Origin of the sequence: Paenibacillus praedii (genome assembly GCF_049725345.1) — a bacterium.
Lineage (GTDB): Bacteria > Bacillota > Bacilli > Paenibacillales > Paenibacillaceae > Pristimantibacillus.
Map to the genome: position 1 here is coordinate 1 of NZ_JBMWAM010000010.1, position 57,671 is coordinate 57,671.

Sequence of the window (57,671 nt, forward strand, 5' to 3'; positions counted from 1 at the left end):
TCCAATGGAATTCAGGACTAAGGCCGCATAACTGATTTTTATTTTTTGTACTGTCTACTTGACGGGGTGCAGTTCAGACCTCAATAGATCTGTTGCGGATAGTCCCCGTCGATTATTTATACTTACGACCACTACTCTAAGTTAGCATGATTGCCGTACATCGCGCTGCCTGTTAGCTCCTGTTTCTGCATCAAGCGCAATACAACAGCATCTCCTACAAGCAGAAGCATCTGCTCGAAGAGTGATCCCATAGGCTGTATCGTTCCTGCTTCATCTTCACCGCGGTCCTTCGGAGCGCCTGGTAGCTGAACGACAATGTCCGCCAGCCGGCCAAGTGTAGAAGCTGGCGATAGCGTCAATGCTGCCACGCTGCCCTCCAGGCTTCTTGCCTTCTCCGCCATCGGTACGATCGATTTCGTCTCTCCCGAGCCAGAGCCGATAATAAGCAGGTCGCCCTTCTGGAGGCTTCGTGTAACCGTATCGCCTACAACATAGACATCGAAGCCGATATGCATTAGACGCATAGCCAATCCTCGCATCATAAGCCCTGAGCGGCCGGCTCCAGCCACGAAGATCCGGCCAGCACCGGCGATGCGATCAACAAGCTGATCCATCTGCTTGTCCACAAGCTGGTCCGCAGCGTGTTGAAGCTCGTTCACAATCGCAGCAACGTACTGATTCGTTTGCATGCGCCTGATTAACCTTGTGCGATAAGCTGCTTCATTTGGGAAGCTGTTGCTTTCATATCATCTTGGCCTGTGATACCGCCGCCAACGATAACCAGATCAGGCTTCGCCGCGATAACGCCAGGAAGTGTATCAAGCTTAATACCGCCAGCTACTGCTGTTTTTGCATTTTTCACAACACTTTTAATGGTGCGAAGGTCTTCAAACGAGTTTTGTCCAGCCGCTTGAAGATCATAGCCTGTATGAACACAGATGTAATCTACGCCAAGCGCATCCACTTGAGCCGCTCGTTCAGCCAGGTTTTTGACAGCAATCATATCGACCAAAATTTGCTTGCCTTGTTTTTTGGCTTCTTCAACCGCACCCTTGATGCTCGCATCTTCTGCTACACCAAGAATTGTCACGATGTCGGCGCCAGCTTCAGAAGCTTTCATAACCTCGTAGCCGCCAGCATCCATTATTTTCAAGTCGGCAAGCACGGTCATGTTAGGGAATGCTTCTTTTAATGCTTTAACCGCGTGCAAGCCTTCGTTAATGACGATCGGAGTACCGATTTCCACCACATCAACAAAAGATTCAACCTGCTTTACCACTTCAATTGCTCCAGGAATATCAACAAGGTCTAACGCTAATTGTAATTTCATGTATCATTCACTCCTCATATGATTGTCTTTCGTACATACCCTATTCTAGACACTTACCGTCAAAAAATACAGTACGCACTTTGTTGTAACGTAGTACCCATTAGGATACTACGAGGAGTGAAATTATTCAGTTTTCGTCTTGAAACTTAATCCTGTTCTGGTGATTTTCTCCCCAAGCCGACATGACGTTCAGCAGCTCCTTGACGGTTAATCCATACTCCGTTAGAGAATACTCTACCTTAGGCGGCACTTGTGTATACACCTTACGAGCAATAATCGCGTCTTCCTCTAATTCTCTCAGCTGCTGTGTAAGCATCTTTTGCGTAATGGTCGGCATTTCCCGCTTCAGCTCGCCAAAGCGATGCGTCCCGTCTGTCAAATGACAAAGGATAACAGGCTTCCATTTGCCGCCGATTACCTTCAATGTCAGCTCAACTGTTTCTTTAAAATGAATATCTCCCAAAGCAATCCGCTCCTTTAGTATAAAAATTATACTTACTTACTTTTAAGTTGGTACTTGCTTTAATTTTAATTTCGTCTAATATTTAATGGTATAGCATTTGCTTAGTTTTTGGAATGATTAAATAATTACAAGCTTTAATTTCAAAGCTGGAAATTCTATTTAAGGGAGAGATTGACGTGGAATTAAAAAATAAATCTGCCATTATTACTGGCGCGGGAAAAGGGATCGGTAAAGCCGTTGCCATTGCGCTTGCTTCGGAAGGTGTAAACCTCGGCTTAGTCGCTCGTACGAGCTCGGACCTTGAAGACCTGCAGGCTTCGCTCACAAGCGAGTATGGCGTAAAAGTAACGATTGTTGTTGCAGACGTATCCGTTAGAGCGGAAGTGGATCAAGCGGTCTCAGCCCTGAAAGAAGCGCTCGGATCGATTGATATTCTAATTAATAATGCGGGAATTGCGACTTTTGGCACAGTCCTTGATATGGAGCCAGAGCAATGGGAGCGTATTATGCAGACGAATGTGATGGGAACCTATTACGTCACTCGAGCCGCATTGCCTACTATGCTCGAACAAAGCAGCGGCAGTATTATCAACATCGCTTCGTCGGCCGGCGAGCGCGGCTTCGCAACAGGCTCCGCTTACTGCGCTTCGAAGGCAGCTGTGATCAGCCTGACAGAAGCGCTTATGCAGGAGGTTCGCAAATCGAACATTCGCGTAACGGCCCTCACGCCAAGCACAGTGAATACAGAGCTGGCAGCAAATGCCGGACTGAAAATCGGTGACGAGGATCGCATGATGCAAGCTGAAGATATGGCCCAGCTGGTTGTCGCTGCTTTGAAGCTGCCCGATCGCGTATTTATCAAAACAGCAGGTATTTGGACGACGAACCCGCAATAAGCAGAACATTTTAAAACCCCAAGCCTCCACCAGGCCTGGGGCTTTTGCTTATTCGTTTAAGCGATATTCAATTCCTTTATGGGAGGTATTTCCACTATGACTGTATACGATATTCCTTTTTCCATATTAGACCTTGCCCCAGTCGTTGAAGGATCCACGCCAGCTGATTCTTTCCGCAACACGCTTGATCTCGCTCAGCATGCTGAGAAATGGGGCTATCACCGCTTTTGGCTGGCGGAGCATCACAATATGCCGGGCATTTCCAGCTCAGCTACCTCGGTCGTGATCGGTTATGTGGCTGCAGGAACGGAGAAAATACGTGTAGGCTCTGGCGGCATTATGCTTCCAAATCATGCGCCGCTCGTCATTGCCGAGCAGTTCGGTACGCTCGAATCCATGTACCCGGGCCGGATCGATCTTGGCCTTGGACGAGCACCTGGCTCCGATCAGGTGGCAGCCCGCGCGCTGCGACGCGGACTCGGCAGCAATGGGGAGGATTTTCCCGAACAGCTCAATGAGCTGCGTTATTACTTCAATCCCGATGCCGATTTAGAGCCGACCGGCTTTTTGCCAAGAGCCGTGCCCGGTGAAGGGCTGAATGTGCCGATATGGCTGCTTGGCTCCAGCGGCTTTAGCGCACAGCTTGCCGCACATCACGGACTTCCGTTCGCATTCGCCAGTCATTTTGCGCCCGATTTCCTGATGCAGGCGCTGGAGATTTATCGTAGCGGCTTCAAGCCATCAGATGCGCTTGAGAAGCCGCACGCTATGATTGGGGTGAACGTCATCGTCGCCGATACGGACAAAGCTGCACACTGGCTTGCTACCTCGCAGGAGCAGGCTTTCCTGAATCTTATACGCGGGCGCATGACCAAGCTCAAACCGCCTGTCGACAGCATGGATGAGCTTTGGAATGAACAGGAAAGGATGATTGTACAGAAGCAGCTCAGCTTCACGATCGCCGGCAGCAAAGCAACCGTTCGCGAGAAGCTGGCTTCCATCCTTGAACAGACCAAAGCGGATGAGCTTATCGTTGCAAGTCAATTGTATGATCATGCCGCACGCCTCCGCTCGTATGAGCTGCTCGCTGAAATCGTAAACGAAAGCCGTGCAGAAGCGGCTTCAGGCAAATAAAAACAGAAGGCAGCACCCTAAGTATTTACTTGGAGTCGCTGCCTTGCTTTTATAAAAAACGTTCATTCCTAAACGAGCAATTGACTCTGCTCATCATTCTATGAATAATATGAATAAATAGATATAAATTTCACACATGAAATAGAAGCAGGTTTGCTTTGCAAACCTCCTAGGAGGGAAACCCATGTCCATCGTTCCAGATTTATTGAAGTTCAACAAGCAGTTTGTTGAAGAAAAGCAGTATGAAGCTTATTTGACCGATAAATTCCCCGAGAAGAAAATTGTCATTCTGACTTGTATGGACACACGCCTCGTCGAGCTTCTGCCTAAGGCATTGAACTTGCGTAACGGCGATGCCAAAGTAATTAAAAATGCGGGTGCGATCCTCACCCAGCCGTTCGGAAGCGCAATGCGCAGCATATTAGTTGCTGTTTACGAGCTCGGTGCGCATGAAGTGCTTGTTATTGGCCATCACGGCTGCGGCATGACGAATCTTGATACAAACAGTATCGTTAGCAAGTTCGCCAAGCACGGCATCGATCCGCTCGCGATCGAGACACTCGAAAATTCGGGCATTAGCATAGAAAAATTTCTCCGCGGCTTCAGCAGCGCTGAGGAGGGCGTTATGCACAGTATCAAAATGATCCGCAAGCATCCTCTCTTTCCGAAAGCCATCCCCGTGCATGGCCTGGTCATTGACCCGGAAACGGGCAAGCTTGACGTTATCGTCGAGGATTATAGAGAAGAATAGTTGTTGTTCAACAAGTAAAGCTATTTCTCTATAAGTCAAAATCCTCATGCGTTAAATCCGTATTCACGCCGATCGCAGCCTTGCTCCCTTCGCCTGCGGCGATGATCAGCTGAGCAGGCGCTATGATCGAGGAGTCTCCTGCAGCATATATGCCTCTTACGCTCGTTCGGCCGAAGCCGTCGGTGACTAAGCCGCCTTGCGGAGTCATCGCGCAGCCAAGCGCTTCTCCGAATGCCGCTGCCTGATCCCATTTCGGGGAGACGAAGCCGCCTGCACGCTTCACCTCCGCGTTATCGGAAAAAACAATGCTGCTCAGTCTGCCGTTATCGCCAACAAGCGCTTTAATCCGCATCGTCTGCACCTGTATCCCCTTCCGTTCGAGCTGCCGCAGCTGCTCTGCGGTTAAGCGGTTAGAGCCATGGGTGCAGACGAGCACATCCTTGCTCCAATTATAGACGATTTTAGCCATATGGAAAGCATTGGATGCTTCTGAAATAACGACCAACGGCTTATCGCGCAGCTCCCACCCATCGCAGTAGGGACAGCTGAACAGGCTTCGGCCATAGAAATCGCCAATGCCTGACACCTGCGGCAATATTTCCTTTAATCCGGTGGCCAATATCATCGTACGCGTCAGAAAGCGAACCCCATTGCTTGTTTTCACCTGAAAACCTGCTTGAAGCGGCAGCACTTGTGTAACCTTGTCCGGCTTGATCGTCACCGTCGGATATTGTTCAATATCCTTGTGCGCAAGCTTGCGAAATTGCCGCGGCGAAATACCGTCCCGCGTCAGAAAGCCGTGCGATGCATGCGTCACCGCGTTTCTCGGCTTATTATGGTCAAACAGCAGCACATGCCTCCTTGATCTGCCTAACACTAAAGCTGCGTTAAGCCCCGCAGGACCTCCCCCAATAATGACGCAATCCAGCCACATTTGCACCACCGCTCCCATCCTGCCCTCCGGCAGCCATAGCCTTGATCTTTGTGCAAATCGAAGATCGTTTATTTTTATTCCAACAATTGCGTAACGATGCATTCTTAATAACTTCTTAGTCTAAAAGCTTCAAAATGGATGTCTGAAGTGAGGATTTTCACTCTGAGATCATATTTTCAAAAATTATGCGTCTACCTCTCGATACTAACGCCCCGCGCCTCGCTTTATCATCCAAAAAACAGAAAAAGCGGCAATCACCTTAAGAAAGGTGTCTGCCGTCCTGTGAGCCGCTTATACTTTATTTCCGTTTATAAATTCATGCTGTCTTTCACGAAATTTATCCAGCAGCTGATCGCCGGTATAACCTTCTTTGATCAGATCAGCCAGCAAAAAATCCGCAATAAATTCAGTGCCTGCCGTCTCGCATACCGGACGCATAATGATAGTATTGCCCTTGAGTGCAAATTCCACTTCATCCTTGATACCCGCCTGCTCGCACAATACCTGAGGAATTGTCACTTGACGCTTCCAGGTAACACGCGCACGTTTCCATTCCATTCCTGCATCCATCCTATTCCCTATTATGTCCCCATCTTATCAGGAGAATATTAGAAAAATGGCAGGAATTGTTTAGAAGAATGTTAGGCAGCCTCGGATATATAACATTTTGGGTTGCATCTGTACCGGCAAGCCGGGAAGCATCAGCGCTCCCTATTTGTTCATGTGCTGACTTCCCCGATCATTCGGGCCGTTCTATGGAAAACTGTTCCCCTAGCTTGGCATAATCGCTGCCCGCCAGTCTGCTGACTGGCTTAAGCGCCTCGGCATGGATTCGGCCATTCTCATAGAGCGATTCTTCCACATGGAAACGCACGACTCGCCCAATGAGCAGATCGCATGCGGGGGACTGCTCCGTGCCGCCAAGCGGCAGCGCCTGCTCCAGCACACACTCCATGCGGATTCGCGCCTCGGCGATGCCCGGTACGCTTACCTTCTCGCTCGGCGCGGCCGTAAGTCCGGCCAGAGCAACCTCGCTTTCGTCGGGAGGCAAACTCGCAGCCGTTACATTAATCGCTTCGATGTAAGCTTCATCCGCAATATGCACGACAAATTCACCCGTTGCAATCGCATTGCGGGAGGTATCCTTCAAGGCGCCTCCCTGCTTGCGCTGCACCGATACGGCGACCATCGGAGGATTCGCCGTGACGATATTGAAGAAGCTGAACGGTGCTGCATTCAGCACTCCTTCACTAGATAACGTCGATACGAAGGCGATCGGCCTTGGCACAATGCTGCCAATGAGCAGCTTATAATTATCCTGTACGCTTTGGTCTTCGGGATCGATGGAAATCATCGCGATTTCTCCTTTCTCTGCAATTTCACTTACTCGGAAAAGGTTTTGTTATACCAGACGGCAGCGGCGGAAACCTCCGTGCTTGTCAACTGATGGCCGTATTGCTCCCAATGCAACGTCACCGACGCTCCGGCAGCATTCAGCAGCTTCTGTAAATCCTCCGTCTCCTCCGGCGTGCAGAGCGGATCGTTAGAGCCAGCGCCAATAAAGCAAGGAACACCCGTCAGATCAGGCAGCTCTACGCCTCGGATCGGCACCATCGGATGATGCAAAATCGCTCCGCGAAGCGTGCCCTTGTAGTGAAAGAGGAGACTTCCTGCAATGTTCGCGCCATTGGAGTAGCCGATTGCAATAATATTGCTGCGATCGAAGCCATATTCCGCTGCGGCGCTATCCAGAAAATCGTTCAGCTCCTTCGTACGGAAAACCAGATCCTCAAGATCAAACACGCCTTCCGCGAGTCTGCGGAAAAACCGCGGCATCCCATTTTCAAGCACATTGCCTCTTACGCTGAGCACCGATGATTCCGGCGAGATGCGGTCGGCAAGCGGCAGCAAGTCCCGCTCCGTCCCTCCCGTGCCGTGAAGCAGCAGCAATACCGGCGCTTTCGAATCCGTTCCTTTTTTGAAAATATGCTTCATGCTTGATCCTCCTCTAATATTCTAATTTCAAACGGGGATAACAGCTGTTCAATTTGTCCGCGGTGCTCCTCGAACCATTCCGGCAGCATCAGCTTCTCACCCAGCTTCTCCGGCTCCTCATCACGGGCAAAGCCCGGTGGGTCTGTCGCGATTTCGAATAGAATGCCGCCCGCCTCACGGAAATATATCGCGTTAAAATACTGCCGATCCACAATGGGCGTCGGCTGAAAGCCGTGGCTTGCCACATGACTTCTCCACATCGCATGCTCCGCATCATCCTTAGCACGCCAAGCGATGTGATGGACCGTTCCCGACCCGCCTTGTCCTGGCTGCATAGGCGTTACATTCACATCGATCAGATTGCCTAGATCTCCCGTCGCTTTGAAGCGGACATAGCCGCCTTCCTGTCCTACTCTGGAAAGGCCCATCACGTTAACGAGAAGCTCAGCCGTTTGTGCAGGAGCCGTGCTGTATAAAATCGCACCGCCGAAGCCTTTAATCGCTTTATCGGCTGTCACGCCGCCGAATGACCACTCACTCGCCGGACCCTCCGCCCGTGCCACAAGCTCAAGCTTTAGGCCGTCCGGATCCTCAAATTGCAAATATTGCTCCCCAAAACGAGTAGTTTCTTCCGCTGCAACGCCCAGCTTGGCCAGACGCGCCTTCCAGAAATCGAGGGTATTCTCGGGAACAACATAAGTCGTAAAGCCGACCTGACCGCCCCCAATGCGGCCCTTGCGTGAATTTTCCCAAGGGAAGAACGTAATAATCGTCCCTGGACTGCCTATTTCATTGCCAAAGTACAAATGATATACCTCAGGCGCATCAAAGTTAATCGTCTTCTTAATCAACCGGAGTCCTAGCACCCCTGCATAAAAATCAGCTGTTTGCTGTGCATTGCGCACGAACGCCGTTACATGATGTATACCCGCTGTTTGAGCTGCCATACTATTCACTCTCCTTATTTTAACGGTTTAACCCGCTTGTCACTAATCATTTTATGATCCAATCAGCGCATCGAGCGAATAAGCGCCTGCACCCGTCAACGCTACTCCAACAGCAATGGCAACAAGAACTAGATTATATTCATACCCGTTACCCGTCGACCATAATCCGTTTTGCGCGTGCACCTTTACAATAGCGACCAGCATAGTCAGGACGATTAACGCGGCAGCAAGCGGAGTCAATAAGCCCAGTGTGAATAATAGACCGCCAACGAGCTCCATAAGTCCGGCAACAACAGCCATTGCTACCCCTGGCTTCATACCGATCGATTCAAGCCAGCCGCCTGTTCCTTTCGGTCCATATCCACCGAACCAACCAAACAGCTTTTGTGCGCCATGCGCAACGAACAACAAACCGACAACCACACGAACGATTAACAAACCTAATGCAATACTCATTGTAATTCCTCCAGTTATATTATATAAATAATGAAATTGAGAATCTTTAATTTAAGATATTGGCCAAAAAATGCAGGCCGCCACGTTGAATCGGCAGCGGGACCTATCCGCGTTGCTATAGCCCCAACGCTCGCTACTTAAAACGCTCCTGGGCGAATCGGCCTAGCTTCTTCAACAGCTCACTTGCAAGCTGCTTCTCCTCCAGCGTAAGTCCGCCTACCGCCGCTTCAATCGTATTCGTATGCGCAGGAAAAGCTTCCTCAATAAATTTCTTTCCTTGATCGGTAATCTCCGCGTAGATTAAACGCCGATCCTCAGTTGAAGCTCTGCGCCGTACCATCTGCTTCTGCTCCAGCTTATCGACGACATACGTAATATTGCCGCTGCTCATGAGCACCTTCTCGCCAATTTGCTGCAACGGCTGGGGCCCCTTGTGATACAGCAGCTCCAGCACGCCAAATTCGGTCCGATTGAGTCCATTTCTGCGAATATCCCGGTCAGCGTGCGCATTCACCCATTGACTCGCCCTCGATAACGCGATGTAGAGATCCAATGCCGCATTTTGCGTCTTGTCCGTCATGCTTATCACTCCCCCTCTGCTTGCAGCTAATATCTTAAATTAAATTATCTTAAATTAAAGATAATATATCAGGAAGCAGTTGTCAACTGCTTTTTTATTTTACGTTACCCGATGTGATTTTATTCACTCGCTCTTTATCGCAAAATCTCCAACAATTACTTGAAGATGCTGCTTCCTATTTTCCAAATAAGCGGGCGTATGCTCTCTGATCTCGCCATCGCAATCGATCTGCTGCGCAGGCGCCGCCTCAATCCTCAGTGCCTTTGTTCTGAAATAACTGATATTATCGCTTTCAGGTATTTCACTTGTTAACTTGGATTGTATAGCCTGCCAGGCAAGCGTAAGAGAGGTTTCCTTAATGATGAGGACATCAAATAAACCATCCTGCAGGTCCGTCTCTGGAAAAAAGGTTCTCATTCCGCCAGTGTACGCTCCATTGCCAACCATTAGCAAGCAGGCTTGTCCGTCATATTGATAATCCTCGCTGTCAATTTTCAAAGCAAAGGGCTCAAAGCCTGTGATCGACTGGGCTGCGGACAGATAATATGATAATTTGCCCAGCCTCTCTTTCTTATGGGGGTCAATGTTGTTGGAGACGTCGGTGATTAAGCCGATTCCCCAGAAGTTGAGGAAATAATGATTGCCGTATTTTCCGACATCAACCCTTTCGGTATGGTGTGCCAAAATTTGTTCAAGCGCAAGCATCGGATCTTGGTTCATCCCGATCGCTCTTGAGAAATCATTACAGGTGCCGCCGGGCAAAATAGCAAATAAAGGCCGGTTCTCAAGCGAACACAGCGCATTAATGAGCTCATGAATCGTACCATCCCCACCCGCTCCGATTATGAGATCAACCTCCGCGGACAGCTGCTCCACATATTTGGCGCCGTCGCCCGCTTCCTTCGTTTCATATACACGAACCTCGTCATAGCTTTGCTTAAGCCTATCTGCGATTTCGTCCATATGCTCGATCATTGATGAATTGCCTGCTGCAGGATTTAGAATAATCGCTGCTTTCTTCATGCTCTCATCCTCCAGAAATTCGATTCATATTCCGATTACTGTCTCATTTACTTACCTTGCTGTTCGTCTGCTTTATTTACAGCTGGCGGCTTATTTCCACCATGTTGAGACGGGATAAATATCACTGCCTATCAACACGGGTTCTCCTATTTTTGGCGTAGAAATCGTTGCGTTTAGCTGCTTGGCAGCGGCAACGGCACGCTCGACCGGATCTGTCCAGCTATGCATCGCCAGCGTGAAGGCGCCCCAATGAATCGGAATCATAACCCTGCCCTGCACATCCAAATGAGCTTGAACCGTTTCCTCCGGCATCATATGAATAGCCGCCCAACGCCGATCGTACTGACCGCATTCCATTAATGTCAGATCGAACGGACCGTACTTGCTGCCGATTTCCTTAAAATGAGGACCATAACCGCTGTCGCCGCTAAAAAACACCTTCGTCCCGCGTCCCTGAATCACCCATGAGCACCAAAGCGTAGCATCCCGGTCCGTCAAGCTTCGTCCCGAGAAATGACGTGCCGGCGTGCATGCCAGCCTTAGCCCCTCGTACTCAAACTCCTCCCACCAGTCATGCTCCTCAATCCTTGCGGGATCAATGCCCCAGCGCACCAAATGAGGAGCGACACCAAGCGGCACGATATATCGTTTCACTTTGCTCTTTAGTCTCAGAATCGACCCATAATCGAGATGATCGTAGTGATCATGCGAGATGAATACAGCATCAATGTCAGGCAGCTGTTCGATTTCCATCGGCAGCTTATCGCTGAACCGTTTCCCTCCAATGCCCGGAAAAGGTGACGGGGCCCGGCCGAACATCGGATCGAGCAGCAGCGTTAGGCTGTTAAGCTGCAGCAGAGCGGCAGAGTGGCCAAACCATGTCACCCTCGGATGCTGCTGCGATTCGCGGAATAAACTTACGTTTAGGGGCTCCACAGCGACTGGTCCGGATGGCTTCGCATGCGGGTTGCCCCTTATGAACTGCAGAAGCAGCTTAAGCGTTTCCTTTATCGACATACCCATCGGAGTCGGTATAGGGTAAGCGAACTTGCCGCTGCCATATTGCTTGGATAAGCTTAGCTGCTGCCGCCGCTCCTTAGACTGGGGGGCTCCCAGGGGGGGATAATAACGCAATACCGCGTATGCGGCAACTACGATAACAGCTAAAATAGTACTAATGATCACCAACATATGATTTACCTCTTCCTGCGGTAGCTCTGTAAAACAAAAACCGCTAGTGAAGTATACGTTCCAGCTTCACCAGCGGTTTTAAAAAATTATTTAATTATGATCGATTCCGTTATGCTCTTCTTGCACCTCGCATGATCGCGGTGAGAAGAAGGACAACTACGATCGCGCCAATAATCGCTGGAATGATAGCAAAACCGCCTACTACAGGACCCCATTCGCCAAGAATCAGCGTACCTAGCCATGCTCCGATAAATCCAGCAACAATGTTGCCAATTATTCCGCCCGGTACATCACGTCCAACGATAAGGCCGCCTAACCAACCGATAATTCCTCCGACAATTAATGCCCATAAAAAACCCATATATAACTTCCCCTTTCTCAGCCTTGAGGCTCCTTATTGTTGTGTATGAGACTAATTAAACACATCATTCCTTATTGAAACAGAGCAATTTCACTAGTGAACAGTATTTTTTTTCATACTAAGCTACTTTCTAGTGCGTACTGCCGCTGCACGATGGTAAAGCTTATAATGAAGCTAAAGTCAGGTCAAATAGAGAGGATGATCCGAATGGGACAAATGAAGGCTGTCGGATTACAACGTTATTTACCGATAGATAATACAGAAAGTTTAATCGATGTACAGCTGGAGAAGCCAACTGCCCAAGGGCATGATTTACTCGTTCAGGTAAAAGCCATTTCCGTCAATCCCGTTGATACAAAGGTCCGCTAGCCCAAGGAGAAAACTGAAGCTGCGCCTCGCGTGCTTGGTTGGGACGTCGCGGGAACCGTTGAAGCTGTAGGAGAAAGCGTGACGTTGTTCAAGCCTGGCGATGAGGTTTATTATGCCGGCAGCATTACACGCGCCGGAGGCAACAGCGAATTCCACCTCGTCGATGAACGAATCGTCGGAAGGAAGCCGCAGACCCTCGACTTTGCGCAGGCCGCCGCTTTGCCGCTTACGGCCATAACAGCATGGGAAGGAATGTTCCACAGACTTGGTATTTCCCGATACCGCAAAGACAATGAGGGCAAAACGATTCTGATTATCGGGGCAGCAGGCGGAGTAGGCTCGGTAGCAACACAGCTTGCGAGCGCTGCAGGCTTGACGGTAATCGGCACCGCATCAAGAGCCGAATCTGCCGAATGGGCACAGAATCACGGCGCAGCACATACCATCAACCATTACGAAGCGTTCATTCCTCAACTGCAGACAATTGGTTATTCATCCGTCGACTATATCTTCTGTTTAAATCAAACGGAAGAGCATTGGACCAACATGGCGGAAGCGATCGTTCCTCAGGGCAAAATTTGCTCTATTGTGGAGATGGACTGCCCAGTCGATTTAACATTATTAAAAAACAAAAGTGTCACCTTCGTCTGGGAGTTTATGTTCACGCGAGCCATGTACGAAACGGCTGATATGATCGAGCAGCACAGCTTGCTAAACGAGATTGCCGACCGGATCGACGCCGGAAAGCTCCGCACAACACTGTCGGAGCGGCTTTCGCCCATTAATGCCGCGAACCTGCGCGAGGCGCATAGACGGGTTGAAACAGGCAAGACCATCGGCAAAATCGTTTTGGAGCAATTCGAGCAGCTTTGATCGTATAACCATACATGCAGAATGCCTTCCATCGAGGAAGGCATTCTTTTGGCGTTTAAACGCTATGGGGATTCTATCTATATTCAGCTAGAAAACTATATTTTAAACTTGCCAAGCACCGTCCGAAGCTCCGTAGATACTTGGGACAGGAAGCTTGCGGAGTCGGTGATCTTATCGACTGTGGCAAGCTGCTCGGTTGTTGCTGCCGCTACTTGATAGGAGCTTGTACTGGTCAGCTTTGCGATTTGGGCAATCTCGTTAACGGAAGCGGTAATCTCCTCAACGCTTGCCGACATTTGCTCGGCCGTGGCTGCAAGCGTCTCTATTTGCTCAGCGATTTGGCTGTTGGATTGTACGATTTCGGATAAATTGCGATCTGTCTGCTCCGTCAGCGTAATTCCAGTCTGCACTTCCTGCTTCACATGATCAATCGAAACAATGGACTGCTTCATGCCCGCCGAAATTTCATGGAGCAGCTCGTTAATTTGATCGGACGATTGGCCTGTCTGCTCAGCCAGCTTTCTAACCTCAGCTGCGACTACAGCAAACCCTTTTCCTTGCTCGCCCGCCCTAGATGCTTCAATAGCCGCATTTAAAGCTAAAATATTCGTCTGAGCCGCAATATTTCGAATCGTATTCAGAATACCCCCGATTTCAAGCGATTTGCCCTCGAGCTGCTTAATCACTTGATCCGTTTCATGGACCGAAGCGTGGATGGAAGCCATCTGCTGAACCGTCTGTTCTACATAATTAGCGCCGGTCTCCGCCCGCTGCTTGGAGAAGATGGAGGACTCGGAAATTTCCGAGGCGCTCTCTGCAATGCTCTGAATACCGACAGCTACCTCTTCTACTGCCCGCAGATTTTGACTCGTGCTCTCTGTCTGGTTTTCCGCGCCGCTGGCTACCTGCTGCATAGACGCTGCAATATGCTCCGAATCCTTGGCCGTTTTTTGTGCGACCACGGCGAGCTGCTGCGTTGTTTCGGATACTTTATCCGATGCGCCCACGCCTTGCTCAATAAGCTCTCTTAGACTCTCTCTCATCTGGTTGAAGCTCGCGTTTAATTGCCCGATTTCATCCTTCGAGCGATCGTATAAATGAGATGTAAAATCACCTGAGCCCGCATGATCCATCGCCTTCGAAATACGTTTTAATCGCGTCATCATTTTGCGTATATACAGCACAATCAAGCCCACGGTAATGACTAGTGCGATAATGAAGACCATTGAAAACCGTTGTACAAACGAGGAAATGATATCATCGATCAACGATTGCGGCGCTCCGACATAAAAAATGCCGAGGACTTCTCCCTCTCCATCCTTGATCGGCATATAGGCAGTCTGATAGGTCTGACCAACTACAACCGCTTCCCCATAATAATTCTCGCCTTTTTCAAGCACAAGCGTAGATACCTCATCGGAAACCGTCGTCCCGATTGCCCGTTTGCCATCAATCATGACGTTGGTCGTCACTCGCGTATTTCCTTGAAAAATCGTAACCGTATCTCCTGTTAATTCGCCAATCTCATCGACAACGCCAAAGTTATCATTGATCTTCGTGTCGCCTTTAAATAATTTTCCTTCTCTAATGTTCCATTTGCCCGGGTACTTGTAGGTAAGCACCTGATTGCCAAGCTCCAAATCCCCTCTTGCCTTCTCAATGGCATACCTTTTGATGCCTTGCTCCACCTGATCAATGACAACACGAACAATAACGACCGAAAAAACGAGCAAAACCGCGATAATAATCAAACTTATTTTAGTTCCAATACTCTTGAGCCGCATCCTTTGATCACCCAACCCTTTAAGTTCTTCTAGTACAAGATACAACTCATACTAGCAAACAAAAGTTAGGCGATTATTAGTATATATATTTTATTCCTTTGAAATTTCAATAACGGAGCACTTGGTTTTCAAACTACGACAGCCTTCTTGTAAATATAAACCTTCGTCCGATAGGTATCGCGACACGTGATAACACGCTCAGGCTCCCAATCCGGCAGCGCAAAGCAAATACTTATAATATAAGCGCTGCCATGCAGCTGCTCCCGAAAGATCGGGCTTAACCGCTTCATCGCGCCTGGATATAGATAACAAACAACCGTATCCGCACGCTCGTAGGGGTAGATGTATAAATCTCCCCTTATGAACGTCACATTCGTGGCCGGTGCTGTTTTGGCTGCTAATTTCGATACCCACAGCGGAATAAAAGAGTTTTCGATGCCTATTATGCGGCGCTTGGGAAAGTGTCTTCCCGCCTGGAGAGCAAGCGTTCCCCAGCCGGAGCCCGCTTCCACCATAACGCCGCGACCAGGCAACCGCCGAAGCTCATCCACCACCACACGCCGTACTCGCGCCGAGGAAGGCATGGGAGAAATACCATTTCTCCAGCTCATAAAGACGATGGAGAGAACAGCTGCCAGTACCGTCAGAGCGACTGCTAAAGCAAGCATTGTGTCCAGCAATCCTGTCATCTGGATTCACCGCTTTCTCTACCCGTTCTTCCCCCTGCGTACCTTCAACTGCTTCCCCTTCACTGTCGTATGCTGCATCAGCTCAAGCACGAGACTGCCTTTTCCATTCAATATTTCAACATCCGTTACATTGTCCAAAATCGTAATAATCCCGATATCATCAGCGGTTACGCCATCCAGCTTGGCAATGGTGCCCACAAAATCGACCGCTCTCAGCTTCTTTTTCTTGCCGCCATTGAAATTAAGCTTCATGATCTGCTTATTCAGCTGCTCGCGCTTATCCTTCTTAAGGACAGGACCTCTATTGATTTTCTGCTCAAAAGCATCTCTAGACGCCTCTACCTCCTCTGCCGAGGGTGCTGAAGCTTTGGCTATCGCGAAGCCGATATAATCCTCTATCTCCGACAAGCGGCGGCCATCCTTAGGCGTTATGAAGGTAATCGCTTTGCCCGCAAGGCCTGCTCGTCCCGTCCTCCCCGTGCGATGCACATAGCTCTCCTTCTCCAGCGGAATATCATAGTTGATGACATGCGTGATATTCGAAATATCGATGCCCCTAGCCGCTACATCCGTTGCGATTAAGTAGCGGAACTGCCCTCTGCGAAATGCATTCATCACCTCGAAGCGCTCATATTGCTCCATCCCGCCGTGAATGCGGTCACAAGGATAATCAAGCTCCGCCAGCTCCCTGAACACATAATCAACATTCTCCTGCGTCCGGCAAAAAACGATGCAGCTGTCGGGATTTTCGACGATTGTCACTTTTTGCAGCAGCTCAAGCTTATCGTGTTCCGATACGCTGATAAGAGTGTGCTCGATAGTTGCCGTCGTTAAGCCTGTCGATTTCATCGCAATATGGACCGGCTCGTCCATATAGTTCTGTGCTAGCTTCGCCACATCGTCCGGATACGTAGCTGAGAACAGCATCGTCACGCGGTCGCTTGGAAGCTGCTTAATGATCGCCTGCACCTGCTCGATAAAGCCCATGTTCAGCATTTCATCCGCCTCATCAATGACAAGATAGCGGATGCGCGCAAGCTCGAGCGTTCCCCGCTCGATATGGTCCAGTACTCTGCCGGGCGTTCCTACAACCATATGCGTTCTTTGCTTCAGCTCGGCCTTTTGGATGTGAAATGGCGACTTGCCGAATACGGCCGTCGCTTTAATACGTTTATATCGTCCAATATTCGTAATATCCTCATTCACTTGAACGGCCAGCTCTCTCGTTGGCGTCAAAATCAAGACCTGCGGCTTGTTCTCATTCCATTCGGTCAGCTCGCATAACGGAATCCCGTAAGCGGCTGTTTTCCCGCTTCCGGTTTGCGATTTGACAACAAGATCACGCTTCTCAAGCGCTGCCGGAATAACCTCCTGCTGCACCTCCGTCGGCTTGTCAAAACCCAGGCTGTCCAGCGCTTTTACAATTTCCTCACTTAATCCGTAGTCCTTAAATGTCTTCTCGCTCATCATTAAACCTCTTCCGCTTCATATTGTCATAACCTCCATTATAACCGAAATACCGACGATACTTGCGAAATTCTTCCTCGGAGCATCCACTGAAGGCAATCTTCCGGCGGCGGCGACGCAAAAGGTCGTATATCCTCACGAGCAGCAGGCGCTTGACGTATCTGATGCATATGCGAAAAGCGATTATGATACCGCGTACACGGAGTTCCGCGAAGGCCCTGACTTCATGTTCGCTGGCAGGTACTACAAAAAGTGAGTACTAGTCGGTTGCCAAACGGGTCACTATAATAAATAACATACCAACATGAAAGGCATGTGAGTGCGATGCTTCGTTTAAATGTTACTCGGGGCGGTTTCCTGATGGGCGTATCTCTCCTGCTGGCAGCTATTATTTATTTCTTCGCCGCCAACTGGAGCGGACTCGGCCGCGCCGACAAAATTCTCACTTCCGCGGGCATTATCGTCCTATTCTATGGCGCAAGCTATATTCTGTCCAAAGCGAAAATCATGCTCGGTCATCATTCGTTTTTATCCTCGGTATTGCTCGTGGGCGGCTGTATTTCGTTTGGCGCCGCGGTGGCTCTGCTTAATCAAATTTATAATTCGCATGCGGACAGCTATGAGCTATTTCTTATCTGGTCGATCCCAGCGCTGCTGTTTGCCGTCATTACACGCTACAATCCTTTTTATATTCTGGCGTATACGCTCGTTCACCTGACGTTATGGCAATATTTTTACCCGACCTCCCTCCCTGTCATGTACAGCGATGAGCAGCGGCTGCTGATCGGCGGGTTGTTCGCCATTGTTAATTTTATTCTATTCGTATTAACCGAGAAAGAGCTTCTGAGATCGCATCCGCTTAAAATCGTGAGCTTTATCATCTTTCACAGCTCCTTGCTCATCTTATCCAGCGCCTTCAACGATGCCTTATACAAGCTGGGATTGAATATTGCTTGTGCTGCCGCCATCGTGATTGGCTTCTATTATTTCGCCCGCATTCGTCTTAATAAAACCATGCTCACCTTAAATGCGCTGTCGGCATCCGCCTTTGCTGTATTCAAATTTTTTGAGCTTATGTCGGCGCATGCCTCCACGACCTTCTTCATTTTAGGGCTTGTCTTCGTTGCCCTGCTGCTCACCGGAAATGTGCTGTTCTTCCGCTTTCTGAATAAGCTGGGCCGAACCGCTGCCACTTCCGAGGGTGGAGAAACCTCTTCGCATGCAGACGCCCAGAAGAGCAATATGGCAGGCAAAATCGTATCGACAATCGTAACCGTCATCGGCATCCTGATCGGAAGCATCTCCTTGATAGGTCTCGTTATTGCAGCCACTGGCGACATCGAGCCGCAGTATATTTTATATGCCGCCGCTCTGCTGCTTATCGCACCTGTCATCTTGCTTCGTCGCAGCAATCCGGTAGTACGCTACACACTGCTGACGATTGGTTACGCCGTCGGCATGGTTTCAATCGCGTGGATCGACGCGATCAGCTTATCTCTGCTATTTCTTGCAGTGAGCATCGGCGGCTGGTTCCGGCTGCATGGACGCGCTCAGCATTTCTTTACGTATTCGCTGATCAATAGCAATATCGCAATCCTATTGTTTCAGTTGCTTGAAGGGGTACAGGACGCCGCCGCATACATGGTGCTCATCTTAACGGGGTTGAACGCGCTCGTTTATGCGGGTCAACTACTGCTGCGCGCAGGCCCAATGCGTCAGCATTTACGTGAATGCGGACTGCTGTTCACGTTGCTGTTCCTATTTTGGCTAACCTTTATGAATGATATTTTCCCGCAGGCGCATGTGCTTTTCAACGTGCTAAATTTCGTCGTCGTTACAGCTGCAGCATTCGTGTTTGTGCGCCGCAATAAGGCCTATGAGTCCGCTGTCAGCCTGTCATTCTGGTTCATCTATATCGCGTTCAAATACTATGACCTACTGTGGACGCTGCTGCATAAATCGATTACGCTGGCAATACTTGGAGCTGTCGTGATTTCAATCACGTCTATTTATGCCTATCGAACACGCGCAAGTATATCTGACGAAGCAAGCCATCGTCGTCTCATTCTACGCAAAAGCCCGATCCTGATTGCAATCGTCATTATTCTGCAGTTGGGCTATATCGGCTACCATACCGCGGCCAGCGAATCGCTGCTGTCGAACGGGACATCGATCAAACTGCAGATTGAGCCGCTTGATCCAAGGTCGCTGCTGCAAGGCGATTATGTCACACTGAATTACAGCATCTCCACCCCGCCGCAAGCCATTGCCGACGAGCTTGAAGAAAAGCCTGGTATGAGCCGCATAAAGGTCGTGCTTCGTCCTGATGACAGAGGGGTCTATATATTCGATCGCCTATATAAGAAAGGCGACACGCTCTCCGATAAGGAAGTCATCATAAACGGCAAGACAAGCGGCTGGCAAAGCATCTACTATGGCATCGAAACCTATTTTGTACCTGAGGGTACTGGTACAGAAACAGAGCAGAACGCCCGCTTCGCTCACATTAAGGTGAGCAAGAGCGGAGACGCGCTGCTGGAGCGACTGACCAAGCAATAAAAAAAAGCAGGACCTATCGATTCTTCAAGAGCCGATAGGTCCTGCTTTTTTTGTTGGATTTGGTCTAGGCTATTCTGCCGCTTGATTGGCCAGCCTGCTAAGCTCCGGAAGGTCCTCCAAATACCCGTTCCGCGAAAGCTCGGACAACGCTCTGCGAATGGTTTGCTCGTCCTCGCCCGACTGATCAGAGAGCAGCAGCAGCTCGGTCAGCGAAGTGACCTTATGCTCCTTGCAATAGGTGAGCAAGCCCTTGGCTGCCCAAGACAGACGATCATCCTGGAATTCACCGATCATTTTGCGGAACAATTTATGTGGAATAAGCTGCTCATCAACGAGTGCCTGCATCGCTTTCATTGCTTGCTTCGACGTCATACGCCCCTTGCTTGCAACATCTGCCAGTGTCAGAGAAGTGGAATCAGCTGTGCTGGAGCTCAGCACGATATAAATCATTTGCGAATAAATATCGAGGTTCGGCTTGAAAAAAATTTCAGTTGAAATGGTAAAGTTGCGTATTTGACTTGCTGTAGCTTCCGTTGTCATTACGTGTTACTCCCTTCCGATTGGTCTTTCTATCATAAAGATTCGGACAAAAGCTTTCAATTGAGCCTTTATTAGAATTTTATAACCAAATGTGGAGGCAACGGCAGGCGAGATCCGCTTTGCAATGGTCAAGGAAGCGATGGAGCTTAGCGGCATGAGCGTTTATAAGCACTATTACCCAAGCAAGCTCTTCGGCGGACAGCAGCAGCGGCTCGGTATTGCCCGGGCAATGGTGCTGCGGCCAGCGTTACTATTGGCGGACGAGCCAGCGGGCAGTCTCGCTAGCGAAAGCTAATCTTTGCCCTGGTTAGCTTTTCTTTCATTTTTTCAGTCCATACTTTCATAACGATATTTCGACAGGTCCACCTGCCCAGCCTCACTCGTTGCGACACCCTCCTCATTCAGGTTGAGCGTCTGCATAAAGCGTGCTTCCTCGTCCTGAATCGCTATCTCGCCTTTGGCATTGACGACCCGATGCCAAGGCAGGTTATGAGCGGCGCTAAGCGAGTGAAGAATGCGAACAACCTGCCGTGCCCCCCTTGGACTGCCGGCAAGCGCGGCAATCTGACCGTATGTCATCACATAGCCTGCGGGAATGTCTCTAATGATCCTCACAACTCGTTCCGTAAATGGCTGCACAGCACTCAACTCCTCCCTTTTTCATCGTTAGCTGCAGACGGGCACATTCGAAGTATAGGGGGTTCCCTGTTTTTTTTTGAAAAGAGATAAATTTCTTTTTTATTTTTACGCCAAACGATGTATTATATAAACAATGGGTTTGCATCCGATGTCGTCACTTTGCTAAAACTTTATACCTCACCACAGTCACAAGTCTCTTGCCAATCTTCTTTAGGCTATTTCATAAAAAACTATGTGAAAAGTGTAACAATGTTCTGAGGTGTAACCTGCATTATTAGCGTATGACACAATTGAGACTACAACCTGCTTACAAATTTACGTAAAGGAGGACATTCTCTGATGTCACAACTATCAACTAACCAAGAGGTTGCAGCAGGCCTCGTCGAAGAAAAACAAACATTAGACATTCTTGATCAGTTAATGAAGCCGGAGGTTCAGCAATCGTTAACCGTATTGGTGGACAACCTTCCGAAACTAGCTGAGATGGTCACGCTTATGACTAAGGCTTATGACTTCGCGCAAAACATTGCAACGGACAAAGTGTTAATTAATGATTTCGCTCAAGGTATTGGTGAATTCGTAAAACCGGTTCAAGAAAAAGCTAAAGGTATTGCGACTGCGGCTATGGAAGCCGGCGAGCGTTCACAAGAGGCTGCAGGATCGACTGTAGGCCTGTTCGCAATGTTGAAAATGCTGAAAGACCCTGAGGTGCAAAAAACGCTGCGCTTCGCCCAAGCATTCTTGAACGTGATGGCTGAACGTAAAAACGACAAGAACTAATCACGGATTACAAACGAACGGAGGATAAACATGTCGAAGCAAATTCTAATTCTTGGCGGCGGTTACGGCGGCTTACTGTCCGCATTGACAGCACGTCAGCATCTATCGGCGTCGGAGGCAAGCATTACGATCGTCAATCGCTTCCCGACCCACCAAATTATTACCGAGCTCCACAGATTGGCTGGAGGCACCATTGCAGAGGGAGCTGTATCGCTTCCCCTTAACAAGCTGCTGAAGGACAAGGACGTAAATATCATCGTAGATACGGTAAAAGAAATCAAGCCTAACGAAAAGCAAGTCGTTCTCTCCAGCGGTCAAGTACAAAAGTATGATGCGCTTGTCGTTGCCCTTGGCAGCGAAACGAACTACTTTGGCATTCCAGGTCTCGAAGAGAACAGCCTTGTTCTTAAATCCGTTGCTGATGCGAATCGCATCCGCGCGCACGTTGAGGCTCGTCTTGATGCTTACAAAAAATCCGGCAGCAAAGCTGACGCAACAATCGTTGTCGGCGGCGGCGGCTTGACTGGCGTTGAGCTTGTTGGTGAATTTGCGGATAAGCTGCCTGAGGTTTGCCGCAGCAAAGGCATCGACTTCAATGATATTTCGCTTTATTGCGTAGAAGCAGGTCCTGCTGTTCTTCCCATCTTCCCGAAGGTGCTCATCGAGCGTGCTGTAGCAAGCCTAGAGAAGCGCGGCGTGAACTTCATTACCGGCGTTGCGATTACAGAAGCTACCAAAGACTCGGTTAAACTTAATGATGGCCGTACAATTGAATCCAATACAATCATTTGGACTGGCGGCGTTAAAGGAAATCCAGTTGTCGGCAGCAGCGGCCTTGCAGAGGATCGCGGTCGTTCGACCGTCACTTCGACACTGCAATCCACTTCGCATTCGGATGTATTCCTAGCTGGCGACTGTGCGGTCGTATTCCCAGAGGGCGGCGAGCGTCCTTACCCGCCAACTGCTCAACTAGCTTGGCAAATGGGCGAAACGGTTGGCTACAACCTGGCAGTGCATTTCAAAGGCGGGGTCATGGACAAGTTCGTACCGGTATTCTCCGGCACGCTTGGAAGCCTCGGCCGCAAAGACGCAGTAGGCACGATCGGCGGCAACGCTACGCAGCTGAAAGGCTTGCCAGCATCGCTTATGAAGGAAGCGAGTAACGTTCGCTACCTGTCGCATATCCACGGTCTATTCGCACTAGCTTACTAAAATAAAGAGGGTGTCCTAAAGGGTCCAACTGACCTAAGGGACACCTCTTTTTTTGAGTTAAAATACACAAAGAAACGATCCTCCCAAGGAGTAATTCCTTTGTATATCCAATGCACCAAGGACCAACTTTGCTTGCCAATGGACCTTGAAGAAGATTCAGCGATCGCGGGCCTAAAAAGAACGTCTGTATCCCCTATTCGTGCATTTATAGCGCTCTTATTTCAAGCAGCTCGTACTGGATCACACCCACGGGTGCAGTGACATTAATAATACTGCCGACTGATTTACCAATAAGCTCCTTGCCAAGCGGGCTTTCGTACGAAATTTTGTTCTCCGCAACGTCCGCCTCTTCCGTTCCTACGATTTTATATTCGATTTTCTCGGAAAATTCGATGTCGTTTAGTACGACAACCGACCCTATATTCACGATTGAGACATCCAAGCTTTCAGCATCGACGATGCGGGCCTTCTTCAGCATTCTATCCAGCGTAAGAATTCTTGTCTCCATGAATGCCTGATCTTCTTTAGCCGAATGATACTCGCTGTTCTCCTTCAAGTCGCCGTAGCTGATCGCCAGCTTAATACGGGCCGCTAATTCCTTGCGCTTCACATATTTCAAATCGTCAAGCTCTGCTTCTAATTGCGCCAAGCCCTCTTTGGTTAATATTACTTCGTCCCTCGACATAGCCACAGCTCCCAATTGATTTATTGCTCTTATTCTAACCTATATTTGCTGTCGATGCATGTGATGTATGTTATCGTTAGTCGAACTTTGTTTTACCAAGTAATATTTCATATTATTTCATACCACTTAGTAATTCCTAGTAATACTAAGTGGTATGTGGTAAAACTAAGTATTAATTAGGAGTCAAACCTAGATCCAAGCCTCAATATCATCGTCATCGATCTCTTCCTCTGCGGGAGGTTCTGGACGATGCGCAGCTTCTTGAAAGGGCTCGGGATTACTGCCGAGCACACCTTCCTTAGCTTCTGTCGCAGCCGCCGACTCCATTCCCACAGCATCATAAGGAGAACGCGTCATCGCATCCGGAGAAACCTCCCCGCCACGCAGCATACTCCTCTCCGCAGGAACATAAGTCTGCAAATTTCGAACACCATGATGAGCAATTTCTCTTTCTATTAAATAACGAAGCGAATCCATAAGATTGGTCTGCGCATTAATCCATTGCATAACGAGCGGATCCTCTGACTTCTTCGTCTTCAAGCTGAAATTATCACCGGGCTGCTTTGTTTTCTTCACCTGCATCACCTACCGAATTCTGTGGATTGCCAAGGGGTCTGTCCTTATGCAGGCTGTACCGCCTTATTCTTAAGCGCTTCATAAATTTTGCCCCTTACGAAGGCATCAAGGCCCATCGCATTCAGCTGTACCGCATAGTCGGCTGGGATATAGAGCAGCTGCATTTCACGCTCGGCGCAAAGCTCCTTTAGTTGAGGAGCCAGAGTCGATTGCATAAGAATACTGCCCCCGCCATACACACAAATCAGATCAATCTCATTGCGTGCCTTCGTGAGCTGTCGCTTAACATTTTGCACAATTTGCTTCACTTGGCTTTCCAGCGGCCTTTTCAGCGTCTTCAGCGCCCGCGCATGATATTTATGCTTCGGATTCTTGATCACATCGCTGAAGAACTGTCTCGGACTATTCGGCAGGTGGATCAGACGATTAAATTCATCCAGCGCTTCCTCGATCGCGTAACCAGCGCCATGATGGCTGCCATGTACGAACTGCCTCAAAAATTTATTGCCTTCGGTAATCGGATATTCTGTAGATCCATCGCCGATATCCACATGAAGAATACGTTTATCTTTAAAATAGCTGCCGTTGAATTTCTTCTCGATCCCGTATTCTTTCAGAAATTGTTCAAAAATATCGCCTTCCCGCCAATTGCCCTCGGCATCCTTCTGAAGCGTGAAAATGACAGGCGTCGCTTCCGGCACAACCTTGGTGAATGGAAATGTAATTTTTACCCCAACACGCATAATGCCTAGATGAACCGTGACATGATGAGAGCCGGACGTAAACCGTTTCTCGAACTTTGCCGATGTCTCATCCGTATGCTGCGTGACGGGAAGAGCGGTCGCCATATCCACCTCAACCTCAAGCTGATCAACAATTTTTTTCTCTTCCTCATACGACTTTTTGACGGCCATCGCCGCGATTTGAGCAAGTGTATTAATGACCGGCAAATCCATATCGCTTTTCAAATCAATCCCGATTTGCAAATTATCGAGAATTTCGCCGCTTTCCAAAGCAAACTTGCCTACATAATACATACCTGGCCTTGCCGCAGGCGAATCAATGGTGACGACAAGCTGGTCCTGCAAATTTTTAATAAAGCTCTCCGGAGACTGCTCCTCGCTCCACGGAAGCTCGTCCACCGCGCAATTGACATTCGGCTGCTGCACCAATTGTCCGTCTATAATCAGATCATGCTCACTGTTTCCGTTATCGTTGCCTACAAAGAAATGAAATTTCATTTTCGCTTTCCTCCCCAAACAAATATTTTATGAAGCTAATTCGGTATCGAAAGTTCTTCATATAAAACAAACCATAGAGCATGGTATTACTTTGCCATACGAAGTATTAGCGCACAACCCGCTTTAGACCTAGGACAGGTTAATCTTTTCTCATTAAAAATTGTCATAAATATGCGAATAATGTCCACCCGTAAAAATAAAAGCTAACCCTTGCTCTCAGGGTTAGCTTTGTTCGCTTATAATTTAACCTAATATTGATTCACAATCGGACGGTTGGCGGATACTAGCTGCACGCGGGTAGGAGTACCCGTTTCAACGGTAACCATCGTGCTTAATTTCAATTCGAAAGCTGCGAATAACGAAAGAGCAACCAACCATTTTTTTAACCTTCAAAGATCCAACGACAATCGTTTCTCCTTCTATTTATGTCCTGTTATTATTCGATAGGTTTATGCCTCATCGATTACTAGAAGTATAGCATGGGAGCTTATTTTTCAACAAAAACCGTGCTTGGCGAAAACAAGCCGCAGTTGGTCAATTATCGTCAATTCGATGGCTAAAACCGATTGCCGCGCATCCTTTTGCGACCGCGCTCTCGTTCTCCAGTCCGTGAACAAAAATCGCACATCCCATCCTTTAAGCATAATCTAATAGCAGAGCTGTAACTGACTGTAGAGCAAAAAGACGAAAAAGCCCCGGTTTTCCAGGCCTTTTTCGTCTTGTTACGAAGCAATTATCGCTGCGGCACAGCAGCGCCGAGCTTGTTCAGCGTTTCACGGATAAAAGCCGGTTCATCGGCAGGCGTACGTGAGGTGATATAGTTGCCGCTCACAGCAACCTCTTGATCGACATAGTTAATGCCAGCATTAATAAGATCGTCCTTCAAAGCAGGAAAGCTCGTAAGCGTCTTGCCTTTGGCTACGCCTGCGCTGATCAATATTTGCGGACCGTGGCAGATCGCCGATATGACTTCCCCTTGGCTGTCCATGTCTTTTATGAACTGCAAAATTTGCGGATTAAGTCGAAGATTTTCCCGCGATAACCCGCCTGGAATGACGACGCCATCGAATTGATCGGCCTTCACCTTATCAATAGACGCATCGGTAACCCTAAGTTAGATTGCCCGCTTTTGCTAAGCCATATTAAATTTTAACGGTTAGAGGTTCCGCCAACCGCCGGAGGCCGTAATATCCTCGGCACCTAAGGCCGCGTAGCCTTCACAGATAAAGCCGGATATTTCGGTACCATCACCAAGCTCCACCTTGCCAATGCCAAGGGGCGCAGGTATTAAAGCTGCGAACGAGCCGAACTTGCCGATCGGCATTTCCCACACCTCCAGCTGTATGGATTGCCCGCCTTGCTTCTGCTTGATAAGTCCCGGCTTTGCCGGCTGCGTAGGCAATTTAATCATTTGGTATTTCGCCGCCGTCACGTCTTCGCGGATAAAGAGTGCGCCATGCTCGTTCATTTGCTTCTCCAGAGGATACCCGCGCATATGCAGCCCACAGACAGCAACCGGAATCATCTCCGCTTTCGTTTGGTCTACTCCTTTAGAATTGTCCAGAAATAATTCAGCCGCTCCGCAAATGAGATCTTCGTTTTCTGCGAGCGCAAACAGCGTGATGCCAAACGGCGTGTCTTCAGCGGCGTTGCCGGCTGGAATAGCCACCGCGCTTAAATCGAGCAGATTGCAATGGTTCGTATAACGTCCCATATCGCTATTGGCTGTGATCGGATGCTCACGAACCTGCTCCCGCGTCCATGTGCCGCCGCATGTTGGCATGATCATGACGGCATCCTTGAGCAGCTGCTTCGTTTTTCTTCTAAACTCTTGCAGCTGATGTATGGCTTTGAACACAGACGATGCATCATGCTTACCCGAATCGCCAGAGCGTAAAATTTGTTCCGTTACCGGATGAATCGCCCCTGGATTGGCGCTCACAAAACCGCCTAAACCAGCCCACCGCTCGGCTACCCATGGACCGTCGTAAAGGATGGATGCAGCAGCCGAGAACAATTCGTAGTCCACATATTCGACAGACAAGCTTAAATGCTCAACTCGCTTTAATGCCATTTCCCACGCTCGGCTATATTCTTCAGCGTACGGCCCATAGAAGCCCAGCGGCTGGTTTGGCAGAAGCACTTTCCTTGGCAGCTTGGGCTGCGGCTGCGCCATACTTTTAGACCAAGGATCGGTATGGTCGATCCCGCGCGCAGAAGCATCGACGGCAAGAGCATCGTTCAGCTCATGAGCAAATACAGTGACGCAGTCCAGGCTCGCACAGGCTGGAACAACCCCCTTCGTCGGCCACGCTCCTAGGCTTGGCTTGTAGCCCACGAGGTTATTCAAAGCCGCCGGCACCCGACCCGACCCCGCTGTATCGGTTCCGAGAGCAAATGCTGCGTGGCCTCGCGCAACGGCAACCGCGGAGCCCGAGCTGGAGCCTCCGCTGATCAGTTCAGGGCGCAAAGCGTTATGCGTTTCGCCATAAGGGCTCCTCGTTCCGACAAGGCCTGTCGCGAATTGATCCAGATTGGTTTTGCCCAGCGGAATGGCTCCTGCAGCAATCAACCGCTCGACTACCGTGGCATGCGCTGTCGGAATATAGCCGAAATCAGGGTTGGCCGCTGTCGTAGGGACCCCGGCCAAATCAATGTTATCCTTAATGGCGAACGGAATTCCCCAAAGCGGCAAGCTCGAAGGATCCATACTATACAGTCGATCCAGATAAGGTTTAATCAATGTCATCGATGGCGGAGTAATCCAAATATTCATATCTGCGTCTGCTTGTGCACGATTAATTATGGCAAGGACAACAGCCTCAACAGAAATGGTTTTGCTTCTATACATTTCCCTCAGCACAGGTATGGTGAGCTTATCGGGAACGTTCATTGTATTCATGACGGCAACTTCCTTTCGCAAGTCGTTAGATCGGCCTCATCTCAAATAGTTTTATAGCCAATTGAAGCTGCAGCATGTCGTCTCCGCTTTCCAAGCTGATGTCCAAAATCGTGCACGCCCGCTCCACGCGATATGCGATCGTGTTGTAATGGGTGAACAGCTCCGCGGATGTTTTCTTCACATTCTTGTTATGCTTGAAATACACCTTCATTGTTTCAAACAGCAGCGAGTTATTTTTGCGATCGTATTCCTGAAGCGGTGTAATATATTGATTTCGGTATTCTTTCACTTCCTTGGTATCTGGAAGCTGATAAAGCAGTTGAAAGACGCCAAGCTTCCTATAATCGACAATCGGCTCGCGGTAGTCGCAAATGGTGCTAATGTAATGGATTTTCTTCGCATCGCTGTAGCTATCGTTCACCTTATCCGGACAGTCGACAAGGCTGCCCATGCACAAGGAATAAGGATGAGAGGCAAACAGCGCTTTAAGGTCCGCGCACGCTTTATCCAAAGCGGACTGCAGCTGAACCTGCGCCGGCATGGAAAGAAGCAGCACAAGCTCCCCTTCCACAATGGTTGCCTGAAGGCCTCCGCCGGAAAACGATTTGGTGCGAAGCCGTTTCACCGCCTGCTGAAGCTGCTTGATCGCTGGCTTGCTATCCAGCCAGCGAATAAGCCCGACATTCAGCTGCTGGTTATCCTCCAGCGGGGTGCCGCATGCCTCCGCTCTTATTCTCAAATCCTCCATCGTGACGATACGGCCCGAAATCCAATCCTGCAGAAACTGATCGACATATTTCAATTCGACTTCCCTGCGCGCGTTGGCGTTGATCATTTCCAGACCTACAAGAACTCCTACGCGATCGATCGTAAGCTGGTCAACGACGGAATGCTCCTGATTCCACTCCAGCAGAATAAGAAGACATTTGGTATATTGCTTGTCATTAACCGCCGAAATATAGACGCGAATGCGGCGGTCGCCAAGCGTAATAAAACTAACTCCCAGGTTTGTATCGTCCCTTAGCTGTGACCAGAGAGCACCATTATGAATCTGATCCAGCGGCTCAGCCTGCGGGGATAGAAACAGATGGTCCGAGTCATCCAGCAAAATGATTGGGTTATTCAGCATACCGTCCAGCGTTTGCAGAAATTCCTCGATCCCTTTGCCGTAGAGCAGCTGCTGGGAGAGCTTCTGGAACCTGCTCTGCAGCAGCGACAGCTCTCTCGCCTCTTGCACAAGCACCCGCTCCATAATATCCCGGACAACATCGGAAAATACGGTTGCGGACGGCAGCTCAAAGATTGGAAAATCCAGCTGATCCGCCAGCTCCAGCGCCCGCTTCGGGATACTGTTAATGAATCGCTTCGTTTTGATTCCGAGCGCGGCTACACCCTTCTCTACCAGCTGCGGGATCATATCTGAGATGAGCTCCGGCTGATCACGAAACGGAAACCCGCTCGTGATCAGAAACTCTCCCGGCCGCACCCAATCGATGACGTCCGGCACCTCCATCACGTTGACCCGGTTAATGGTACGCTGCATACCATTTTTCCCTGCGAGCACTACCGCTTCCTTGAAATCAGGAATGAGCAGAATATCCCCGCACGTAAAACCTGTTGTCTTGGAATTTATCATCGCGGCATGTGAGGATTTATTTCTTTGCGGAATAAATATCTTCCACAAGCGTCGTATGAAAGAAGGAATTCAGCGGTATCTCTTGCTCAGCCGGCAAGAATACGCTTATTTGCTCCGTTGGGACTTCATCGTCATTGGCAACGGAGTGGATCACGCCGGATGGGACATGGAACGTATCGCCCGCTTTGTAGCTTTTCCACTCGCCGTTGCACAGCAGCTTTACTTTGCCGACTGTAATATGAATAATTTCGGCCACATCGTGATAATGCGGCAGCACCTGTCCGCCGACATCGATTTTTTCCCATAGAATCGAGCTTACCCGAATGCCCATCGTATCTGCCTGCTCGGCCGATACGATCTCGCGGTGATAGAGATTGATATGATTAGGCATTAGCGCCCACGGCATTGTTTCGCTTGTTAATACCTTCGTTTCGTTAGCTGTGATCATTTGGCTATTCCTCCATAGTGAGCAGTAGATTTTATGTTGTTCGAGTTAAGGTTTACGACGGAATATGACAGCTACAGGACCGCCGCCGGCGGGTCCCTGATGCTCAGCGCCGCCCGACACATAGATCATCGGGTCGCCGCATACCGAGGCTAGAACGCCTCCGACGACGGCGCGGGCATGGCGGGTGTGATTGATATCCGAATCATCCAGCATCGTATGTCTGCGATCCCGAACATAGCCGGTCGGGTCCGCTTCTGCTTTGGCTAGAACTTGCACGATTTCATCTTCATGCCGATCATTCAGCAGCTGCTTTAGCGCCGCCGCGTCAATGGCATCCTTCATAACGTTATGCTCGACATAATACGGTCCTTCCGCATAAGCGGAGTTTCCGAATACGATAACCTCACAGTAGGTAAGCTCGCTGCCCGCGGACGTTGAAGCCACACTGCTGAACAGGTCCCAGGAATGGCAAATGTCTGAGTCCTGCAGCTTGGCCCGGTCAACCTCACCGAGCGCAACCGCAGCACCGAGAGCGGCTGCTCCTCTGGAATAACCCATCGATTTGTAGGTGTCCTCCGTCACGACGCTCGCGCCTCGTTTCTGGGCATCCTGCACCTGCTCGGCGGTCAGTAGCGGACATTTAATTTGCACGAAATGCACATCAGAAGCAGACGCGATTCCCGCTTCCTTAATCGCGCTGCGGACGGCCTCCGCCACCTGATCCACCTGCGTCAAACGGCCAAGCTCCTCCGGCAGGAAAGCAGCTGTTCTCGCTACGCCAATCGCCAGTGATTTCTCCGCCTGCTTCGGCGTTTCATCGTCGATGGCCCCGTCTCGGCTTACGACCGTAAGATGAGGGCTTAATATCCCCTCAGTACCGCCGGACATCACATAGGAGATGGATGAAGCGGCTTCCCCTTTATATTTTGCAAAGAAGCTTTGCAGCGCAAGAACAGCATATCCCCGGGTAAAATCATTGACACAGCCGTTGCCTTCGGTCTTTCCCATCACAGCAACGACATCTTTAGGATGAATGATGGCTTGCTGCACGGCCCTCTCGAGCGCAGCGACATCATTCGGAGAACGAGTTGGCAGTTTCATAACCGAGCATCTCATAGGTCATCCGTCCTTTGCCAGAATACGAGCTTCTTCTCCACCAAGCCGATCGACCAGAACAAGAGCAAGCCGCAAGCGGCTGAAGCGATAATGGCCGAGAACATGAGCGGCGTATCCATATGATACGAAGACACCAATACGACATAGCCTAGTCCCTTGTTCGAGCCGACGAATTCACCGACGATGGCGCCGACGATGGCGAGGGAGGTTGATATTTTCAAAGCAGAAAACACATAGGGAAGACTGGTCGGCAGCCGAAGCTTCCAAAAAATCTCCCACTTCGTTCCCTTATAGGTCGAGAACAATTCCCAAGCTTCATGCTCGATTGCCTTCAAGCCTTTCACGCTGTTGACTAGAATCGGAAAAAAACAGATAAGCATCGAAGCGACCACCTTGGACTCGTAGCCCGTCCCCATCCATACGACGAGCAAAGGGGCCAACGCGACGAGAGGCGTCGTTTTGAGCGCAATCGCAAGCGGGAACACGCCTTTCTCGATTGGCTTGGAATGAACGAATATAACAGCGGTCAGCAAACCTAAAATATTGGCTAATATAAATCCGACCAACGCCTCCATCAGCGTAACCAGCGTATGCGACCATAGCGACGCATCGATCGCCGCAACGACTGCTGTGGGAGCAGGCAGCAAGTAAATCGGGATATTGAATATTTTGACGGCCAGCTCCCAAAGAATAAGAAAGGCTAAGGCAAATACGACGGGATACAGGTTGTCTTTCAGTTTAGTCATCATAGATGCTTGACCCGCTTTCTTAACTCTTTGACTGTCTGGTGGAAAGCCGGAAGCTCCTCCATGCCAACCTCTCTCGGACTCGGCAGCGGAACAGGAATGATGTCCACAACTCCCGCCGGCCGCGGTGACATCATGACCACACGGTCAGACATGATTACCGATTCTTGAATGGAGTGAGTGACCATCACGATGGTGCTCAGGCTTGTTTCAGCGCTTTCCCACAAACGAAGCAGCTCGAAGTTCAGCTTCTCCCTCGTAAGCTCATCCAGCGCCCCAAAGGGCTCATCCATCAGCAGCACGGTCGGATCGGCAGCAAGGGCTCGCGCAATGGCGATCCTCTGCTGCATGCCTCCGCTTAATTGATGCGGAAAATGATTGATAAAATCCTGCAGGCCTACCAGCCTTAATGCGCCTTCCGCCTTCTCACGGGCTTCCTTCTTGGAGAACCTCTTCTTCGCGCCCAGGCTAAGCGGCAGCTCGATGTTCTGGATCGCAGTCAGCCAAGGCATGAGTACGGGCTTCTGAAACACCATGCCGATCGAAGGCTCATCTGCAGAGAAGGTAACTTCTCCACCCTCGCTTGGCTGAAGGAGATCGAGCATCAGCCGCAGAAGCGTCGATTTGCCGCAGCCGCTTGGGCCTAGAATGGAGACAAACTCATTCTTGTAAATATCGAGCGACACATTATCCAACACATTCACGTCGCCAAAGGATAGAGAGCAATTTCTCAATGTAACTGCGATTTCGCGCTTGGTAGAATCGGATGCTGGCTTCTCATGCTGTCGCGCTGCTGTATCTTTCCCCATGTCACTGACCGTTGTTAGCATAGGATCACTCCCTATTCGATGAACTCATTCGTAAATACTTGTTCAAGATTTTGTTCCGACTTCAAGAATCCCAGGTCGATCAGACTCTTCTGCAAATCCTCCCAAGCCGCCATGTCCATTTTGCCAAGCGGCGTTTTCTCAGGGTCCAGCAGCGGAATACTCGCATTCATCATGTTCGTCTCGTGATCAAGCTTCAAGCTTTCGCTATATTTCAGACCGAACTCGGCTGCTTCCGCCGGATTTTCCAGCGCGTAGCTCCAGCCCTTCATCGATGCCTGCACGAAGCTCTTGACCATTTCCGGATCCCTCTTGATGACATCCTCCGTTGTGAAGAGCGTATCGGCATAAAAATTAATATCGTAATCGTTCGGCTTAATGATGTTCACTTCATGTCCCAGCGCTTCCGCGGCGAGCACCTCGTTAATAACATAGCCAGGCCATGCTTTCACTTGTCCGCTGAGCAGCGGGCTTAAGTCGTATTTGACAGGCATTTCTTCGATTGCCGCAGCGTCGATGCCCGCATTTTGCACCATGGCGCGGAAGGTTAACTCTTCATTGCCGCCGAGCTTAATGCCGACCTTCTCACCGACAAGATCCTCCATCGTCGAAATGCCGGATTCCTTCAAACTAAATAATACAAATGGAGTCTTTCTATAAATGGTGGAAATCGCTTGGACAGGCACGCCTTTCTCGCGTCCGAGCAATATTTGATCGGCGCCTGTTACCCCGAATTGCTCGCTTCCCGATGCCACCATTTGGACGGAAGGGAAATCCGCGCCGCCGGGACGAATCTCGACATCCAGTCCAGCTTCCTTGTAAAAGCCCTTCTCAACCGCCGTATAAAAGCCCGCGAATTGAGCCTGATGAATCCATTTCAATCGCAACACTACTTTTTTCAGCTCCGGCTCTTCCGTGGACGAGCCTGAGCCCGAGTCCGCTTGATTAGAATTAGAACCGCAAGCTGTAAGAATAATCATGATCGCAGACAACATAATCAATAAAGATTTTTTAGATGATTTCAACATATGGTTTCCTCCAAATAAGTCTATTTGTCTATTTATATTGAATAATTAGTACTGCTCAAGCGCTTTAAGCACTTGCGCGGAGCTGCTGACGCTTCCGAAGACACCGCCCTGCATTGTCACCATATTTAATGCGGCCTCATGGTTTCCTTGGTCAGTTGCACCCGTGCAATCGTCGAGAATGAGGCACTCATAACCTCTGTCGTTCGCCTCTCGCATCGTCGTATGGACACAAACGTCGGTTGTAATGCCCGTTAAGATCAAATGCGTGATGCCTTTATTTTTGAGAATGAGATCCAAATCAGTGGCATAAAAGCTTCCCTTGCCCGGCTTATCAATGATCGGTTCGCCTTCGATTGGAGCCAGCTCCTCGATGATTTGCCAGCCCGGCTCTCCCCGGACCAATATTCTGCCCGCAGGTCCAAGCGAGCCGATTTCTGCACCAATTTGCTTGCTGCGCCATCGCTTGTTGGCCGGCAGATCCGAGAGATCCGGCTTATGTCCTTCCCGCGTGTGAATAACTGTAAAGCCCTCGATTTGCCGAACGCGGCTCAAGAGGCTCTTGATTGGCCCGATCGGTTTAGCCGTCAATGATAAATCATAGCCCATCTGCTCGACATAGCCGCCTTTCCCGCAAAAATCGATTTGCATATCGATAATGACAAGCGCCGTCTTGAGAGGATTCACACTCCCATCGAATGGCCAGTGATAAGGCTTAGCTGAAATTTGCATGCCGTTCATTCCCCTTTCAAAAGGTTGCTATCACAATTTGAATAACAATCATTCTTTGTATGTGTTAACTAACCTAACAAATGCTTTGTTTTCTTCTACTGTGTCATATTATATTACATATAAATTGTTCTGTCTTTGTATTTTTTACAATATAATATGCACTTCGTTTGTGATTTTACACAAATGAACGACAAAATGTTAGTATATATAACATATAAACTGCGTTATCAGCCTATTCATAATCGTTTGCACCAATTGCGCCCAATAACAATACGATGAAGAATAAACCATGACAGCAGCCTAAAAAGGTGTGAAGGTTATGACTGGAAATATCAAAAATTTTTATGCATGCGGCAATACCGCCTACGGCTTTGCCAGCCTGTTAGATTCTTCCTTAGAAGGACTTGAGCGTCTGTTTGTTTTGCTAGGGGGGCTCGGAACGCTTTGCGGAAACGCTTCGCATCCACGATGATTGGGAAGCTTTCTATATTTCTAGCATGGATTATGCTGCAGCTGATGCGCTGACAAACGATTACTCGAATATTCTTTATGGTGATCAAAGACGGGAGAGGAAAAACCGCGCAGACCATCGTTTTCTAGGGGCAGCCACGCCGAAGGGCGCAGTCGATTTCGTGCCGAACCTGACAGAGGGCTTAAAGAGGTATTTGATCAAAGGCCGGCCTGGCTCAGGTAAATTAACCATGCTCAAGAAGATTACCGCAGCCGGAATAGAACGTGGCTTCGACATTGAAATCTACCATTGCGGCTTTGATCCGAACAGCTTGGATATGGTCATCTGCAGAGAGCTTCATTTCGCGATATTTGACAGCACGGCGCCGCATGAATATTTTCCAGAGCGGGACACTGACGAATTGATTGATATGTATGAAAGCTGTATAAAGCCAGGCACAGACGAAGCCCATGCGAATGAGATTCGCGCAATCAAGGAGCGCTACTCCTCACAAATGAATGCGGCGATTCAGTACCTTGCCCAGGCGAAATTGCTGGAGGATGAGCTTAAGCAGCTATGCGCTGCGTCCGGCTTCTCAACCTCAGGGATCATTTCCTTCAATCTTCGCTTTTCTCCTTCTGCCGGCTATGAAAACGCCCGCTAGAATAACGAGCAGTCCTACAATCAGGCTCCAGCTCAATTTCTCATTTAAAAGCGTATAGCCCCAGATGATGGCGGTACAGGGAACCAAATAGGTGACCATCGTCGCGAACTCAGCGCTCCCATTTTGGACTATATAGTAAAAGAGGATGTAGGCAATGCCTGAACCCAACGCCCCTAATCCGAAAATCATCAGCAGCGTATGCGCAGACAAAAAATGTGAGAACGAGATCGTCTCGACGGTAAATGCCATGCTGCCGCTTGCAAGCATACAACTAAGCAAGGTTCCGAATGTAATTTGGTACATGGAGAAGCCGTCAAGAAGACGTTTGGACAGCTGCGACCCGATTCCGTAGCAAAAAGAGGCTCCTATCATACAGACCAGCCCGATCATATCAACCGCTATGAAGGAGCCCGGCTTTATCCCTACCAGAATAAGAAGGCCCACCGAAGCAATGGCGATGCCCACCCACTGCATCCTCCCGGATTTGTGTCCAAAAAACAGCATCCCGACAATAATGGACCAGATTGGGGTGGTGGCATTCAAAATGGAGGCCATACTGCTAGTCAACCGGGTCTCGCTAAAACCGATCAGCGCCCACGGTATAGCTGTATTAATGATGGCCATCGTGACCATGGCAGCCCAAGGAATCTTCCGAAGGCCAAACGGCTTCTTTAGCGCGAGCATAAGGATGACAACAACGACCAGACCGGCCCCTGACCGGAGAAATGCGATCGTCCAAGGACCAAAATCTTGAAGAAGCACTTTAATGAAATAGAATGAACCGCCCCAAATGAGGCTTAATAACAGAAGTGCTGCATAAACGAAACGTGGCAAGCGTGCCCCTTCTTTCTTTGGTGTGTTCAATAGGCAATACTGTTAACGCAATTCGCGGCAGGGGGAGAAGAAATCACTCACTCACAGCAGCATCAGGATCTGTCCCCTTCGTTTCTTTGCCTAAAAACAGCAAAGTAAGCGCGCCGATCACAATGGCTACAAAAAATATCATAAATATTGTGGTTATGGCCGTCTCCCGCGCCACCAGCATGCCAACAAGATATGGACCGATCACGCCGCCAATGCGTCCGAAGGAAGCGGCGAGCCCTACGCCAGTCGAACGGACCTCCGTTGGATATAATTCCGGCGTATAAGCATACATGCCCCCCCACGCTCCGAGGTTAAAGAAGGAGAGGCAAACCCCGGCCGCTATCAGCATGCCATCCGTCTCGGCACCCGCAAACCATACCGCGCTGACAGCCGTCAGCAGCAAATAACTAACCAGCACAAACTTGCGCCCGAGCTTTTCAATTAAGTAAGCGGCGGTAAAATAACCTGGCAGCTGCGCCAGCGTCATGAGCAGAACATACTGGAAGCTCTTCACGAGGTCGAAGCCCTTCAGCATCATGACCGTCGGAAGCCAAAGGAACATGCCATAATACGAAAATACAACCGTGAACCACAAAATCCAAAGCGTGATCGTAGATCTGCGATATTTCGTGGACCAAACAGACGTTACCCTTTCCCTGAATGAAAACTTCCGGCTTTGCACCCGCTCGATAAAACGCGGCGAATCCTGAATGGCCCGCCTAAGGTACAGCGCATAAAATGCAGGCAGCGCGCCGATCACAAACGCCATCCTCCAGCCGTAATGGGGAATAACGAGGTAAGCGATTAACGCTGCCAAGATCCAGCCTCCTGCCCAGAAGCTTTCGAGCAGCACAACCGCACGCCCCCGATCCTTTGCGGGGACCGATTCCGAGACAAGGGTTGAAGCGACCGGAAGCTCGCCGCCAAGACCGAAGCCGGAAATAAAGCGCAGCACGCACAGTACCGCAAAGCTGGTAACCAAAGCGGAAAGCCCGCTGGCGACCGAGAAAATTAGCAGCGTCCAGAGCAGCAACGCCCGGCGGCCATACCGATCGGCGAGCGTGCCGGCTACCGCGGCCCCAACGGCCATGCCGACTGAATTAATGGCTGTCAGCAATCCGATCTGCTGCGCGCCCAAGCTCCATTCCACGGCCAGCGCAGCAGCAATGAACGAAATAATGCCTACGTCCATGGCGTCGAACAGCCAGCTAAGGCCGGCGCTGAACAGCAATTTCCGTTGTTTGGGCTCGCGCAGTAAAGCTGTTTTAGGCATATTCCATTCTCCTCTCTCCTCTATCTGCATGGAAACATCCTCCTTCCTTAGGTTGTCTCATGGCGCGATAATCATTCCCGAATGCATTTAAAACTTCATTATAAAAAAAGTGCACCCCTTAACATTCATCGGAATCACCATGGCGGTTATCCAATGTCTATTCTAAGGGGTGCACTTATCCTTAAGCGCCTTTGATTTGCTTGCTTCTTAACTGTCCGCAGGCGGCATCAATATCTGTTCCATGCTCCAACCGAACGCTGCAGCTAACGCCTTGCTTCTTAAGGGTGTCATAGAAGTCGCGAATCGCTTCCTGTGAGCTCCTCTGGTATTGACTGTGCTCATCTACAGGATTGTACGGAATGAGGTTCACGTTGACCAGCTGTCTCCTGTCCCCAACAAGCTTCGCAAGCTCAAGTGCGTGCTCCTTGCGGTCGTTCACATCCCTCAGCAAAATATACTCAAGCGTAATTCGGCGATTGGATTTATTCAAATAATAATCGATCGACTCCATGAGCTTCTCGATTGGAATGGCGCGGTTAATTTTCATAATCCGCGTACGCAGCTCATTATTCGGCGCATGCAAGGAAACCGCCAGATTTACATTAAGATCGCTATCCGCAAATTCAACAATTTTACCCGCCAGCCCGCTGGTCGATACGGTAATGTGCCTAGCGCCGATCGCAAGCCCCTTGTGATCCTTAATGACATTGATAAAATCCGTCATGTTTTGGAAATTATCGAACGGCTCGCCGATTCCCATCACGACCACATGACTGACTCTTTCATCCTTCGCCGCTTGATCCAAATGCAGTTGAACCTTCATAATTTGCTCGACGATCTCGCCGCCTGACAAATCACGGCTTTTCGCCAGCAAACCGCTCGCGCAGAAGCTGCATCCGATATTACAGCCCACCTGTGTCGTGACGCATACCGACAAACCAAATTTGTGGCGCATCAAGACCGTTTCAATCAGATTGTCATCCTGCAGCTTGAACAAGAACTTAATCGTTCCGTCTGCAGACTCCTGCTTAAGATGCTCGTTCATCGTCTGCATGACAAAATGGTCCGCCAGGAGCTGAATACATGCTGTATTCACATCCGTCATTTCCGAGAAATCCGTTACCCGCTTCCGATAAAGGTAGTCCCACACCTGCGCTGCCCGGGATTTCTTATGCCCACGCTCCAGCAGCCACGCGCTCAGCTGCTCTAACGTCAATCCATAAATGGATGCCTTATTCATTCGTTACCCTCTTTTCAAAACTTCAAATTCTATTTGACTCCTATCCTAAGCCGGAGCTAACATTCATCCTCTTATTGTCCCAAATTTTTTTCAATTAAACAAGGAGGCAAAGCCATCCGCGCACAAAAAAAGCTGAGACGCCTGTTCAAGGGCTCTCAGCTGCTCCAGCCGATTTACATTTTGTTTCGTTTCCATTCCAAAACGGTATCCGAGTCAGAGTCAGTACTGTCAATTTGTTGATACGAAGGTCCCGTGTGGCCAGCGGCAGTGATCGTTGATACACTCCTTGCCTTAATGAGGCTAAGAAAATATCCCCGAATTCGGAAAAGCTGCCGCCTATCGAAATCAATGACGGGTTATAAAAGTTTACTAACGATGCAATCACTCGGCCAATCGCCGCCCCGCTCTCGCGAACAAGCTCCACCGATACCGATTCCGGCTGTTGAATTGCGGCTCTGATATCTTTGAGCGTAAGGTCGTTCTTCGCTTTCAGGGCTTCCAATAAAAAAGAACTGTGTCGCGATTGAGCCAGCTCCTTCGCCTTGGAGGTATGATGCAGCTGCTTCGCGGTGTAGATATGTGGCTGACCAACACCAACCCGGTAACCATTATGAACGGCACCTTCAACAGTATTTTCGGGTCCGAACGATCAATAACGGTCTTATCATTATGGGCCTCAGCGTTAGCCAACAAATGATTGTAAGCGGCGACATTATCATTCTAGCGGTTGCTTTCGGCAAAAGGCCATCATCCTAGGCTAAACCATCTATTTGCCTTGATGACATTACCCTCTAACGAAGAAAACCGCAGGCATAACAGCCTCCGGTTTTCTTCTATTCTATCCAGGTCAAATTCATAATCGCTTTGATATCAAAAGGCTCATTAATCATTTTCAATTGATAATTCGCATTCGCAAGCTGCTGATAAAAGAGATAATCTTCCTCGGAAAACTCGGCTTCATAACGCTGCTTCAGTAATGCCTTGGCCATAACGTCCTGAGGCGTCCACGTTTTACTTTGCGCTTCAATTGCAGGAATATTAAAAAACTTCGCAAGAACTTCAGCCGCGTCTTTAGCGTTGTCATTCAGGTAAGAAATCGCTGCCTTATGCCCTATCATAAACTTCGCCACCAAATCGGGATGATCTGCAGTAAACGATTTATGGGCAAGCACCACTACGGCTGGCTCCGGAAGCTCAGATACAACCTTCAATTCACGCAATTCCGCTAAAGTAACGAATGGCTCACCGGATAGCGCCGCATCAACCGTTCCGCTTAGGATCGCTTGCTCCATGCTTGCCATTTCCATTTTCACCAATTGCACGGATGTTTCAATTAGCCCTTCGTCTGGCAGCAAGAAGCCCCTTATGAGAATATCCGATCCCGTTCCTTTGCCTATATAGCCTATTTTCTTTCCTTCCCAATCAAATGGCTCCGCGTCCGCTGGGTCTTGCTGTGCTAATAGTCCGAATTTCCCTTCACCAACCTTCGCGATGATCTCAATCTCAGCACCTCGTGAGGACCATCTCACAGCAACTGGAAGGCCTGAATAAGCAATATCCAGCCTGCCAGAGGTTAGTGCTTCATTGAGTTCAAGTCCATTTGCAAAAGAATAGAACTCCGCCTTTAATCCTTGCTCTTCCATCAGCTTTTGCTTCTCAGCTATGATCGCTGGCGCCATCGCTAAAATATTAATATATCCAATTCGAATGGTCTCTCTCGCTTGTTCAGCAGACAGCTCATTGGTTGAGTGTGCAGCTTGGTTCGTCCCGCAGCCTGACATTACAGCAACAGCGAAGATAAACAAAACAAGGAAACCGGCATATGCTTTCTTATTGAAGCTCAACATGACGACCTCTCCCTTGAATTAATCCAAATACTTCTCAATCCTATCGAGGTCAATAAAAAATTAGATGATCGGGCTTTGCTTATCGTCCGCAAAACGACCGCCTTTTCTTAGTTGCGACTCCGGAGCTTGGAGAGCAGCCGGAGTATCTCAATATACAGCCACACCAGCGTAACCATCAGACCAAAAGCGCCGTACCATTCCATATATTTCGGAGCGCCTCGCTGTGCGCCTGTTTCGATAAAATCGAAATCAAGTACGAGATTCAGTGCTGCGATGATAACGATAACGATTGAAATGCCGATACCGATCAAACTATTATCGTGTAAATAAGGAATAGTGATACCAAAGAATCCAAGAATAAAGCTAAGCAAGTAGACAAGCGCAATACCTGCCGTTGCAGCAAATACGCCAAGCTTGAAGTTTTCCGTTGCCCTGATCAGTCTAGTTTTGTAAGCAAGAAGCAAAGCAATGAACACACACATCGTTAGTGAAGCGGCCTGCAGCGTTATTCCGTTGTAAAGCGATTCGTAGCTCGCCGAGAGAGCACCTAGAAAGAGTCCCTCGCATATTCCGTATACTGGTACCAAGAAAGGAGCCGTCTTAGGCTTGAAGCTAACAACTAAAGCAAGAATAATACCAATGATTGCGCCGCCAATCGCAAGCGGAGCCACATTTTGGCCGCTATAGTACATGGACCAAGAAGCAAATGCGCTGCCCAGAAGCAAGGCCAGCGTAATGAATGCCTTATTCACAGTTCCTTCGATCGTCATCGCATCAAGGGAAGAATAATGCCCATTTCTCTCAAAAGTATTATCTTTCAATGTTGGATTACCGCTGCGTCCTACCAAGAACAGATCACCTCGTATGTCATAATATTTCGATTCTATCACAGGTCATGTTCTTTAACCATAAAATTCCTTTTAGATGAAGCTGTTCCTCAAAATAAGGCATATTAATACGAAAAGCCGACTGCCAAAAATTATAATCTAAATTCTGCCAATGCCATCTGTAATTCACAGTTTATAGTGATTACGTTCCAGTCGAAGTTGAAAAAATCTCTTGAATCTAATAAGGCGGCCGCCGATATATATAGGGTTAGAAAGAATTCGACAGTGACTTCAGGCTAGACACTGCTTACTTGGAGGATTACCATGATTGATCTCACTTCTGAAAAACGACTTCATGACCTGCTACAAAGCTGCGGCAATAATTCACACACTCACTTATACTACCTCGGGGATAAGGAATGGTTTTGGGACTCTGAACATGAAGCTTTAATCGTGTACCGTTCGGTAGGCAACAGAAGAATCGTGCTTGGCGACCCCATTGGAAAACCCGAGTCCATTAGCCGAGTCATTGAGCAGTTTATTGCGAACTGCCATGAAAATAAACAGTTACCGGTATTCTACCAGGCAAAATCTACGTTCCTGCCGCTGTATAAGCAATTGGGGCTGCACTTCGCCAAAATTGGAGAAGAAGCTCAAGTAGAATTGCCCAGCTTTCATTTGAATGGCAAACAATGGCTTAAGCTGCGCAACCGCATGAATAAATTTGGGCGCAGCGGCTTCACCTTTGAAGTCCTGCTCCCTCCATTTTCAGATTCTTTTCTGAATCGTCTTCAAGCCATATCGGATGAGTGGCTCAGTAATCGGAAAGAGAAAAGCTTCTCGGTAGGATCGTTTGCAGCCGAGTATGTGAGCCGATTTCCAGTAGCTGTATTGGTTGGTCCAGAAGGAAATTACGAGGCGTTTGTATCGATCGCGGGTGATCATCATCCATGCATCACAGCTCAGGAAGAAAATTCGATTACTCGACAAATAAACGTAGACTTAATGCGTTATACAAAAGTATGCCCGCATGGCACAATGGATGTTTTGTTTCTTTCCTTATTCCTGTGGGCCAAAGAGCATAACTATCACCTTTGCAGCTTAGGCATGGCTCCCTTAGCGAACGTTAGCGATCATCTCATCAGCAGATTGCTCTATAAGTATGGGAGCAAACTGTATAACTTTAAGGGGCTTTACGAATATAAGAATAAATTTGCGCCAAAATGGAAGGATGTTTACTTAGTCTATCAGCCTGCTGCTATTTCCGTTACCTTAGCGCTGCTGACATTGATTATCCATATGCCTGATGTTAAAAAACAATCCCCATACAAAATACCATTTAAACGTTTCTTTAGCAGAGGTTCTATGTTAAGAAAACGGGTTTAACGGATAGGCAAATGTATTTTTGTTTCCAATCATGGAATATTACATCATAAGGAATTTGCTACATGAAAGGAGATGGATGTATGGATGTAGGCTTATTGTTAGAGTATGGTTGGGTATTACTCGTCCTGATCGCACTGGAAGGCATTTTGGCAGCCGATAATGCGTTGGTCATATCCATTATGGTCAAGCACTTGCCGCCAAAGGAAAGGAAAAAAGCGCTCTTTTACGGTCTCGCGGGAGCCTTTATATTCCGGTTCGCATCATTATTCATTATTTCTTTTTTGGCGGATGTATGGTATGTGCAGGCGATCGGCGCAGCTTACCTGATTTATATATCCCTCAATCATATGATTAAGCGTTTATTCGTCAAACAAAAGGAACACAAGAAAAAGGCGGAGAAGAAACCGGAAAATTTCTGGGTAACCGTGTTGAAGGTGGAATTGGCCGACTTGGCATTCGCAGTAGATGCTATACTAGCCGCAGTGGCTTTGGCTGTCGCATTGCCGCCAACCAAATTGCCGCAGATCGGCGGACTTGATGGAGGACAATTCCTTGTCATTCTTGCAGGGGGAATATTCGGCCTGGTCATCATGCGCTTTGCCGCCTCCTACTTCGGCAACCTGCTTACGAAGAAGCCTGGACTTGAAACGGCCGCGTTCATGATTGTAGGCTGGGTAGGCGTGAAGCTGGCAGTCTATACGCTCTCTCATCCCGACATCGCCTTGTTGTCCGAATATTTCCCTAAGAGCGGGCTTTGGAAAACGATATTCTGGAGCGTCTTGATCGGTATCGCAGTCGGCGGATGGTTCCTCTCCAAGGAACAAAAACCATCCGAACCAGAAACCGTTTAACGACTATAGAGAAAATAATAATGTTACGCAGGAGGTCACAAGCGCCAAAGTCTAAGGCGAGGGCGGCCTCCTCTTCTGGAATGGCTATTTTCACCAGTGACAAAATCCTTCAGCTCGGCATCCGCAGGATCCAAAACCTTCTGATTCCACTCCCAAAGGTCGTCAGCATTCTCGAGATTAACTCTACTAGGATATGTATTTTTTGATCATTTGATAGAGACAGCTATCTTGTAAATGAAAAAAAGATTTTGAGAACGCCAGAAACCGACAACTACCTGTCGAAATCTCCGTTTATGTCATTGGAAACTTGTCTATGTCAAGAATACGAAACTCTCATACACTATATTATCTCTAGCAAAAAGGAGGTGATATAAATGGCAAACAGTGATGTCAGACTTGCGCTTTGGTCAGGGACTAACTTTAGTGGACGTCGGATTCTTCTTAGACGCGGTGGCGCAGCTATCCGGGACATGGGAGCATTCCGTTTTGACAATGAGCTGTCCAGTTTCCGCTTACGAAATGTCGTATCTAGCAACGAAGTGACACTGGTTCTCTTCAGTCTAATTCATTTCCGAGGAACTTTCCGCGTATTCCGCGGCAGCCAAGCCGTATCCAACCTATCGCAAAATATGTTCAACAATCTCACTTCCTCGCTCATCCTCGTAGGCCGCAATCTCACGGATTCCGAGATTAATCAAATCCGGGAGACTGGCACGCCTCCGCGCGACATTTTGGTCGTCCGGCAGTAACCGGTTTCTCTGCAACAAAAAAAGCAATAAGCGTAGTCCTGCTGGACTGTGCTTGTTGCTTTTTATTCATCCATTTATTTACCTGAAATACACTTTATCTACATTGTATTTAGCCTTTAGTTCATTAATAATATACGTTTCATAGATTTCTCTATGGACAGCGTCTTCGATTATACATACATCAATTTTAGTGACTTCGTCTCTGTTCATTTTGATGACGGATACCGTATCCTCAAAATGTTTTTTTACTCTTGGTCTTAGCTTCCTTGCTTTTCCGACAAACAATAGTTCCTCTTTGTCGTTGTAAAACATAAAAATCCCACCCTTATCTCTAGGAATCAGGTGAAAATCAGTAAACCCGTAAATATGGCTTAGCTTAGGAGCCATTTGTTTGGTAATCGAAACGTCTGGTGTTGGAATGGTTATGTTTATCACTAAAGCTCACGTCCTCCATCTATATTGGTGTAAATACTATCACAAATCGCAATGTAAAACCATGCCCAACAATGATCGTCCGCAAAAAAAAAACGAAAAAAGCTGATACCGATTGAATATCGGCATCAGCTTTTTTCTTTAATTTATAAAGTCCGAATATTGCAGCAAACGCTTAAGCATTACTACCGCTTGGGCACGGCTTGCATTCGCGGAAGGAACAAAAGTCGCATCCGTCATGCCGGTAATAATGTTTGCTTCAACGGCTTGTGCCACCGCTGCTTGCGCCCAGCTGCTGATCGATGCCTGGTCATTAAATTTGCTCAAGGCATCGCTGGCAGAAGCATCTGCTGTCTTGCCTGCTGCCCGAATGGCATTGGAGACCATAACCGCCATTTGCTCGCGGGTAATCGGAGCATTTGGCTTAAAGCTGTTATCATTAAATCCTGCAACCAGCTTCGCCTCAACAGCAGCCCCAACCGCGCCCGCAAACCAATCGCTTGATCTTACGTCTTGGAAGGCAGCAGCAGACGCATTCGCCTTTAAGCCTAATGAACGAACGAGCAAAGCGGCAAACTCCGCTCGCGTAATGTTATTATTCGGAGCAAAGCTAGTATCCGACACTCCATTAACGACCAGCTTCGATGCGAGAAGCTCGATGTCTTCCTTTGCCCAGTGCATATTTACATCAGAGAACGTTTTCGTTGAGGAAAGTAAGGTATAGATACTATTTCCGTTCCGCTTGAATGTAATTGTATAAGTGCCGTCAGCTTGTTCTGCAAATACGGCTGGAACGAATGAAAATTCACCCGTATCCGGTTCATAGAGAACGACAGTCGCCGTATCTGCACCAGTCGGAATCGCGCGTACAATCGATCTTTCTACGTAAGTAGTCCCAAAGTTGTTGATCTCGACTGTTTGTCCATTTCCTGCCGCATATAGAGAATATTCAATTGCGCTGCCCACCTGGGAGGCTGCCATCTGCTGTGCACTCGCATTGATGCTGGCATTGATGGCTGTTTCGGCATTAGCAATCTTAATCTGAATCTTTAATCCCGCAATCGTTGTGCCGAGGCTTTGTGCAAGTGCGGCATAATCCATAATGCGGATTGGCATCGAATACTCGCCGTCATTCGTCTGGAACGAGATCACGGTATTTGGCGCGTTTGCCGCAGCGGCCGCCAATACCGAAGAAGATACATTGAAGACAACCGATTCTCCTGCTGGATTATTGAAAGCTATCGCAACGATTGGAGCGTCCCCCTGGTTATCTTGACCTGCTGCTGTTGACAATGCGGCAGCAAGCGCTGCGTCGTCTTGCGTCACGGCATTTGTTACATGACCATTCGCAGCCGTATTCTTTTGCACCACATTATTTCTTGCATCGACCTGTACCACAACCGCCCTCGTATTCGGCGGAGTTACCAAATTGCCTGACGACAGTTCTTCTCCTGGTCCAGTTATGACGGAACCAATAGGAGGCCCAGGCGGTGTCACAACAGGGGATGCCGTTACGACTAAATCTTGTGAAGCCACTTGATTGCCTTGCCCGGCAATGATCTTGTAGGTCCCTGCCGGCTCAGAGCCCCGCAAAGTAAACGAGCTTGTGAATTGACCTTCGCTTACCTTCGTAATGTCATAAAACACCGTGCCGGCATTACCAGGACGAAGCACTTGTATAATCACTTCGTTCAGTGTAGATGTACCCGATATGGTGACTGAACCGCCTTGCTCGATTGAGGCCACATCATTCAACGAGACCGCTGAAGTAGCTGCAAATGCGCTTAGGGGTACGAGCGACAAACAAAGCGCTAGAATTAACATTACACTTATGTTGCGTAATTTCACTTTGACATTCCTCACTTTCTTTTGGCTTTACCACCAGTCATTGTACAGTTCTTCAGCTCGTACTCGTATTATATCTAATTCCGATTGTGTTACTTGTGTAGCCAAATTAACGCCAATACTTGTGGAATCGGCATTAAACTTCGTCACGATAAACGCTCTCACCGTGTAATTAGGATTCGTTGCGGCGTCCGCTACATTGAAGTTTGCGGAATACGTTCCTGTACCCACTTTTAAATTCGCAGTTACAATACTTACTGGTGTTGTTCCATCCATTAATTGAAATACAACCGATTGAGTTCCTTCAGCAAAAGCATAGCCATCGTCATAGAAATCCATATCTACTACATCGATCGTTGCTGTAATTCCGTTTTCTGTTGTGATCCTAGGTGCCGTCATATAGAAAACTTCGCCTGACGAGAATACATTCCCTTCCATATATTTACTGCTATAACCTGCTGCATTAATATAAATGGAATACCATCTGTCTTTCAAAAAAGTTCCCGGGTTAATCGTAAGCTTGCCTGCGGTTAGTGTATACTCTGAACTATCCAATCTCCTAGGAATCTGATTCCAATTATAGTCATATTCGTATACCGTGATATCCCTTACGTTATTTCTCCATTCCTCATTATCTTCGAATACAAATTCACTTGGTGCATCACTTAAGAAATACCCCGAGAGATTAGGAGTGTTATATGCAATGATTTCATCAATCGCTGGGTTCGTGATATTGCCGTAATATGTTAAAGTACCAGCTTCAATCTTAACCCTTACCGTGCCAGTCTTTTTGGGTTCATGGAATAACACTATCAGTTTATCCTCAAAGATCGTCACAATATCCTGCTCGCCTAAAGCGGGATATGTTTTTCCTTGATCCGTGGAAATCTCGATCTTCTCTTTTATTCCTTCGACATTCGTATTATCTGCAAAATCTCTGTCAAAATCGAGAATCAACAAACGGCCATTGTTGGAAAAATAACCGTAATCAAAATCTATTTCTTGATCGGGATAACTCCAATAATACCAATAATAAATCTCATCGCTATAAACATTACCTGCTGTATCTTTAATGCTATTTCCTTGAATGGAAATACCAACGGGGCTACTAAATGAAGTTGGAAACTGAATAATTAGGGTGTTTTCGAGAAACTCAATCGACGCTTCTTCCGGAAGATTTCTCAATCCATCCTGAGATTGATCATCTACAAAATACCTTATTGCAGCTCTCAAGTCCGCTTCTTGTGCCTTATTACTCAGCACCTTTTCATCAAATACCACTACGATGGCTTGATTATCTTTTGACATAACAACGTCTACTAGCTCAGGAGCTATGGAATCCCCCGCACTACCATTGATGATTGGAGTTGTCATCCTATCTCCAGCTACATTTCCGTAACTATCCTTGAGTGTACTTCCAGATATAACAATCTGATTCTTATCGCCTGTGAGGGCCTTTTCATACTCAATGACCAGCTTACCGGATTCAATTGAAACTTCGTAATTTTCTGTAATTCCTTCTCTTCTGCTTCCAATACCATTTCTATACAGCGAAATTGCATCATTCAAATTGGATCTATGACTAGAAACTTCTTCATTAAAGGTGATTGTTACCGTTTTGTAGTCACTGCTAATTTCTGCGCTTTGGATAACCGGAGGGGATACATGCAGAATCATCTCCTCATTAAGGTTACCCGCCTCATCCTTCAAAGTGCCGCTCGCGATCTTAATAAGTGTGTTTGCACCCAATATGAGCTGCATATCATTATCATTATTGAATATTCTAAATTCATTCCCATTATGATAAAAGTCACTTTGCATCAACGGTTGAAAATTCAATCCATCGTACGAAATACTGAATTGACTTCTCAAAAAATCATTTCTATTTACTTGATCGCCGTTATTGATTATGATGCTTTCATCGAAGTACAAATAGACATATTGTCCAGAACTAGTAGTGTAGGATCCCGTATAGGCAGGAGGAGCAACGTCAATCCCGAGATCGACTTGATCATAAGGAACTCTATCGCTGTCCACTAATGCGCCCGCAGCGATTCGGATTGCGTTATCATTCCCCGTCAGCGCATTTTCAAAGGTCACGACTAACGTAGAAGTCGTCAACTCTGTATCTGTATCTGTATCTGTATTAGAAGAAAGTTCTACCATATCATTTTCACCAAGTGCTGAATAAGTATCGGTACCTGATTTTTTTACGGTAATTGCAGTCTTCAATGCCTCTTCAGTGCCAGAATGCGCTGCATATACACTTGATGTAACCGTAACAGTCTTCTTGTCTTCACTTACGACCGGCGATGCAATGATCAGCGGGTTTGCAGGCAGAGCATGCGCAGCTGATGCAGGTGCAGAATACGAGAATGACGTAAATAACATCAATCCCAGTAATAAACTAATGAAAATCTTTTTGCTTACAACCTTCTTTGTACTTGTTGAATACATAGTTTTTCCTTCACTCCTCTTAATCGTTATTTTGTTACATTTCCGAGCAGCCTCAACAAACTTCCCTTCTCGAAGGGTTTGATGAGATAACCTCTTGCGCCGACCTCGAAGGCCTCTCTGGCGTATTGACCGCTTCGCGCTGCAACGATTACATGAACCCTGGGAAGGCATTCCTGCAATCTGCCGGTGAAGGACAATCCGTTCATCTCTGGCAGCTCCACGGCGGTAATCAAGACGTCCGGCGCATTCCGCATCATCATCATCAACGCTTCTTGAGGCTTTGCAAAGCTCCCTCCCCATTCCACGAATGAAATAGAGTCCGCGATTTGTCGGATGCCTTCCAGATCCGAGATATTATCATCAACAACGATCAGCTTGAGCACCCAGACGGATTCACCTCCCTTAATCAACACGTGCTTGTCTGCAATATCAAGTCTACTTTTCGCCAATGATAGAATAATGAAAGATTTTCGATCAAAAACGACAAAACCCGCGCAGCGACAAGGCTTCACGGGTTTTCTTAAAGCAATAATTTATTTTACCGCAGCTCCCTCGAGACTGGATCGTAAACGGGAATACAAAACAATCACTTCCTGCGATGGGCCGATTCCCAGCTCTTGACGCAGCAATCTCACATATTGATTGTACTGCCTGGTCAAGGAGCCCCTGTCCTTCTGAGCGGAATAAGCAACCAGGAGCATTCTGACAGTCTCTTCGTCCAATGCATTGCGAGCCAGCAGTTTAAGAAGGAGTCTTACCGCAACCGCAACGGAATCTCCTTCTTGATGCTTCAGCAAAGCCGACGCTATTTTCTTGACAAAAACAGCATACATCCTTGATAATCGCTCCATATCGTTCAAAGCCCATAGGAAGCTCTTCTCACCAAATAGTTCACCAGTAAAAAGTTCTTCAACCGCGATGGCCTCCTCCAGATTAGAACCATCAATCAAGGCAAAGCGTTTCAGCTTGTCTTCAAATTCGACAATGTCGATGTAAGCATTCGAAATGTCCATGCCATAGCTGTCATTGCTCGATTTCACCAGCGATTTAAGACCGTGCGGCTCAAGGGATTTCCGCAATTGATAAACCGTCGTATTTAGGTATGTTTCCGCATTTTTGGACGGCATTCCGGCAAAAACGTCTTCTGTAAGCCTTGCTCTTGATACCATCCTTCCGCGATGAAGCAATAAATATCCGAATAACTCCGCGCTCTTTCGGGTCATCCACTTTACGCTGTCTCCTTGCCCGCTGCGAACCTCTAGCCCCCCTAAGCAGTAAATCGATGCCCGATTCGAATGTTCAACCTCCTGTGCAGCTTCCGAGAACTGATGGAGAGCTGCCGCCCTTCTTACCGTCTTCTCCAGCCGTTCCAAGGAAACAGGCTTGACGATATAATCCAATGCAAACAGATCGAAGGCATCCATGGCATATTCTTTATGCGAGGTCACAAACACGATATGGAGATTTCGACCCGTCTCCGACATCCTCTTGGCAAACCGCAATCCGCCCTCCTGAGGCATACTAATATCTACAAAAGCCATGTGCACAGCATGATCGTTTAAAAACAAAGAGGCGGAATCCGTATCCTGAAACGAACCGACGATTTCAACATTTGGAAATTTGGCAAGCAATCTTCTCATAATCAAATGCATCGCTTTTTCATCGTCAATGATGATGACCTTCATGACCTTCATGTCCGCCCGCCCTCCCGTCTATTGATTTTCCCGTGTCCCTTTCCGCTTTCTTTGCCGGAAGGGAGAAGTAAAACGTACTGCCATGGCCCAGAATACTATCCAACCAGATCGTGCCGCCATGAATTTGAACAAACTCGCTGGCTAAGAAGAGACCTAATCCGGTCCCCTTCTCCCCTTCTGTGCCTGGAGCAGGAGCCTCCTGCGCTTCATGAAACAACGACTTCACGATGTCCGGGTGGATGCCGACACCGGTATCCTGGACAGAGACAATCACATGATCCTTGTCCGCTCTTGCTTCAATCCGGATAGACCCGCCGATTCCCGTAAACTTAATGGCATTGGAAAACAGATTTCTTAGTACCATGTCCAGTATTTCTTTGTCGGCAAAGATCTGAATCTCATCATCAATCTCGCAGGTCATTCGAATTTCTTTGATTTCACTGCGAATTCTCGCAGAATGGATTGCCTGCTGTACAATCGGCGCCAAGTTCCATACCAGCGGACTGAATGTGATCATTCCTCGTTGGCTCCGTAACCAATCCAGCAAATTTTCAACTACCGTATATGTATTTCTTACCTGTCCGCTTACTTCTTGAAAAATTTCAATATTCCCGCTTCCAGCCGCCTGCAGCTCCTCTTCCAGCAATTCCGTTAAATTAATAAGAATGGCCAGGGGATCACGGATATCATGAGCAACCACCGTAAATAGTTTATCCTTAAACGCAAGTAATTCCCCCAATTGTTTGACATTGGACAGGAGCCTCTCCTGGTAATCGATCGTTTGCGTAATATCATTGATAATGAGCATTTTCCCCAAGGAGACTTGAGCTTTATCGGTAATCATTGACACCTTCAATTGGTAGTATCGAATCTCTTCCTTCCTTCGAATCGCTACCTCGCTTTCGCTATTTTCCATAACCATGATCTTCGATAATAGCTCCGGCTCATTAGAAAATACATGACGAGCCGAGCTAGCGTTGTCTTTCACATGCTGCAGCGCCTCAAACATCGCTTTGGCAGACTGATTGGAATGGATAATATTGTTGTCGTAATCAAGGAAGATGACCCCATCCTGCATCATTTCAAACATTTTTTGCATAGCAACGGGAGCCAACCGAAGAAGGTTGAACCGATAGATCCCCCAAATGTAAAAAATACCAGTCAAGGTGAAGCCTATCGGCGTCAAATCCACATATAAACCAAAGGCTCCGAATAGGTAGACCACGTTGAATAACCACGGCGCAGCAGCCCCGAGCATCATAGCCATAATCTGCTTACGGACAATAGGCATTGCTTTTAAATACATCGCCGCGAATAAGAAAATACCCACTGCCGCCTGAATGTAATTATAGGAAATATGTACCCAGTACCAAGGACCCTTGAGCGTTTTCGCTCCTAATATGATGGAATTGTAATCCATTTGCAGATCCCGGTAATAGAAGTGGTGCAGATCGTTTGTGAAGTGGAATAGGAGCGTAAGCACCGGTGCAAGAAAAAGCAGCTGCATGACCCATCGTTTCAGGACCGCTTGATGTCCTGTAAAATGAATGACTAGAATCAGCCAAAATGTAGAAATAAAGGGGATTCCGATATATTCAACGCGCAACCAGAATTTAATACGATCCAAATCCGCACTTATGATTTCAAACGCATAGCCGAATGAATAGAAAGAGGCGGCCAGCATCATATAAGCGCTGTACTTGGCTATGGGAAGGTTGCGTTTTCGAAATGAAAGATAGGAAATGAACAGCATGAGACAGGTTGAAACAAGCAATAAAGCTACTAAATACTTATCGAGACTCATAGTCTATGCTCCTGAAAAAAAATTGAATTCCGACTGCATTATATAACTATAGACCTATTTTTTCGACAAAAAAATCCCCCATTCGGGGGAGAAATAGCGAGAAGGGGTACCCCCTATGTCAAAATTCGCAGTTTCTTTGCACGCTGCATCGCTTGCACTCGATTGTTAACATGAAGCTTTCTATACAAATTTTTAATATGTGATTTTACGGTTTCACCCGTGATATGCAGTTGATGTGCGATTTCCTTGTTCGACATTCCCTTGTGGATCAGCAGTAAGACTTTCATTTCCTGCTCTGTCAGCATGGCTTTCAGAGACTTATCCTCTGTTGGCGTAACTTTCAAAGCATGAAGCAGCTGCTCTACATAAGCAAAGGAAACCAAAGGAGCATTTCTTGAATAACTGCCTTTCTGTACCTCCAAATATGCGGACAGCAGTTCCGCCATTGTATGTCCTTCATCAATAAAACTGCGGATATACCCTTCTGGTTCTCCCAAATGTAAAGCCGTCTCTAACTGAACCAGCGCCTCCTCCAATCGACCCAACCGATGAAGCGTCATGCTTTGCAAAATTAATACCTTAATACGATCCCGCAAACGATCTTCTTTGCATAATAAATGATAAAGCCGATCCAGTAGGTACAGCGCATCCTCCATCCGTTCGCAAGCTAAGAGCACTCTTGCCAAAATAAGGTGCTCTGCCATATGACCTAGTGAAACCTCATCGGTATGCGCCAGTCCACACGTTTCCAGCCAATCAAGAGCATCACGCGATGAGCCTTGCTGCAGAGATAAATAGGCTTGTTGCGCTTCAATTTTCAACTTAAACAGGTTATTATCGGGGGAGTTCATCTGCCATTTCAACTGCACCAGCAATTCTGAAGCTCTATGCGGATTTCCTATGGCTTGTTGAATCCGTGAAGCGCTTATGGCAATACGCATCAAAATCCGCGCAAATGGCTGTACATCCGTACGTACGAGTGCCTGACTCACATAAAACTCTGCCTCATCCAACCGATTCCACTCGTACATCAATTGGCTGTAAGAAGCATACAAATAACCGCTAAAAGGGTATTCCTTTTTGTTATCCCAAGTTTTAATCCATTTCAAAAGGAATTCGTCCGCCGCATCAAGATCATTGATATACGATAAATGATCATCGAACACATCGTAGCCTTGATACCGATTACGTCCCATCGTTTGAAAAAAGCTGCCTTCCGGCATATAGTGTTCAACCAACTCAAAGTATTCTGACATTTTCTTTAAGTCTTTTTGGAGATAAGATTTAACCGCACAAAAAAAATAAATATTACCCATTACCCGGTTCCATTCCGCATCTCCTAGTTTGTCATGCAACGTTTGAAACCGAATTTTGGCTTGCTCAATTCGTGTAAAAGCAGCCTCCCATTTCCCTACACCCAGCATTACAGCGAAATTAAACATTTCGACCATAGGCTTCTCTTCAAAGGATACTTCTGGTAAAACAGATACCCATTTATTCAACACAACACTCTTCGATTGCATCAAATGCAAGAGGTTTTTCTCGATCAACCGAACGGCATCTGCATACTGCTTCCCCTCTATATAATGCTGCACCGCATCTTCCTCGAATCCGTTATTCTCCAACCAATGCGCGGCATTCATATGTGCCTGCACCCACTTTTCCGAATCTGTTCTAAACAATAGTTGTTGTAAGAAATCAGAAAGTAAGTGATGATACCGGTACCAATTCCTTTGATCGTCTAAAGGGATAATAAACAAATTCAGCTGTTCTAGCCGTTCTAATTGTTCTTGACTGTTTCCTTTGCCCGTTACAGCCTCGCACAAGGAGCGGTTCATGCGGCTAAGAATGGACGTTTCCAATAAAAAAGCGCGCATTTGCTCAGATTGATGATGAAGCACCTCTTCTAACAAATAATCCGATATATTATGCTGGTGACCGCTGAATTGATGAATGGACTCGACTATATTATTACTGCGCTTTAGAGAAATCGCTGCCAGCTGCATTCCGCTGATCCAACCCTCTGTTTGATGAAGCAGCTGGGTCACTTGCTCCTTCGTTAGCCATAAATCTGTAGAATTCCGAAAAAAGATAAGCCCCTCATCCAGTTGAAACTGCAAATCTTGCACGATGATTCTATGTAACTCCCCTTTTGCTAGAAGGCGAGCGGTAGGCAGGGTTAAACTGGTTCGACTGGCAATATAAAGATGAATATGGGGAGGTAAATGCTCAAGCAGATACGCCAATGAACGGTGGATATCAGAGAGCTCAATGAAGTGATAATCGTCGAAAATAATGACCAGCTCGCTGGTTATGCCATTCAGTTCATTAAGCAATGCTTTAATCGCTGGCTCCAAGAACACCGAAGGCCCCTTCTTAAGAAGAGACCAGACCGATTCTCCAAAATGGGGAACCCGCTCCTGGATGGAAGCTGTTACATAGCTCCAAAACTGAACCCAATCATTGTCCTGCTTGTCCACCGATACCCACGCAACAAGCGCACCGCATTGCTTCACCCATTCGCTTAACGCCGTAGTCTTCCCATAACCAGCCTGCGCAGAAATAAGCGTCAACTTGGCTTTCATCCCCTCATTAAGCTTCGCAATCAGGCCTGGGCGTGATACCAAGGAGACTCGAGCTTGGGGAATATGAAGTTTCGTACTTAGTATCATGGCAGAGCCTCCGTTTTCTCACATGATGCAGTCCGACCGTAGAGAAGATATTTCCTTCTCCTTTTATTCATTAGGATTACGTATTGCTTTGTAAAAAAGTTTAAATTTGTGCAAAAAATTCATCTGATTTAAATGCACTTTAACATATCATCGCTAAGATGAAAAGAAAGGACACTAAAATAATAGTGTCCTTTCACCGAAAAAATGTATAATTTTGTATTGTTAATCATAAACCGGACGTTCCTATTTTCATTTAAAGTTTTGCTTAATATTTCTGTTATCCAAATACTTAATCAGCAAAGAAAGAAATAATGAAGATCCAATAAAACATATCCATCCCATCCAATGCATCCCATCAGCAAAAATAATACCGAAAATCCCCGTTGTTAGCGCCCAAGGGAATCCGTAAATCGTTATGGCATTAATCAAATAGCTGGTTCGAGTTTCGGAATTATTTTTCATTATACTCTCAAGCTCCGCAACAGCTACGTAAAGCTCCTCCAACTGGCTATCTATGGCCCACCTGGTCTCTACCTTTTGTCTAAACTGCATTAGAAAATAATCCGAATGCGAGGGCATCGTTTGCAGGATGGTTTGTCTTAATTTTAATTTAATTCGGGACAATCGATTAGATAACCGCAACAATTGTCTGCCGCTCAATATTTTTTTGATCTCAAGTGTACTCCGAATGGCATCCATCTCATTGCTGATTTCCAGCTTCACCTCTGCTATTTCGTTATATCGCTTAAGCAGGTTGCAAAATTCAGCCCGAAAGCTTTCAATAAAAATCTCTTCCTTACTCCAGTCATCCAGCAGAAGAACTCCTTCGGAGTGGATAATAGCCAATCCCCCGGTCAACTCCATAAAGTCATAGCTGTTTTGTGGGGGAAGGGAGTCCAAGGTTGGTAAATGAGCGGACTCTTTTTTTAAGATACAAGCAGCAAAATATTGCTTAAGTGTTGGGGTTAACAATAAAGCCTGGTCATCCTCCTCGTCCCACTTCATGGCTAAAAGCTGCTTGCCGCTTTTTTCATCTTGAATATCGGGGGTACAGCTATGGACAGGACAAGCCTCACCTAAAGATGTCCCGTCTTTTTCATAGGGTCTCACACGAATGGAGCTTGCAGGATGGTACAGCTTCCACAATACATCCATTACTTCTTTCCAGGACAACTTAGAGCCGGGTACTCCCCCTATTTCTTTTGGCGCCGCAACCATGGTATACCTCCCCATTTCATGAAACCATGGTTGGTTGGCATCAGATACTTCCGAAAAACGAGGTTGATCCACAGGGCGCTCTCCTTGCCACTTCTCATCCTCTAGTCTTTCCAATTCCATCCACAGATCCTTTAAGTAGATTCCCGTAATAGGATCTGTAGATATCACGATATCGTTCCCGGTTCCAACGGCATCGGGTCGATGAACCGCCATAAGGCTAAACCCTGATTTAAAAAAGGTATGCTCAGAGTCATTGCGCAGAAATGCCTTGGCAGCACCCAAAGCCGTCTTTTCTTTAGAAATAAACGCATCAACTAATAACGTGTGTCTGGAATCTCTTATCGGAACCCGAAGCTGAACAAGATTGGCATGATGTAATGCCTGCAGATATTCCTGGTACTCCCGGTTTAAAAAGCCGTAAGCGCGATAGTACTCTTCAAGATGAATTTCAGGAACAGCAGATGGATTCACATTTTGCGCAAGCATAGTA

At 47.8% G+C, this 57,671-nt stretch carries 54 protein-coding genes and 2 pseudogenes (1 of these 56 running past the window's edge); 12 read left to right on the forward strand and 44 right to left on the reverse strand.

What is annotated here, in order from left to right:
• Positions 1 to 131: 131 nt before the first annotated feature.
• From hxlB to ACO9K6_RS11140, 3 genes are all read right to left on the reverse strand, one after another.
• Positions 132 to 689, reverse strand: coding sequence for a 6-phospho-3-hexuloisomerase (hxlB, locus tag ACO9K6_RS11130; RefSeq protein WP_424767642.1), 558 nt, complete (start codon positions 687 to 689; stop codon positions 132 to 134).
• Positions 690 to 697: 8 nt separating this feature from the next.
• Positions 698 to 1,330 carry a 3-hexulose-6-phosphate synthase gene (gene hxlA, locus ACO9K6_RS11135; protein WP_424767643.1) on the reverse strand — a complete coding sequence of 211 codons (633 nt, stop codon included), beginning with the start codon at positions 1,328 to 1,330 and terminating at the stop codon, positions 698 to 700.
• A 127-nt stretch (positions 1,331 to 1,457) separates the two neighbouring features.
• Positions 1,458 to 1,793, reverse strand: coding sequence for a winged helix-turn-helix transcriptional regulator (locus tag ACO9K6_RS11140; RefSeq protein ID WP_424767644.1), 336 nt, complete (start codon positions 1,791 to 1,793; stop codon positions 1,458 to 1,460).
• Between the two features lie 176 nt (positions 1,794 to 1,969).
• Here ACO9K6_RS11140 and ACO9K6_RS11145 point away from each other — a divergent pair, with 176 nt between their 5' ends.
• The 3 genes from ACO9K6_RS11145 (at position 1,970) to ACO9K6_RS11155 (ending at position 4,574) form a co-directional block, all read left to right on the forward strand.
• Positions 1,970 to 2,689 carry a 3-ketoacyl-ACP reductase gene (locus tag ACO9K6_RS11145; RefSeq protein WP_424767645.1) on the forward strand — a complete coding sequence of 240 codons (720 nt, stop codon included), beginning with the start codon at positions 1,970 to 1,972 and terminating at the stop codon, positions 2,687 to 2,689.
• Positions 2,690 to 2,785: 96 nt separating this feature from the next.
• Positions 2,786 to 3,823 (forward strand): LLM class flavin-dependent oxidoreductase, encoded by a 1,038-nt coding sequence (locus tag ACO9K6_RS11150; protein WP_424767646.1) that lies wholly within the window; start codon positions 2,786 to 2,788, stop codon positions 3,821 to 3,823.
• Between the two features lie 184 nt (positions 3,824 to 4,007).
• Positions 4,008 to 4,574 carry a beta-class carbonic anhydrase gene (locus ACO9K6_RS11155; protein ID WP_424767647.1) on the forward strand — a complete coding sequence of 189 codons (567 nt, stop codon included), beginning with the start codon at positions 4,008 to 4,010 and terminating at the stop codon, positions 4,572 to 4,574.
• A 28-nt stretch (positions 4,575 to 4,602) separates the two neighbouring features.
• Here ACO9K6_RS11155 and ACO9K6_RS11160 read toward each other — a convergent pair whose 3' ends face one another.
• From ACO9K6_RS11160 to ACO9K6_RS11205, 10 genes are all read right to left on the reverse strand, one after another.
• The gene (locus ACO9K6_RS11160) at positions 4,603 to 5,508 is read right to left on the reverse strand and encodes an NAD(P)/FAD-dependent oxidoreductase (RefSeq protein WP_424767789.1); all 906 of its coding nucleotides are present in this window, start codon (positions 5,506 to 5,508) and stop codon (positions 4,603 to 4,605) included.
• 291 nt (positions 5,509 to 5,799) lie between these two features.
• The gene (locus ACO9K6_RS11165) at positions 5,800 to 6,066 is read right to left on the reverse strand and encodes an AbrB/MazE/SpoVT family DNA-binding domain-containing protein (RefSeq protein ID WP_424767648.1); all 267 of its coding nucleotides are present in this window, start codon (positions 6,064 to 6,066) and stop codon (positions 5,800 to 5,802) included.
• A 181-nt stretch (positions 6,067 to 6,247) separates the two neighbouring features.
• Positions 6,248 to 6,862: a flavin reductase family protein gene (locus ACO9K6_RS11170; RefSeq protein ID WP_424767649.1), complete on the reverse strand. Its 615-nt coding sequence runs from the start codon at positions 6,860 to 6,862 to the stop codon at positions 6,248 to 6,250.
• Positions 6,863 to 6,891: 29 nt separating this feature from the next.
• Entirely contained in the window at positions 6,892 to 7,503 is a 612-nt protein-coding gene (locus ACO9K6_RS11175; RefSeq protein WP_424767650.1) for an alpha/beta hydrolase, read from the reverse strand.
• On the reverse strand, positions 7,500 to 8,450 hold the full coding sequence (locus ACO9K6_RS11180; protein WP_424767651.1) for a ring-cleaving dioxygenase: 951 nt from the start codon (positions 8,448 to 8,450) through the stop codon (positions 7,500 to 7,502). The genes ACO9K6_RS11175 and ACO9K6_RS11180 overlap by 4 nt, the downstream gene beginning before the upstream one ends.
• A gap of 51 nt (positions 8,451 to 8,501) precedes the next feature.
• Entirely contained in the window at positions 8,502 to 8,906 is a 405-nt protein-coding gene (locus ACO9K6_RS11185; RefSeq protein WP_424767652.1) for a DoxX family protein, read from the reverse strand.
• 133 nt (positions 8,907 to 9,039) lie between these two features.
• Complete coding sequence (locus tag ACO9K6_RS11190) at positions 9,040 to 9,486, reverse strand: MarR family winged helix-turn-helix transcriptional regulator (RefSeq protein ID WP_424767653.1); 447 nt, start codon at positions 9,484 to 9,486, stop codon at positions 9,040 to 9,042.
• Positions 9,487 to 9,609: 123 nt separating this feature from the next.
• A complete protein-coding gene (locus tag ACO9K6_RS11195; RefSeq protein WP_424767654.1) occupies positions 9,610 to 10,509 on the reverse strand; it encodes a diacylglycerol/lipid kinase family protein in 900 nt (299 codons plus the stop codon).
• 90 nt (positions 10,510 to 10,599) lie between these two features.
• Positions 10,600 to 11,700 carry an MBL fold metallo-hydrolase gene (locus ACO9K6_RS11200; protein ID WP_424767655.1) on the reverse strand — a complete coding sequence of 367 codons (1,101 nt, stop codon included), beginning with the start codon at positions 11,698 to 11,700 and terminating at the stop codon, positions 10,600 to 10,602.
• A gap of 109 nt (positions 11,701 to 11,809) precedes the next feature.
• Positions 11,810 to 12,061 (reverse strand): GlsB/YeaQ/YmgE family stress response membrane protein, encoded by a 252-nt coding sequence (locus ACO9K6_RS11205; RefSeq protein WP_424767656.1) that lies wholly within the window; start codon positions 12,059 to 12,061, stop codon positions 11,810 to 11,812.
• Between the two features lie 207 nt (positions 12,062 to 12,268).
• Here ACO9K6_RS11205 and ACO9K6_RS11210 point away from each other — a divergent pair.
• Positions 12,269 to 13,303 (forward strand): annotated as a pseudogene (locus ACO9K6_RS11210) (zinc-binding alcohol dehydrogenase family protein).
• A 95-nt stretch (positions 13,304 to 13,398) separates the two neighbouring features.
• On the opposite strand, the gene ACO9K6_RS11215 reads toward ACO9K6_RS11210, so the two are convergent.
• The 3 genes from ACO9K6_RS11215 to ACO9K6_RS11225 all read right to left on the reverse strand — a co-directional run bounded on the left by ACO9K6_RS11215 (position 13,399) and on the right by ACO9K6_RS11225 (position 17,243).
• On the reverse strand, positions 13,399 to 15,087 hold the full coding sequence (locus tag ACO9K6_RS11215) for a methyl-accepting chemotaxis protein (RefSeq protein ID WP_424767657.1): 1,689 nt from the start codon (positions 15,085 to 15,087) through the stop codon (positions 13,399 to 13,401).
• Between the two features lie 128 nt (positions 15,088 to 15,215).
• Positions 15,216 to 15,776, reverse strand: a complete 561-nt coding sequence (locus tag ACO9K6_RS11220) for a class I SAM-dependent methyltransferase (protein WP_424767658.1) — start codon at positions 15,774 to 15,776, stop codon at positions 15,216 to 15,218.
• Between the two features lie 18 nt (positions 15,777 to 15,794).
• A complete protein-coding gene (locus ACO9K6_RS11225) occupies positions 15,795 to 17,243 on the reverse strand; it encodes a DEAD/DEAH box helicase (protein WP_424767659.1) in 1,449 nt (482 codons plus the stop codon).
• 360 nt (positions 17,244 to 17,603) lie between these two features.
• On the opposite strand from ACO9K6_RS11225, the gene ACO9K6_RS11230 reads away from it, so the two are divergent.
• Entirely contained in the window at positions 17,604 to 19,802 is a 2,199-nt protein-coding gene (locus tag ACO9K6_RS11230) for a GDYXXLXY domain-containing protein (RefSeq protein ID WP_424767660.1), read from the forward strand.
• A 69-nt stretch (positions 19,803 to 19,871) separates the two neighbouring features.
• Here the strand turns inward: ACO9K6_RS11230 and ACO9K6_RS11235 are convergent, their stop codons facing one another.
• Positions 19,872 to 20,342, reverse strand: a complete 471-nt coding sequence (locus ACO9K6_RS11235; RefSeq protein WP_424767661.1) for a hypothetical protein — start codon at positions 20,340 to 20,342, stop codon at positions 19,872 to 19,874.
• Positions 20,343 to 20,433: 91 nt separating this feature from the next.
• On the opposite strand from ACO9K6_RS11235, the gene ACO9K6_RS11240 reads away from it, so the two are divergent.
• Positions 20,434 to 20,637, forward strand: a complete 204-nt coding sequence (locus ACO9K6_RS11240) for an ATP-binding cassette domain-containing protein (protein WP_424767662.1) — start codon at positions 20,434 to 20,436, stop codon at positions 20,635 to 20,637.
• A gap of 32 nt (positions 20,638 to 20,669) precedes the next feature.
• Here the strand turns inward: ACO9K6_RS11240 and ACO9K6_RS11245 are convergent, their stop codons facing one another.
• On the reverse strand, positions 20,670 to 20,981 hold the full coding sequence (locus tag ACO9K6_RS11245) for an MGMT family protein (RefSeq protein WP_424767663.1): 312 nt from the start codon (positions 20,979 to 20,981) through the stop codon (positions 20,670 to 20,672).
• A 339-nt stretch (positions 20,982 to 21,320) separates the two neighbouring features.
• On the opposite strand from ACO9K6_RS11245, the gene ACO9K6_RS11250 reads away from it, so the two are divergent.
• Both ACO9K6_RS11250 and ACO9K6_RS11255 read left to right on the forward strand, forming a co-directional pair.
• A complete protein-coding gene (locus ACO9K6_RS11250) occupies positions 21,321 to 21,761 on the forward strand; it encodes a helical membrane plugin domain-containing protein (protein WP_424767664.1) in 441 nt (146 codons plus the stop codon).
• 30 nt (positions 21,762 to 21,791) lie between these two features.
• Positions 21,792 to 22,973, forward strand: a complete 1,182-nt coding sequence (locus ACO9K6_RS11255; protein WP_424767665.1) for an NAD(P)/FAD-dependent oxidoreductase — start codon at positions 21,792 to 21,794, stop codon at positions 22,971 to 22,973.
• Positions 22,974 to 23,178: 205 nt separating this feature from the next.
• Here the strand turns inward: ACO9K6_RS11255 and greA are convergent, their stop codons facing one another.
• The 12 genes from greA to biuH all read right to left on the reverse strand — a co-directional run bounded on the left by greA (position 23,179) and on the right by biuH (position 34,907).
• Entirely contained in the window at positions 23,179 to 23,658 is a 480-nt protein-coding gene (greA, locus tag ACO9K6_RS11260) for a transcription elongation factor GreA (protein ID WP_424767666.1), read from the reverse strand.
• Positions 23,659 to 23,847: 189 nt separating this feature from the next.
• A complete protein-coding gene (locus tag ACO9K6_RS11265) occupies positions 23,848 to 24,234 on the reverse strand; it encodes a hypothetical protein (protein WP_424767667.1) in 387 nt (128 codons plus the stop codon).
• A gap of 44 nt (positions 24,235 to 24,278) precedes the next feature.
• Entirely contained in the window at positions 24,279 to 25,475 is a 1,197-nt protein-coding gene (locus ACO9K6_RS11270; protein ID WP_424767668.1) for a hypothetical protein, read from the reverse strand.
• A gap of 733 nt (positions 25,476 to 26,208) precedes the next feature.
• Positions 26,209 to 26,568, reverse strand: a complete 360-nt coding sequence (locus ACO9K6_RS11275) for a DJ-1/PfpI family protein (protein WP_424767790.1) — start codon at positions 26,566 to 26,568, stop codon at positions 26,209 to 26,211.
• Positions 26,569 to 26,631: 63 nt separating this feature from the next.
• Entirely contained in the window at positions 26,632 to 28,377 is a 1,746-nt protein-coding gene (gene atzF / locus ACO9K6_RS11280; protein WP_424767669.1) for an allophanate hydrolase, read from the reverse strand.
• A 25-nt stretch (positions 28,378 to 28,402) separates the two neighbouring features.
• On the reverse strand, positions 28,403 to 30,013 hold the full coding sequence (locus ACO9K6_RS11285) for a PucR family transcriptional regulator (RefSeq protein WP_424767670.1): 1,611 nt from the start codon (positions 30,011 to 30,013) through the stop codon (positions 28,403 to 28,405).
• A gap of 16 nt (positions 30,014 to 30,029) precedes the next feature.
• Positions 30,030 to 30,461, reverse strand: a complete 432-nt coding sequence (locus ACO9K6_RS11290; protein WP_424767671.1) for a cupin domain-containing protein — start codon at positions 30,459 to 30,461, stop codon at positions 30,030 to 30,032.
• A gap of 45 nt (positions 30,462 to 30,506) precedes the next feature.
• Positions 30,507 to 31,562: a cyanuric acid amidohydrolase gene (atzD, locus tag ACO9K6_RS11295; RefSeq protein WP_424767672.1), complete on the reverse strand. Its 1,056-nt coding sequence runs from the start codon at positions 31,560 to 31,562 to the stop codon at positions 30,507 to 30,509.
• Between the two features lie 11 nt (positions 31,563 to 31,573).
• Positions 31,574 to 32,326 carry an ABC transporter permease gene (locus ACO9K6_RS11300; protein ID WP_424767673.1) on the reverse strand — a complete coding sequence of 251 codons (753 nt, stop codon included), beginning with the start codon at positions 32,324 to 32,326 and terminating at the stop codon, positions 31,574 to 31,576.
• The gene (locus tag ACO9K6_RS11305; RefSeq protein ID WP_424767674.1) at positions 32,323 to 33,153 is read right to left on the reverse strand and encodes an ABC transporter ATP-binding protein; all 831 of its coding nucleotides are present in this window, start codon (positions 33,151 to 33,153) and stop codon (positions 32,323 to 32,325) included. The genes ACO9K6_RS11300 and ACO9K6_RS11305 overlap by 4 nt, the downstream gene beginning before the upstream one ends.
• A gap of 11 nt (positions 33,154 to 33,164) precedes the next feature.
• Positions 33,165 to 34,178: an ABC transporter substrate-binding protein gene (locus ACO9K6_RS11310; protein WP_424767675.1), complete on the reverse strand. Its 1,014-nt coding sequence runs from the start codon at positions 34,176 to 34,178 to the stop codon at positions 33,165 to 33,167.
• Positions 34,179 to 34,223: 45 nt separating this feature from the next.
• The gene (gene biuH, locus ACO9K6_RS11315) at positions 34,224 to 34,907 is read right to left on the reverse strand and encodes a biuret amidohydrolase (protein WP_424767676.1); all 684 of its coding nucleotides are present in this window, start codon (positions 34,905 to 34,907) and stop codon (positions 34,224 to 34,226) included.
• 443 nt (positions 34,908 to 35,350) lie between these two features.
• On the opposite strand from biuH, the pseudogene ACO9K6_RS11320 reads away from it, so the two are divergent.
• A pseudogene (locus ACO9K6_RS11320) lies at positions 35,351 to 35,956 on the forward strand (hypothetical protein); the annotation flags it as partial.
• Positions 35,957 to 35,959: 3 nt separating this feature from the next.
• Here the strand turns inward: ACO9K6_RS11320 and ACO9K6_RS11325 are convergent.
• From ACO9K6_RS11325 to ACO9K6_RS11350, 6 genes are all read right to left on the reverse strand, one after another.
• Positions 35,960 to 36,856, reverse strand: a complete 897-nt coding sequence (locus tag ACO9K6_RS11325) for a DMT family transporter (RefSeq protein WP_424767677.1) — start codon at positions 36,854 to 36,856, stop codon at positions 35,960 to 35,962.
• Between the two features lie 73 nt (positions 36,857 to 36,929).
• Positions 36,930 to 38,189 (reverse strand): MFS transporter, encoded by a 1,260-nt coding sequence (locus ACO9K6_RS11330; protein ID WP_424767678.1) that lies wholly within the window; start codon positions 38,187 to 38,189, stop codon positions 36,930 to 36,932.
• 151 nt (positions 38,190 to 38,340) lie between these two features.
• Positions 38,341 to 39,399 (reverse strand): dual-specificity RNA methyltransferase RlmN, encoded by a 1,059-nt coding sequence (gene rlmN / locus ACO9K6_RS11335; RefSeq protein ID WP_424767679.1) that lies wholly within the window; start codon positions 39,397 to 39,399, stop codon positions 38,341 to 38,343.
• Positions 39,400 to 39,544: 145 nt separating this feature from the next.
• Complete coding sequence (locus ACO9K6_RS11340; RefSeq protein WP_424767680.1) at positions 39,545 to 39,901, reverse strand: ROK family protein; 357 nt, start codon at positions 39,899 to 39,901, stop codon at positions 39,545 to 39,547.
• Positions 39,902 to 40,232: 331 nt separating this feature from the next.
• A complete protein-coding gene (locus ACO9K6_RS11345) occupies positions 40,233 to 41,246 on the reverse strand; it encodes an ABC transporter substrate-binding protein (RefSeq protein ID WP_424767681.1) in 1,014 nt (337 codons plus the stop codon).
• Between the two features lie 107 nt (positions 41,247 to 41,353).
• Entirely contained in the window at positions 41,354 to 42,094 is a 741-nt protein-coding gene (locus ACO9K6_RS11350; protein WP_424767682.1) for a Bax inhibitor-1/YccA family protein, read from the reverse strand.
• A gap of 303 nt (positions 42,095 to 42,397) precedes the next feature.
• Here ACO9K6_RS11350 and ACO9K6_RS11355 point away from each other — a divergent pair, with 303 nt between their 5' ends.
• The 3 genes from ACO9K6_RS11355 (at position 42,398) to ACO9K6_RS11365 (ending at position 45,059) form a co-directional block, all read left to right on the forward strand.
• Positions 42,398 to 43,459 carry a phosphatidylglycerol lysyltransferase domain-containing protein gene (locus ACO9K6_RS11355; protein WP_424767683.1) on the forward strand — a complete coding sequence of 354 codons (1,062 nt, stop codon included), beginning with the start codon at positions 42,398 to 42,400 and terminating at the stop codon, positions 43,457 to 43,459.
• Between the two features lie 80 nt (positions 43,460 to 43,539).
• On the forward strand, positions 43,540 to 44,310 hold the full coding sequence (locus ACO9K6_RS11360) for a TerC family protein (RefSeq protein ID WP_424767684.1): 771 nt from the start codon (positions 43,540 to 43,542) through the stop codon (positions 44,308 to 44,310).
• 374 nt (positions 44,311 to 44,684) lie between these two features.
• Complete coding sequence (locus ACO9K6_RS11365; protein ID WP_424767685.1) at positions 44,685 to 45,059, forward strand: hypothetical protein; 375 nt, start codon at positions 44,685 to 44,687, stop codon at positions 45,057 to 45,059.
• Between the two features lie 78 nt (positions 45,060 to 45,137).
• Here the strand turns inward: ACO9K6_RS11365 and ACO9K6_RS11370 are convergent, their stop codons facing one another.
• From ACO9K6_RS11370 to ACO9K6_RS11405, 8 genes are all read right to left on the reverse strand, one after another.
• Positions 45,138 to 45,494, reverse strand: coding sequence for a nucleotide excision repair endonuclease (locus ACO9K6_RS11370; protein WP_424767686.1), 357 nt, complete (start codon positions 45,492 to 45,494; stop codon positions 45,138 to 45,140).
• A gap of 138 nt (positions 45,495 to 45,632) precedes the next feature.
• Entirely contained in the window at positions 45,633 to 47,339 is a 1,707-nt protein-coding gene (locus tag ACO9K6_RS11375) for an S-layer homology domain-containing protein (RefSeq protein WP_424767687.1), read from the reverse strand.
• Between the two features lie 27 nt (positions 47,340 to 47,366).
• Positions 47,367 to 49,793: a hemoblobin-interacting domain-containing protein gene (locus ACO9K6_RS11380; protein ID WP_424767688.1), complete on the reverse strand. Its 2,427-nt coding sequence runs from the start codon at positions 49,791 to 49,793 to the stop codon at positions 47,367 to 47,369.
• A gap of 26 nt (positions 49,794 to 49,819) precedes the next feature.
• Positions 49,820 to 50,206, reverse strand: a complete 387-nt coding sequence (locus ACO9K6_RS11385) for a response regulator (protein ID WP_424767689.1) — start codon at positions 50,204 to 50,206, stop codon at positions 49,820 to 49,822.
• Positions 50,207 to 50,326: 120 nt separating this feature from the next.
• The gene (locus tag ACO9K6_RS11390) at positions 50,327 to 51,487 is read right to left on the reverse strand and encodes a response regulator (protein WP_424767690.1); all 1,161 of its coding nucleotides are present in this window, start codon (positions 51,485 to 51,487) and stop codon (positions 50,327 to 50,329) included.
• Positions 51,459 to 53,291: a sensor histidine kinase gene (locus ACO9K6_RS11395; protein WP_424767691.1), complete on the reverse strand. Its 1,833-nt coding sequence runs from the start codon at positions 53,289 to 53,291 to the stop codon at positions 51,459 to 51,461. The genes ACO9K6_RS11390 and ACO9K6_RS11395 overlap by 29 nt, the downstream gene beginning before the upstream one ends.
• A 113-nt stretch (positions 53,292 to 53,404) precedes the next feature.
• Positions 53,405 to 55,963, reverse strand: coding sequence for a LuxR C-terminal-related transcriptional regulator (locus ACO9K6_RS11400; protein ID WP_424767692.1), 2,559 nt, complete (start codon positions 55,961 to 55,963; stop codon positions 53,405 to 53,407).
• Between the two features lie 249 nt (positions 55,964 to 56,212).
• Positions 56,213 to 57,671: the 3' portion of a hypothetical protein gene (locus ACO9K6_RS11405; protein ID WP_424767693.1), read on the reverse strand. It continues 530 nt past the right edge of the window; only the last 1,459 of its 1,989 coding nucleotides appear in the window; its start codon lies off the right edge, out of view — the gene reads right to left on this strand; it ends in the stop codon at positions 56,213 to 56,215.

Excerpts from the sequence above, each read along its gene's own strand:
- hxlB (WP_424767642.1), bottom strand. The coding sequence starts at position 689 with ATGCAAACGAATCAGTACGTTGCTGCGATTGTGAACGAGCTTCAACAC.
- hxlA (WP_424767643.1), bottom strand. The coding sequence starts at position 1,330 with ATGAAATTACAATTAGCGTTAGACCTTGTTGATATTCCTGGAGCAATT.
- ACO9K6_RS11150 (WP_424767646.1), top strand. The coding sequence starts at position 2,786 with ATGACTGTATACGATATTCCTTTTTCCATATTAGACCTTGCCCCAGTC.
- ACO9K6_RS11155 (WP_424767647.1), top strand. The coding sequence starts at position 4,008 with ATGTCCATCGTTCCAGATTTATTGAAGTTCAACAAGCAGTTTGTTGAA.
- ACO9K6_RS11160 (WP_424767789.1), bottom strand. The coding sequence starts at position 5,508 with ATGTGGCTGGATTGCGTCATTATTGGGGGAGGTCCTGCGGGGCTTAAC.
- ACO9K6_RS11165 (WP_424767648.1), bottom strand. The coding sequence starts at position 6,066 with ATGGAATGGAAACGTGCGCGTGTTACCTGGAAGCGTCAAGTGACAATT.
- ACO9K6_RS11170 (WP_424767649.1), bottom strand. The coding sequence starts at position 6,862 with ATGATTTCCATCGATCCCGAAGACCAAAGCGTACAGGATAATTATAAG.
- ACO9K6_RS11175 (WP_424767650.1), bottom strand. The coding sequence starts at position 7,503 with ATGAAGCATATTTTCAAAAAAGGAACGGATTCGAAAGCGCCGGTATTG.
- ACO9K6_RS11180 (WP_424767651.1), bottom strand. The coding sequence starts at position 8,450 with ATGGCAGCTCAAACAGCGGGTATACATCATGTAACGGCGTTCGTGCGC.
- ACO9K6_RS11185 (WP_424767652.1), bottom strand. The coding sequence starts at position 8,906 with ATGAGTATTGCATTAGGTTTGTTAATCGTTCGTGTGGTTGTCGGTTTG.
- ACO9K6_RS11190 (WP_424767653.1), bottom strand. The coding sequence starts at position 9,486 with ATGACGGACAAGACGCAAAATGCGGCATTGGATCTCTACATCGCGTTA.
- ACO9K6_RS11195 (WP_424767654.1), bottom strand. The coding sequence starts at position 10,509 with ATGAAGAAAGCAGCGATTATTCTAAATCCTGCAGCAGGCAATTCATCA.
- ACO9K6_RS11200 (WP_424767655.1), bottom strand. The coding sequence starts at position 11,700 with ATGTTGGTGATCATTAGTACTATTTTAGCTGTTATCGTAGTTGCCGCA.
- ACO9K6_RS11205 (WP_424767656.1), bottom strand. The coding sequence starts at position 12,061 with ATGGGTTTTTTATGGGCATTAATTGTCGGAGGAATTATCGGTTGGTTA.
- ACO9K6_RS11215 (WP_424767657.1), bottom strand. The coding sequence starts at position 15,087 with ATGCGGCTCAAGAGTATTGGAACTAAAATAAGTTTGATTATTATCGCG.
- ACO9K6_RS11220 (WP_424767658.1), bottom strand. The coding sequence starts at position 15,776 with ATGACAGGATTGCTGGACACAATGCTTGCTTTAGCAGTCGCTCTGACG.
- ACO9K6_RS11225 (WP_424767659.1), bottom strand. The coding sequence starts at position 17,243 with ATGAGCGAGAAGACATTTAAGGACTACGGATTAAGTGAGGAAATTGTA.
- ACO9K6_RS11230 (WP_424767660.1), top strand. The coding sequence starts at position 17,604 with ATGGGCGTATCTCTCCTGCTGGCAGCTATTATTTATTTCTTCGCCGCC.
- ACO9K6_RS11235 (WP_424767661.1), bottom strand. The coding sequence starts at position 20,342 with ATGACAACGGAAGCTACAGCAAGTCAAATACGCAACTTTACCATTTCA.
- ACO9K6_RS11250 (WP_424767664.1), top strand. The coding sequence starts at position 21,321 with ATGTCACAACTATCAACTAACCAAGAGGTTGCAGCAGGCCTCGTCGAA.
- ACO9K6_RS11255 (WP_424767665.1), top strand. The coding sequence starts at position 21,792 with ATGTCGAAGCAAATTCTAATTCTTGGCGGCGGTTACGGCGGCTTACTG.
- greA (WP_424767666.1), bottom strand. The coding sequence starts at position 23,658 with ATGTCGAGGGACGAAGTAATATTAACCAAAGAGGGCTTGGCGCAATTA.
- ACO9K6_RS11270 (WP_424767668.1), bottom strand. The coding sequence starts at position 25,475 with ATGAAATTTCATTTCTTTGTAGGCAACGATAACGGAAACAGTGAGCAT.
- atzF (WP_424767669.1), bottom strand. The coding sequence starts at position 28,377 with ATGAATACAATGAACGTTCCCGATAAGCTCACCATACCTGTGCTGAGG.
- ACO9K6_RS11285 (WP_424767670.1), bottom strand. The coding sequence starts at position 30,013 with ATGATAAATTCCAAGACAACAGGTTTTACGTGCGGGGATATTCTGCTC.
- ACO9K6_RS11290 (WP_424767671.1), bottom strand. The coding sequence starts at position 30,461 with ATGATCACAGCTAACGAAACGAAGGTATTAACAAGCGAAACAATGCCG.
- atzD (WP_424767672.1), bottom strand. The coding sequence starts at position 31,562 with ATGAAACTGCCAACTCGTTCTCCGAATGATGTCGCTGCGCTCGAGAGG.
- ACO9K6_RS11300 (WP_424767673.1), bottom strand. The coding sequence starts at position 32,326 with ATGATGACTAAACTGAAAGACAACCTGTATCCCGTCGTATTTGCCTTA.
- ACO9K6_RS11305 (WP_424767674.1), bottom strand. The coding sequence starts at position 33,153 with ATGCTAACAACGGTCAGTGACATGGGGAAAGATACAGCAGCGCGACAG.
- ACO9K6_RS11310 (WP_424767675.1), bottom strand. The coding sequence starts at position 34,178 with ATGTTGAAATCATCTAAAAAATCTTTATTGATTATGTTGTCTGCGATC.
- biuH (WP_424767676.1), bottom strand. The coding sequence starts at position 34,907 with ATGCAAATTTCAGCTAAGCCTTATCACTGGCCATTCGATGGGAGTGTG.
- ACO9K6_RS11330 (WP_424767678.1), bottom strand. The coding sequence starts at position 38,189 with ATGCAGATAGAGGAGAGAGGAGAATGGAATATGCCTAAAACAGCTTTA.
- rlmN (WP_424767679.1), bottom strand. The coding sequence starts at position 39,399 with ATGAATAAGGCATCCATTTATGGATTGACGTTAGAGCAGCTGAGCGCG.
- ACO9K6_RS11345 (WP_424767681.1), bottom strand. The coding sequence starts at position 41,246 with ATGTTGAGCTTCAATAAGAAAGCATATGCCGGTTTCCTTGTTTTGTTT.
- ACO9K6_RS11355 (WP_424767683.1), top strand. The coding sequence starts at position 42,398 with ATGATTGATCTCACTTCTGAAAAACGACTTCATGACCTGCTACAAAGC.
- ACO9K6_RS11360 (WP_424767684.1), top strand. The coding sequence starts at position 43,540 with ATGGATGTAGGCTTATTGTTAGAGTATGGTTGGGTATTACTCGTCCTG.
- ACO9K6_RS11365 (WP_424767685.1), top strand. The coding sequence starts at position 44,685 with ATGGCAAACAGTGATGTCAGACTTGCGCTTTGGTCAGGGACTAACTTT.
- ACO9K6_RS11380 (WP_424767688.1), bottom strand. The coding sequence starts at position 49,793 with ATGTATTCAACAAGTACAAAGAAGGTTGTAAGCAAAAAGATTTTCATT.
- ACO9K6_RS11390 (WP_424767690.1), bottom strand. The coding sequence starts at position 51,487 with ATGAAGGTCATGAAGGTCATCATCATTGACGATGAAAAAGCGATGCAT.
- ACO9K6_RS11395 (WP_424767691.1), bottom strand. The coding sequence starts at position 53,291 with ATGAGTCTCGATAAGTATTTAGTAGCTTTATTGCTTGTTTCAACCTGT.
- ACO9K6_RS11400 (WP_424767692.1), bottom strand. The coding sequence starts at position 55,963 with ATGATACTAAGTACGAAACTTCATATTCCCCAAGCTCGAGTCTCCTTG.